The following is a 57,671-nucleotide window of genomic DNA, read 5'->3' as shown; positions in this document are numbered from 1 at the left end:
GCCCGCGCCCTCCGCGACCTGCCTAGTCTGACGTGAACATCGTGGGGATCCGAAACCCCACACCGGTTCGCTGAGTAGTTACTAAATTAGTTTTCCTTCAGAGGATTGACATCTTATATTGCTTCCTCCATAATGGAAGAACAATGGAGGAAAGGAGGAGATAATGGCTACACTGAATGTCAAGAATCTGCCGGACTCGCTTTATAAAAAGCTCCGGGCGTGCGCCAAGCGCGATCGGCGGTCATTGGCTCAAGAGGTCATCCAGATCCTGACTCAGGCCACTGAAGAACCTACCCCTCTCTCGATCCTCGACCTGAAGGGTCTTGGCAAGGAGCGCTGGCGTGGCCTAGAAGCGGTCGCCTTCGTGGAGCAGGAGCGCCGTTCTTGGGATTGATGAATGATATCGGGGATGGCCCTGTAGGACTCGACACTGTCATTTTCATTTACTTCATCGAAGAAGATCCACGGTTTCTCCCCTTGCTTGAGCCTGTCTTTGTCGCTATTGATACCGGAGCGCTCGAGGGTGTCACCTCTGATGTGACGTTGCTTGAGACACTGGTGAGTCCGTATCGTACCAGCGATATTCCGCTGGCTGAGCGCTACGAGGCGATCTTGACCCGGAGCCGGGGCATCCGCCTCGTTGAGCTTCGTCGCTCCGTCATCCGTACTGCCGCACAGATTCGAGCCGGTCTTCGGATGAAAACGCCGGATGCCCTCCAACTCGCAGCCGCATTGAGTGCGCATTGTACGGCCTTCCTAACGAACGACAGGGATCTTCCGCCAGTGCCTGGCCTCCGTATCCTGCAGCTACGCGACTATCTGCCGACGCCGTAATGCCCTTAGACCGCCATCGACCGGTTCGTTGAGCCTGTCCATCCCTGATCGGCCATCCTACTGATACGGGTCGTTTCGCTCTGCTCATCCCGCGTGAAGAGGGTCAGGTCTCGCCTTCAACCTCTATCCTATCCCGACCCCCTACATGCCCCGGAAGATCGTACAAACATGATGGCAGATGCCATGTGCAGGGGTGTCACAGGACCATGACTCTGCTGACTATTGGCGCTTGCATAAGTAATGGACAATGAATCGCACAGCTATCTGTTCAGCCTGAACTCTCGAAGATCTCCTGCTCCTGGGACTCACTTACCTTTCGCATCAATGGTTCGTAGGCTCACCACTTATCCCTTTATGGCCCGCTCCAGTAGGGAGGCAAGGACCAATTACAGCACACAGACACTTCACACGCAACCAACAGGAATGTAAAAATAGTTTGACATGGCCTTAGTCCGGGAGGAGCATGAGGACAGCAAAGTCGATAAACTATCGCTGATATATCCCGTATTATGCATAGTATCGTAAGGTGCAACAATGGACGTCATTGCTTCGAAAGTCCCCCCATCCTCACCTTCCCCCTCGTGGGGGGGAAGGCACGCCTCATGCGAACTCCTCCCCCCTTGAGGGGGAGGATACAGGTGGGGGGTGATGGGTCCGGGCTTTCATGCGTATGGGGTATTGCCCGGAAAGTCCCGTGCGCGGTCATTGCGAGGGAGCGTCGCGACTGAAGCAATCTCACAGTCGTTGGGGCGCGTAGTCACCGGGAAAAACGGTGAGATTGCCATGCTCCCGTTGGTCGCTCCCAATGCCAATATAATAGGGACAGACACTATTTATTGAGATCCTTTCTTGGTCTTCCCCTCTGCCCCACGTGTATGACTCGTCCAGTTTCCTGCGCACCTCCCAGATGAACCCGTCTCTTTGCAGTCGCCGCGCTGTCATCGTGTGCCTCCGATTCGCTGTCGTTCCGAAAGACCGCCTGGCTATCATTCCCTCGTTGCCTCACATGCTACGGATGGCCGGCTGCAACGGTTCGGGTAATCCATGGCATGCCGATCATGACCGCGAACACCACGAATCGTCACGATAATAGTGTCTGTCCCTATTTTCCCTATGACAGGTCCGGGGGGGGGCGTGGTAGAAACTCTCGATCAGGGCAGGAGCGCGATGTGCGAACGGAGCGGTGGAAGGGAGATACGGACACCTCGGAGAGGAGCGACACGATGAGCTACCACACACGGGGCGGCCACGGCCGTCTGTTCACGATAGTGATCCTGCTGGCGATGGTCCTGGGAGCGTGGCTGAGTCTGCCCGGCGCCGTTGAGGCGGATACCGTGGTGATCGACCCCAGTGCCGGCACCGTCAACCGCGGCGCTCTCTTCCGCGTTGATCCGACCACCGGCACTCGCACGCTGCTCTCCGACTTCGGCAATGCCGGCCAGGGTCCGCTGGGCGATGAACCAGTCGGCGTGGCCCTGGAGGCCGGCGGCGCCATCCTGGTGATCGACAGAGGTGCCGGCACCGGTACCCTCGGCGCTCTCTTCCGCGTTGATCCGACCACCGGTACTCGCACGCTGCTCTCCGACTTCGGCAATGCCGGCCAGGGTCCGCTGGGCAACGATCTATTCGGCGTGGCCCTGGAGGCCGGCGGCGCCATCCTGGTGATCGACCCCAGTGCCGGCACCGTCAACCGCGGCGCTCTCTTCCGCGTTGATCCGACCACCGGCACTCGCACGCTGCTCTCCGACTTCGGCAATGCCGGCCAGGGTCCGCTGGGCACGTCTCCATTCGGTGTGGCGGTCTCCAGCCCCGCCACCGGCATCCCCACCCTCTCCGAGTGGGCCCAGGTCGGCATGGCGGCCCTGCTGGTTGGAGGCGGTCTGCTCGCCCTGCGGAAGAGTCAGCGGCGTAGGTCGGGTTAGCGTCGCGTAACCCGACGATCTCAGATGGACTGGACGCCTGTTCTCCCTCCAACAGGCCAGCGGCGGGGTCCGCCCTGGGCGGGACAGGTGGAGGCTTGCGAACCCATACCCTGGATTCCGGTGTGCACCGGAATGACGAGATGCCTGACCTATGACCGCCATGCCACATGAGAAGGCCCTTCTCACCCAGCACCGTGACGGCCTATACTTCTGCCTGCGCTTCGGCCTCTACACCCTGTTTGCCTTCCTTTTCCTGTATGCCATGGAGAGTCGGCTCGTTGTGCCGTTTACCCGGCGCATCGCCTGGCTCAGCCATCAGGCGCTCAAGATCATGGGGGCTCAGTCTTGGGTTGCAGGCGCCTCCGTCGGCATCCCCGGTTTTGCGGTCGAGATCAAGAACAACTGTAACGCCATCTATGAGATCGGCCTGTACGCCTCAGCGGTCTTTGCCTACCCTGCGACCCTCACGCAGCGCACCCTCGGATTTGTCCTGGGTGCCGCCATCCTGTATTTGGTTAACCTCCTGCGCGTGCTCAGCCTGATCGGTATCGGCCGGTACTTTCCTGGAGGATTTCAGATTGCCCACCTCTACCTCTGGCAGGCCCTTTTCCTCGCCCTCGTTGCCGCCTGCTGGCTTATCTGGCTTAGCCGGATTCGCAGACTCGCTTAAGGCCTCCTGGCGGGGCTTTAGCCTCCGAGCAGGGGGTGCTTTCCTCATCCTGGCCCTGCTGTGGGTGGTCCTCGCACCCGCCTACGCCCACCTGCTCGCGGCGTTCGCCTCCCCTCTGATCCCCTCGATCGAATCCTCCCCCGGCACGCGCTACCGTGTGGAGGGGACCAGGATCGTCGCCGAGCGCCCCATCACGAGGCAGACCTCCGAGACGGTCACCGTCAGCCGCACCCTCCTGCGTGAGACCTCCGGCGACTACCCCCTGGCACTCCTTGCCGCGCTCGTGCTTGCGACACCAGCCTGGTCGCTCACGCGACGGGGCAGAGTCTTCGCCGTGACCGTGAGCCTGCTCATCCTCACGCAGTTCCTCTCGTTGCTGGTCAACATCGAGTACACCAAACTGTGGCCGCAGAAGACCGCAGTCGGCATCGTGGTCTCTCTCGACTACTCGAAGGCGAAGATGATCCTGTTCGACTGGCTCTATGCCTTCCTGGAGTTTATGGGGAGGGGCTTCTTCGCGCTGCTGCTGTACTTCGGGGCCATCGCCCGTATCTGGGGACGCCCGGAGCCTGGGTCGATGAAGGGCTCAGTGGGCAGGAACGAGCCCTGCCCATGCGGATCCGGCCTGAAGGCGAAGCGGTGCTGTGAGGGGGGGTGAGGGGGCACGGGGCCACTGGACATCTGACTGCTCCTTCCTTACGATATCCTTGTGCCTACAGAGCGATTCATGGATGCGCATATGATCGGGTTCGAAGGGTATATGAGCCTGTCCTGCAAACCCTCATTTACCCTTCGACAAGCTTAGGGTGAACGGTATGGGCATTGAAAGCATTGATGTTTTTCCGTTCGTGCTGAGCCTGTCGAAGCATGAGTAGGGGTTTGCAGGACAGGCTCAACGTGGATTTGTTTTAGCAAACCGCCGCCTTGACTTGTAAGAGGTGGGCTGCCATGCTAATGTTAATCAACATTAATCAGTGGCGAAAGGAGAAGCCAATGAGCCTCAAGGCCGTGGCAGCGAAATCATCGCCTAGGGTCCAACACCTCCCCATCACCCTGGCCCGCATCAACCTCGGCGCCCTGGTGAAACGCGTTCACCTCAACAAGGAGTATTTCATCCTCGAGAAGGACGGTATTCCGGTTGTCGGCATCATGGATATTGACGAGTTCGAGGATTACCTGGAACTGCAGGACCCGAAGGTCCGAGAGCATATCCAGAAGAGCAAGGAGGAGTACCTTGCCGGCAAGAGTCGCCCTGCCGAGGAGTTTCTTGAGGAGCTTCGCCAGGGGGCAGGAAAAAAGAGGAAGCGGCGCCTCACCGCATGATGTCCTCTTTTTCCATTCGTACGACTTCACGGTTCGAGTGACTGGCTCGGGGCCTCCTCCGAGGCCATCTGGAGTTCCAAGCTCTTCAGGGCCGAGCCTTCGACATTCTCAAGGCCGACCCGTACAACTGCAACCGAGCCTATCGTATCAAGAAGCTCGTGGATGTGCCGATTGGCGAAGGCCAGTGGCGACTCTCCCTCGGCCGCTTCCGGTTTCGCTATGATGTCTATGGGCGCGAGGTTGTGCTTCACTACTGCGGTCTCAGGAGGGAGGAGACCTATCGCTGAGGCCGATTTTGCCTTGATATTTCCGCTCAATCCTCGTATCGTACCGGAGAGAAGTAGGAGAGGGTTGGGAGGATGCTAAAATCGATCGAGGCGTACCTGCTATATCTTCAGGGAGAGCGAGCGGCTTCCCCTCATACGCTAAAGAACTATGCGATCGACTTACAGCAGTTCCGGACGTTTCTCAGAGCGAGCGGATTCCCGCAGTCAGAACCCGTCGTGAACGGCGTTGAGCGAAGCAATGCCCTGCGCTGGGCCATTGAGCCGGCTGAGATCGACTCGCTGGCGATCCGGGCCTTCGTGGCGGATCTGCACAGGAGGGGTATTGCCCGAAGTAGTGTTGCGCGGAAGCTTGCGACTCTGCGATCGTTCTTCCGGTACCTGTGCCGGGAGGGTGTGCTGCAGGCGAATCCGGCGAAGCTCGTTCCGACGCCAAAACTGCCAAAGCGGCTTCCGGCGTATCTTTCCGTAGACGAGGTTGATCGCCTCCTGGCGTCGCCCAGCGAGGAAGGTCCTGCGGGCGCCCGCGATCTGGCGATCCTTGAGCTCTTTTATGCCTCGGGCATCCGATTGAGCGAACTCACTGGGTTGGATGTGCGGGATATGGACATTCGGGAGAGTCTTGTTCGGGTAAAAGGCAAGGGGAATAAGGAGCGGATTGTCCCGGTGGGATCGAAGGCCATCACCGCCCTGGGGCGCTATCTTGGTCGGCGGAGTGATCTGATCCAGGGGGTGAAACGGGAAATCCCCGCGCCTGTGGCGTTGTTTCTCAACCGCCAGGGCGGCCGCTTGAGCCAACGGGGCGCCGCTCGAATCGTATTGAAATACCTGAATCGAAGCGGTTTGGGGCCGAAGATCACACCACACGGGCTGCGCCATAGCTATGCCACGCATCTGCTTCAAGCAGGGGCCGACCTCCGCGCGATTCAGGAGCTGCTGGGTCATTCACGCCTCTCGACCACCCAGCGGTATACCCACCTGAACCTGGATCACTTGATGGAGGTCTATGATAAAGCGCATCCGAGAGCCTGAAGAGAAAGGGTACCCTAGAGTGCGAAGCACGACGATCCTGGCGGTGCGGCACAAGGGGAGGGTGGTGGTAGCCGGGGACGGACAGGTCTCCTTCGGCCAAACGGTGATGAAACACAGCGCGCGGAAGGTCCGTCGGATGTGGAACGATCGGGTGGTCGCCGGTTTTGCTGGTAGCACCGCCGATGCGATTACTCTCTTTACTAAGTTCGAGGCGAAGCTGGAAGAGTTCAGCGGCAACCTGCCGCGCGCTGCGGTCGAGCTGGCGAAAGATTGGCGTACCGACCGAGCCCTCCGCCGCCTGGAGGCGCTGTTGGTGGTGGTCGACAGGGAGCATTCGTTTGTCATCTCTGGGACGGGGGATATCATCGAGCCCGACGACGGGGTGATCGGCATCGGCTCCGGCGGCCCATACGCGGTCGCCGCGGCGAAGGCCCTTGTAGGCTTCTCGGAGCTTGACGCGAGAAGGATCGCTGAGGAGGCGATGAAGATTGCCGCCTCAATCTGCGTCTATACCAACGACACGATCACGATTGAAGAGTTGTAGATGATTCCGTAAGCGTTATTGCGAGAGAACGGGCCCCCTCGCGCGCGTCATTGCGAGGAGCGACGCGACGAAGCAATCTCAGAGCTTGGGGCAAGCTTGGTAATCTCAACAAGAACGAGATTGCTTCGCTCCGCTCGCAATGACAGTGTAACTTTACGGGAAATGGGGGTCTTTCATGGAGCAGTTGACACCGCGACAGATCGTGGCCGAGCTTGATAAATACATCATCGGTCAAAAGGACGCAAAGCGGGCCGTGGCCATTGCGCTGCGCAATCGGTGGCGGCGACAGAGGCTACCGGATGATCTGCGTGATGAGGTTGCGCCGAAGAACATCATCATGATCGGCCCGACCGGCGTGGGCAAGACAGAAATCGCTCGCCGCCTTGCCAAGCTGGTGGACGCCCCATTTATCAAGGTGGAGGCCAGCAAGTACACGGAGGTGGGCTACGTAGGGCGCGATGTTGAATCGATGGTGCGCGACCTGACTGCGCTGGCGGTGGATATGGTGAAGGAGGAAAAGACCAAGTCAGTACAGGAGCGGGCACGGGAGTTAGCGGAGGAGCGGCTTCTGGATCTGCTCCTTCCCGTTGGGAGGGTAGCGACGATGCCGGGCGTCGAGCCAACATCTGACGCGAGCGTCATCACCTCTACTGCCGAGACTCGTGAGAAGCTTAGGACGCGGCTGCGCGAGGGGAAACTGGATGACCGTACCGTGGAGTTGGAGGTCAAGGATCGAGGCACACCGATGGTGGAGATCTTCAGCAACTCCGGCATCGAGGAGATGGATATCAACGTCAAGGAGATGCTGGGGAACCTCATGCCCCAGCGGGGCAAGCGACGCAAGGTCAAGGTCCGGGAAGCCCAACGAATCCTCGCCCAGGAAGAGGGCGATAAGCTTATCGACATCGACGAGGTGAGATCAGAGGCGGTCCGTAGGGTCGAGGATTCCGGGATCGTCTTCCTGGACGAGATCGACAAAATCGCCGGCCGCGAGTCGTCGCACGGGCCGGATGTCTCGCGCCAGGGGGTGCAACGCGACCTTCTGCCGATTGTCGAGGGGTGCACGGTTACCACCAAGTACGGCATGGTGCGGACCGATCACGTCCTGTTTATTGCGGCAGGGGCGTTTCATACCACCAAACCGTCTGACCTGATCCCAGAGTTGCAGGGACGTTTCCCCTTGCGCGTAGAGTTGGCGAGCCTGACGCAGGACGACTTCGTCCGGATCCTCACGGAGCCTCGGAATGCCTTGATCAGGCAGTATGTCGCCCTTCTGGAGACAGAGGAGGTGAAGCTGGACTTTTCGGAGGACGCCGTGCAGGAGATCGCCGCCATTGCCAGCACCGTCAATCAGGCGACCGAGAATATCGGCGCCCGCCGGCTCTACACCATCCTGGAACGGCTACTGGAGGAGATCTCGTTTGAGGCGCCCGCCATGAAGGGCGCGCGGGTCGATATCAACGCGGCCTATGTCCGGGAACGGCTTCAGGAGATCGTGAAGAACGAGGATCTGAGCCGCTATATCTTGTAAGGCAGCGATCAGCTATCAGGTGAAAGCGCAGCAAGCAGCGGGGTGGATGGTGGATCAGCGGAAGCGGTCGGAGGTCCAGCGCGGGATCGACAAGGCGAAAATCCTCATCGAGGCGCTCCCGTACATCAAAGCATTCGCCGGTAAGGCTGTCGTGATCAAATACGGCGGCGCGGCCATGACTGATGAAGAACTGAAGCAGTCAGTGGCGCTGGATATCATCCTGATGCGGTACGTCGGGATGCAGCCGGTTGTGGTGCACGGCGGCGGCCCGGAGATCACGAGGGCGATGGAGCGATCGGGTCTTACGCCGACCTTTGTCGGCGGATTCCGAGTCACCGATCAGGAGACGATGAAGATCGTCGAGATGGTGCTGGTTGGTCAGATCAACCAGGAACTGGTGGCGCTCATCAACAGCAGCGGCGGGTCAGCCGTTGGCCTCTCAGGTAAGGACGGCGGGTTGATCCGAGCGAAAAAGGCCGGCTCAGTGGCGGCCGCTGAGACTCCCGTGGGCCTCGTCGAACCAGGGGTCGATCTGGGGTTCGTGGGCGAGATTGTGGCCGTAGATGCACGGATCCTCCGCACCCTCGAACGTGATAGATTCACGCCGGTGGTGGCCCCGACCGGCGTGGATGAGGCTGGGGTGACGTACAACATCAATGCCGACCTGGCGGCCGGCGAGATCGCATCGGCCCTTCAAGCGGAAAAGCTTGTCCTCCTGACCGATACCGACGGCATCCTGGATAAGGATGGCGCCCTCATTCCCACATTGAGCAGGAAAGAGGTGGAACGGCTTATTGCTGATGGCGTTATCTCGGGAGGGATGCTGCCCAAGGTCCAGGCCTGCCTTACCGCCCTTGACAATGGGGTAAGGAAAACCCACATCGTGAACGGCACCATCCCGCATGCCCTCCTGTTGGAGATTTTCACGTCAGAGGGGGTAGGCACGGAGATCATTAGCTAGGGGTGCGAAGTCAAAATCCCCCCAACCCCCCTTTGGTAAAGGGGGGCGAGGGGGGTTTTGGTACAACGGAACGTAGGGGCGCTGCTTGCTGCGCCCGCACGGGATGCGTGGTAGCACGACATGACGCAAATCGGAACCTTAACCGACGAATTAATGTCGCAGGCGACTCGCTACCTGACTAACATCTATGCCCGCTTCCCGGTGGTGCTGGTGAAGGGCAGCGGTGTTCGGGTCTGGGACGCTGAGGGTAGGGCTTACCTTGACTTTGCTGCCGGGATCGCCGTAGATGTCCTGGGTCATTGTCACCCCAAAATGGTAGAAGCCATCAGGGCGCAGGCGGAGCTGCTGCTGCACGTCTCTAACCTCTACTTTATCGAGCCGCAGATTCGGTTGGCCCGCGCACTGTGCGAACACGCGTTTGGCGGCAAGGTCTTCTTCTGCAATAGCGGAGCAGAAGCGAATGAGGCGGCGATCAAGCTGGCTCGCCGCTATGCCAAGGCGCGGTGGAGCTCCGACCGGTATGAGATTGTCTGCATGCGGGACTCATTTCACGGCCGGACGATGGCGACGGTGACCGCCACGGGTCAGGCGAAGTACAGCCAGGGTTTCGAGCCGCTCTTGCCGGGCTTCAAGCACATCCCCTTCAATGACCTGCCGGCGGCGGAGCGGGCGATCGATCCCCGGACCTGTGCCGTGCTGGTGGAGCCGATCCAGGGCGAGAGCGGCGTGCGGGTGCCGGACGATGACTACCTGCCAGGACTCCGGCAGCTTTGTTCGGAACGTGACGTCCTTTTGATCCTGGATGAGGTCCAGACGGGGATGGGGCGGACTGGGCGGCTCTTTGCGTATGCGCACTCCCTGATTGAGCCCGACATCATGACGCTCGCCAAGGGGCTGGGCGGCGGACTCCCGATCGGCGCCATGCTGGCGAAGGATGCCGTGGCAGGCGCGTTCGTTCCGGGCAGCCACGCGTCGACCTTCGGCGGCAACCCGTTCGTCACGGCTGTCGCCCACGCGGTGCTGACCGAGATCCTCGACGCGCAGTTGCCTGAGCGGGCAGCCAGGATCGGCGCCTACTTCCTGGAACGTCTTCAGAAATTGGCCGATCGCTGCCCCATCGTGAAAGAGGCCAGAGGCAAGGGGCTGATGCTCGCCCTGGAACTCAGCGTGCCGGCCAAACCGATCGTCGATCGGTGCCTGGAACGCGGCCTGCTGATCCTGACCGCGGGCGACCAGGTCCTTCGCTTTGTTCCACCACTGATCATCGGTGAGGCCGAGGTGGATGAGGCGATGCACATTCTTGAACGAGTCCTGACTGAGGAATCTCGATGACGAAAGACCTCCTGTCGATCAGAGACCTGACGGTTTTAGAGATAGACGGCCTATTTGATCTTGCTGCCGACCTGAAGGCGCAGCAACGCAAGGGGATCGCCCACCCACTGCTCACCGGCAAGACATTGGGCATGATATTCGAGAAGCCGTCACTCAGGACCAGGGTCACCTTTGAGGTCGGCATGGCCCAGTTGGGCGGGCGCGCCATCTATCTGGCTCCGGCTGACATCCAGTTAGGGAAACGGGAAACCGTCAAGGATGTGGCGAAGAATCTCGAACGATGGGTGGATGGGATTATGGCCCGGACATTTACCCACCAGACCGTCGAGCAACTAGCCCGGCATGCTGCGGTTCCGGTTATCAATGGGCTGAGTGACCGGACTCACCCGTGCCAGATCCTTGCGGACCTCTTCACCCTTCGGGAAAAGCGCGGTCCGCTTCGCGGCGTGAAGGTCGCCTACATCGGTGACGGCAATAATGTCTGTCATTCATGGCTCTACGGCGCGGCGAAGACTGCCATTGATCTCACCGTGGCCTGTCCAAAGGGATATGAGCCGGATGCTGACGTTGTGGCGTTCGCCCACCAAGAGGCCGAAGCCTCCGGTGGGAGGATTACGCTACTGGACGATGCGAGGGCTGCGGCGGCGGGAGCCGATGTCCTGTATACCGATGTCTGGACCAGCATGGGTCAGGAGTCAGAGGCGGCAAAGCGGCGGCGGGACTTCCAAGGGTTTCAGGTCAACGCGACACTTATCGGATTAGCCACACCAGACGTGCTGGTCATGCACTGCCTGCCGGCCCATCGTGGCGAAGAGATTACCGATGAGGTCCTCGATGGCCCGCATTCGATTGTGTATGACGAGGCTGAAAATAGACTGCATGTGCAGAAGGCCATCCTGGCGAAGCTGTTGGGACATCGAGAACCGTAATGAGTATCGTAACAGTTCCTCAGAAAATTCCATTTGCCAAATCCCCCGCATCCCCCCTTTGCTAAAGGGGGGTTAGGGGGTTTTCGTGCGCTGTGACGCGGCCGTGCCTCATGGGGGTGTTCCTATGAAATCACAAATCCAGACGAAGCGAGTGAAGAAGATCGTACTGGCCTACTCCGGCGGGCTCGACACGTCGGTGATCCTGCGCTGGCTCATCGAGACCTACCAGGCAGAGGTCATTGCCTTCTGCGCCGATCTGGGGCAGGGGGAGGAGCTGGATGAGGTTCGCGAGAAAGCGCTGAAGACGGGTGCCAGCAAGGTCTACATCAAAGATCTGAGGGAGGAGTTTGTCCGGGACTTCGTCTTTCCCTGTGTGAAGGCGAATGCCGTCTATGAGGGGCGCTACCTGCTCGGCACCTCGATGGCGAGGCCGCTGATTTCGAAGCACCAGATGGCGGTGGCGAGAAAGGAGGGTGCGGACGCAGTGGCGCACGGCGCAACCGGAAAAGGGAACGATCAGGTCCGGTTTGAACTCGCCTACTATGCGATCGACCCGCACATCCGGGTTATTGCACCATGGCGCGAATGGCGCCTCAATTCGCGAACTGATCTTATTGCCTACGCAAAGAGGCACGACATCCCGGTGCCGACCACGAAGGCGCGGCCCTACAGCACCGACCGCAACCTGTTTCACATCAGCTTCGAGGGCGGGGTGCTGGAGGACCCTTGGCAGGAGCCGCCGGAAGAGATGTTCGTCTTGAGCGTATCACCGGAGAAAGCTCCGGATCGCGCGACCTATGTCGAGGTGGAGTTTCAGGACGGTCAGCCTGTCGCGCTGGACGACAAGCGCCTCTCGCCGGCCAGGCTGCTTCAGCGCCTGAACAAGCTCGGCGGTGAACATGGGATCGGTCGAGTCGATGTGGTCGAAAACCGCTACGTCGGGATGAAGTCGCGGGGGGTGTACGAGACGCCTGGCGGAACCATCCTGCATGCCGCCCACCGCGCCGTGGAATCGCTGACGATGGATCGCGAGGTCATGCACCTCCGCGACTCCCTCATCCCCCGCTTCTCAGAACTGGTCTACTATGGCTATTGGTTCTCCCCGGAGATGGAACTGCTGATGCGGACAATCGAGGCGTCGCAGCAGGGGGTGACCGGCACGGCGCGGGTCAAGCTTTACAAAGGCAACTGCGAGGTTGTGGGGCGTAAGTCGGCCGTCTCGCTGTATGATCCAGCCCTCGCGACATTTGAGGCGGACCAGGTGTACCGCCATTCAGACGCCGAGGGGTTCATCCGCCTGAACGCATTGCGGCTTAGGATTCGGGCGTCAAAAAAACAGTGCAAAAATCCCGCCACCCCCCCTTTACAAAAGGGGGGTACGGGGGGATTTAGGGCGCTGGGCACGAAAGGGAAGCGCTCAGGTCTATGACGGTGAAACGGAAAACCCTCAAGCCCTGGGGCGGGCGGTTCGCGCAGGCGACCGATCCGGGAGTGGAAGCGTATACCGCCTCTATCCAGTTTGACCGTCGCCTCTACAAGTACGACATTGCCGGCAGTGTCGCGCACGCGCGGATGCTGGCGAAGTGCGGCCTGCTGACCAAGGCCGAGGCGGACAAGATCGTGGCGGGGCTTGAAGAGATTGGGGGCGAGATCGAGCGCGGAGAGTTTCGTTTCGATCCCTCGTTGGAAGACATCCACATGGCGATCGAGGCCCGGCTGATTGAGAAGGTTGGAGAGGCCGGCGCAAAGCTCCACACCGGCCGGAGTCGGAATGACCAGGTTGCCCTCGATCTGCGGCTCTATCTGCGAGATGAGATCGGAGAGGTTCGCCGCCTGGCTGTAGGGCTTGAGCAGGCCCTGATCGCTCAGGCCGAAGCCCATCTTGACCTGATCATGCCAGGCTACACCCACATGCAGCGGGCTCAGCCGGTCCTCCTGGCGCACCACCTGATGGCGTACGTCGAGATGCTGGAGCGAGATCGCGCCAGGCTTCACGATGCGCTTCGCAGGGTAGATGTGCTCCCTCTCGGCTCAGGCGCCTTGGCTGGGGTCGGCCTGCCGATCGATCGCCGCTTTGTAGCCAAAGAGCTTCGGTTTCGGGCGCTGTCGGCCAACTCGCTGGATGCGGTCTCGGACCGCGACTTCGTCATCGAGCCGCTGTTTGCCTTTGCGCTCCTGATGACGCACCTGTCCCGCCTGGCAGAAGAGATTGTCCTGTGGGCATCAGCAGAGTTTGGTTTCATCGAGTTGCCCGATGCCTTCGCTACCGGCTCCAGTATGATGCCCCAGAAAAAGAACCCGGATGTGGCGGAGCTGGCACGAGGGAAGACCGGCCGCACCTTCGGGGCCCTGGTGGCGCTGCTTACCATCGTCAAGGGACTCCCGCTCAGCTATAACCGCGATCTGCAGGAGGACAAGGAACCCCTCTTCGACAGCGCGGATAGCGTTAAGGCTACCCTCCTCGTTATGGCGTCGCTGGTAAGTCGACTTACGTTTTGTGGGGATCGTATGCGACAGGCCGCCGAGGACGGATTCTTAAACGCTACCGATCTGGCCGACTACCTGGTGCGCAAGGGAATGCCGTTCCGGCAAACTCACGAGATGGTGGGCCTTCTCGTTCGACGCGCGCTGGCCAGGAGGTGTCGGCTCGAGGAACTTTCTCTAGACGAACTGCAGGCTGCTTCTCCACTTTTCGAACGGGATGTCTTTGCCTACATCACCCTGGAGGCGTGTATTAAGCGCCGTACGGCCATCGGCGGGACCGCGACGGGCGCGGTGAAGAAGGCGATCAAGGCCGCCAAGGTCAAACTTCGGAGTCGATAAGATGCGAATTAGGCAGGTCATCGTTGTAGCGTCTCTTGGCTTTCTTGTGCTTTCCGGGTGCGGCCGGAGTGGTCCGCCTGTGGTTCCGATCCTGGCGGAGCCATCGCCACCGACCGATCTGACGGCTCTTGTGCGGAGCCGTGCGGTGGTCCTCGCGTGGACCAGGCCGACGACCAATGTTGACGGCACTGTGCTGAAATACCTGGCCGCGTTCCGAATCTCCAGACAGCAAATGACCCCCCAGACCTCTGCCCACTCGGTCATTGCCACCGTGAAGGCTGAGAAGCCGGAGAACGCCATCGTTTCTGGCGCTCGGTTTGCCTTTACCGATAGCCATGTGGTCGTGGGAGGGAAGTATGCCTATTCAATCGAGGCGGTGAGCCGGCGAGGGATCGTCGGGCCACCGTCAGCGGAGGCGACCACCCTTGTCACCGTCGAGATGGAGGCCCCCTCTAGCTTACGAGCAGAGGCTGGCGAACGAGCGATCCGCCTCTCGTGGGTTGCGCCGACCCGACGAGCTGATGCAAGCCCGCTGGCCATAGTCCCAAGGTATAACATCTACCGGGGCGCCAGCCCAGGCCGATACGATCCATCCCCGATCAATCGGGAGCCAGTCCGGGGCACGCAGTTTCAGGATGCGAATCTGATTAACGATCAGACGTACTACTACAGCGTGATGGCGGTGGAGAGTCAGGAGCCGCCATGGCAGGAGGGGTTGTCGTCCAGCGAGGTGAGCGCTGCGCCGGTTGATCTGACGCCTCCGGCCCCTCCCCGAGGTGTACGGGCGGTTGCTGGGCCCGGCGCGGTAGTCTCACTGAGCTGGGAGCTAAACCGAGAATCGGACCTGCTCGGCTATCTGGTCTATCGAAGCGACGCCGCAGAGCGTCTTCCCAAGCGACTAACAGAAGCCCCGCTTAAGTCGCCAATCCTGACTGACCGAACGGTCCGACCAGGAGGTCGGTACACCTACACGGTCACGGCCGTTGACGCTTCTCTTAGACGCAACGAAAGTGTCGCCTCGGCAGCCGTTGAGGCCCGCGTCCCGTAAAGTATTTCCAATCGGCGATTCCTGATTCGGGAAGAGGGGTACCGACTTATCCCTCTCACTGAAATCGGGCCGTCGCGATCGCTTCCAGACTCTCTTCCTTGTGCATCCGCTCGTCATGCCCGATTTGACGGAATATGTCCGCCACGCTCGCGGAGGAGGCATAGTCCTCCTCAAAAAGGCTCCTGAAAGGTTCCGACTCGAACTGGGGGTTTTCCGCCACGAATTCCATATATTCGTGCTCGGCATGGTCCTCAAAGTGGGCGTTCAACAGATAGCTCCACGACGGCTTAAAGACGTAGATGAGCCAGCAGATCTGGTAGTAGGTGAAGGCGATCACCTGGGGCAGGATGCGATAGAGGAGAACATTTTCCTTAATGCCGCGGGCGTGGGTGAGTTCCTCCAGGATAAGCAAGTGCCACATCTCATTATCTTGAGCCTCGCGGGCCTCTTTGACTCGGTCGAAGACCCGGCGGGCAAAATCACGCTGTGCATACATGTGGGTAATGGCGACGTAGGCCACGTTCTCCCAAGACTGATACGGCACGCGGGCGATAAGCTCCAGTACCTTGAATTTGCTGAACGTCTTTTTGCGACCATACACGAGGTCCATCGTCATGAAGAGGAGGCGGGTCAAGATACCGTATCGCATCCTCGGAGAGGAGAGCGTGACTTGCTGCGCTTGGCGGCGTTGTTCAGCGGTTAATTTCTTTAGTTTCGAACCCATGATAAGACCTCCGCCAGTATTGTCAGCATCGATGATCTATGTCCACGGAACAAGGAAATAAGATGTCCCACGAACTGAGCCCTCAGGCTACCCTCTCGGGATCAGCCATAAACCCAGGAAGTGATTGGTGCTCAGGAAGGAGGACTGGATGATGATTCAAGCACAATTGGAGCGAGGCGTCATCGTCGTAGCTCAGCGGCGCGCCGCTTGCGGCGCGTTAGTCTGGAGCGCCTTGTTGGGTATAGATTCGATTGGTATCATTTCAGTAAGTAAGGTTTCAGGAGCGATGTCCTGAGCGTGGGGCCAGGTAACTGCGCCGAATAGGATACCCACCCGATTAAAATAATGTGTATCCCTGAGCTCGCGAAAAACACCATGATCCAGGTAAGGCTTTACGTCGAAAATCCCCCGCCGCCCGTCTTCGGTCTCAACGAAGATGCGGTAGTCGGACAATGGCTTGACGGTCTTGACATCCCAATGCATAGGTCACCTCACAGGGGAGCAATCTTGTAAGGAACTTCGCCATTGACGGCCAGATCCCAATCGGCCATCAGCTCGTCACGATGCAACTCAATCCAAGCCTACACCAGCCGCAGTTGCTTGCGAGACAAGTTGCCGGAGAGTATTTCGCCGTCCTCAATACGAATGGTCGCCTCGAATTCGGCGTACCCCTACGCCTGGCCGGCCACTTCTACTCTACTGATGAGTCTTACAGTTACGGTAAATCCTACAAGCGTTTTCCGTGCTTAGCAAGAAATTATCACCGATCCGGAACATGGCAAGCACTGTAGGAACGATCAGCCTATTCCCGCTGACCAGCAGGACTCTCCACCTTCAAGCAGGAATGTCACCCTTGACATGCGGTCAGTGCAGATTACAACCACTAATCTGCAACGTCTCGACGTAACGAATTGCTTACGGGACTTCAATCTTGCTGCCGTGAAGCCCCGTATGTTACGATGACGGTGTGACGATGAAGCATATCATCATCGGGACTGCTGGCCACATCGATCATGGCAAGACCGCGCTCGTCAAGGCCCTGACCGGCATCGACACCGACCGGTTGAAGGAGGAGAAGGAGCGGGGGATTTCCATCGAGCTGGGGTTCGCCAACCTGGCCCTATCCGATGACCTTCAGCTCGGGATCGTGGACGTCCCGGGGCATGAACGGTTCGTCAAGACGATGCTCGCGGGCATCGGCGGGATCGATCTGGTAGTGCTGGTCATCGGTGCCGACGAGGGGGTGATGCCGCAAACGCGGGAGCACCTGCATATCTGTGAGCTGCTTCAGGTGAAAAGGGGCGTGGTGGCACTGACGAAGGTCGATCTCGTCGAGCCCGATTGGCTGGAGATGGTACAGGCTGACCTGAAAGGATTCCTGGCCGGGACCTTTCTCGAGAACGCGCCGGTCGTTGCCGTGTCCGCTGTCACCGGGCAAGGGCTCCCGCAGTTGCGAGCGGTGCTGCGCGAGGCGGCCGAGACGATCGAGCCGAAGCGCCAGGACGGGATTTTCCGTCTTCCGATCGATCGGATCTTTAGCATCAAAGGGTTCGGCACTGTGGTAACCGGGACCCTGTGGTCCGGGACCGTGCGGGTCGGGGACGAGGTAGTCGTCCTGCCTTTAGAACTGCGTTCGCGGGTCCGCCGCCTGCAGGTCCATGGCCAGACGGTGGAACAGGCCTGGGCGGGGCAGCGGATCGCCATCAACCTGCCCGGTCTCGAGGTGGATCAACTCAATCGAGGCGATCTTCTGGCCTTTCCGGGCGCTTTGAAACCCACCAAGACCTTCGACGGGTCGTTATCCTTGCTGAAGGACGCTCCCCGGGCCTTGCGGAATCGGGCAAGGGTTCGATTCCACTTGGGGACGAGCGAGATTCTGGCCCGCGTCGTGCTACTCGATCGTGAGGAGTTGAAGCCTGGCGAGGAGACGTTCGCCCACTTGCGACTGGAGGGAATGGCCAGTGCTCTGGCCGGCGACCGGTACGTGATCCGAAGCTACTCGCCTGCCCAGACGGTTGGCGGTGGGAGCATCCTCGACCCAAACCCTCCCGTGCGGCGGCGCGCTAAGGCGCCATTACTCGAACACCTCAAGGTCCTGCAGACCGGCACATCGGGTCAGCAGGTCGAACGCCTGCTGCTGCAAGCCGGTCCAGCGCCGATCACGCTGGACGCGCTCAGGGTTTCGGCCAGCCTGGACGAGACCACGCTACGGCGAGAGATCACGCGCCTCGTAGAGGGCGGCGTGGCTATGACGTTGGGCGCGAAAGGCGATCTTGGGTACGTTCACCGGATGAGCTACGACCGCCTGGCAGCGGATATTCTTTCCCGTCTGGAGGATTTCCACAGGCAGGAACCACTCAAGGATGGACTGCCGAAGGAAGAGCTTCGGTCCAAGCTCCGTCAAGTTGGGCCGGCCCTGTTCACTCGCCTCTTGCAGGATCTTGCGAAGACACAGCGAATCGCCATCGACCGAGAGAAGGTGCGGCATTTCCTGCACCGCCCTACCCTCTCAGCTCCTGAACAGGCCGTCAAAGAACGATTAGTTGCGATCTACCAGAAGGCAGGCTTTCAGCCGCCAGACTTGGAGTCGGCGCTTGCCCAGGCCGGAGCAGACAGTAAGACCGGGATCACGATCTTTCATCGCCTTGCCGATGAGGGGATCGTGATCAAAATTAAAGATCACTTCTATCTTCACCGCGACCATTATAGCCGTGCGAAGGAGCTGCTCATCGGCCACTTCACGCTCCACGCTGCCATCTCGGTCCAGCAGTTTAAGGAGCTTCTGGGGGTGAGTCGGAAGTTCGCCATCCCTTTTCTGGAGCATTTCGACGATACCAAGCTGACCCGTCGGCACAATGATGAGCGGGTCCCTTACGCGTGAGGGATCTCGCAGGGAGGAAGGCGCATGTTTGGGTTGGGGATTCAAGAGTTGTTGATCATTCTGGTCATCGTGATGCTCCTCTTCGGCGCCACCCGGTTACCGGAACTCGGTAGTGGCCTGGGCAAGGCGATCCGAGGCTTCAAGGAGTCGTTGACGGGGAAGGATGTCATCGACGTGACGCCAAAGAAGGAGAAGGATGAGGAAAAGCGATCCGGAGAAGGGAAGGCTTAACGCGTTTTACGACGAACCGTTACGGCGAGCCGATTGGGCACCCTGCCTCAGCTCTCGGCAGGCTCACTCCAGCGCCTGCACGGCTCGTTGAGAGGTCATGGCCGCGACCTTTTTTTTCTTCCCGGCCGTTCCAGTGTTTCGATCGCCTCCTGACGCACTCCTACCGGCGATCCTACTCTCTTGAGCCCGTATTGGCCAACCCGCTCCGCCCTCCGTTGTCGCTCTTTTCGTTCGACCGAATACTGGATGGCCCCTTTGGCTTGTCTCCTATCATCCTGCGATGGACGTTGAGGACGCGGATGATCTCCAAGAGCAGATCGATTCGACGAGGAAAGGAGTAATTCTATGAATATCGCTATTATTGGAACAGGTTATGTGGGTCTCGTCACCGGGGTCTGCTTCGCGGAGTTTGGTCTGCATGTGACCGCTGTGGACAAGGATGAGGAGCGCATCGATCGGCTCGCAAAAGGAGAGGTCCTTATTTACGAGCCGCAGTTGGGCGAGATGCTGCACAGAAATCTCGAGCAAGGCCGCATCCAGTTTACAACTGACACGGCGCGTGCGATTCGAGAGTCCCTGGTAGTCTTTATCGCCGTGGGAACGCCTTCGAGAGAGGATGGTTCTGCAGATCTCTGCTATGTCGAGGAAGTCGCCCGAACCGTGGCAAGGAACCTGAACGGATATAAAGTAATCGTGACCAAGAGCACCGTCCCCGTCGGGACCGGGCGGATAATCCAGAAAATTATCAGCGAAGAGAATGAAGGCGGACCACGGGGAGTGTTTGATATCGCTTCCAACCCGGAATTCCTACGCGAGGGATCGGCGATTGAGGACTTCTTGCGACCCAACCGAGTCGTCATTGGGGCAGATAATCCGCAGGCCGTTGCCATCCTCCAGGATCTGTATCGCCCCCTGTATCTCATCGATGTCCCCTTTGTGATTACGACGATCGAGACGGCCGAATTGATCAAGTATGCCTCAAACAGTTTCCTTGCAACAAAAATTACCTTCATGAACGAGATGGCGAACCTTTGCGATGTCCTGGGGGTGGATATTCACGCCGTAGCCAAGGCGATGGGGCTTGATCAGCGGATTGGTTCAAAGTTCTTACATCCAGGCCCGGGTTTTGGTGGTTCCTGTTTCCCCAAAGACACGTGGGCGCTTGTCAATATTGCGAGGGAACATGGATGCCGGGCCCGTGTGGTTGAGACCGTCATTGAGGTGAACGAGCAGCAGAGACTTCGGATGGTGCAAAAGATTATCGGAGCCCTGGGGGCCTCTTCGGATCCCGGATCTCTGGAGGGGATTACTATAGGCATGCTCGGATTGGCCTTCAAACCGAATACGGATGACGTCAGGCAGTCGCCCTCCCTTGCTATTATAAGCGAACTGCAGCGCCTGGGCGCCCGGGTGCAGGCCTACGATCCCGCAGCAATGGAGCAGGCGCGGCGTGTCCTGCCAGAGGTGGATTACCGAACAGACGCGTACAGCACAGCAGAAGGGTCGGACGTGTTGGTCCTGGCCACAGAATGGAATCAGTTTCGTAACCTCAATCTGGAGAAGGTGAAGGGGCTGATGCGCCGCCCGATCCTGGTAGACCTGCGGAATGCCTATGAACCCGAGCGCGTGCGCACGTTGGGGTTTACGTATTGCGGGGTCGGACGATAGCCCGAGAAGCTCCAGAATGCCCCTATGGATTTGCCGGCTTCCATCAGCCCCCGCTTGCGTTGGGTGCGGTCATGGGGGCAGTTCTGGCTCTTCACTAATGTGGTGGCTGAGACTATGAGCCTGGACGATTATCAGCGCAGGGTCACTACACTTCCATGGTAACTACGCAGGTAGATAGACTGAAGGCTGAAGGTTTTTAGGGGTAACCACAGGGTTTCCGAAAGAAGAGTTACCGAGAAGGTCTTGAATGGCTTGATTCGTGCCTTGCGAGATAATGCAGAGCCTTCAGTCTTCAGCCTAAACATCTGAGTAGTTACATTTGTGATTGACGTTAGATGGCGCGTTTTAGTACACTCCGCGTCCATAGGTGATGCGAAAGCGCGTCGGGCCCGGGCAGCTTGCGTAACAGTCGCCTCCAGCCCGGAATGGGGAGCAGGTCGGCACCACAACAGGGTCTTCAACGGAAGCGCTACTTGCCGCCACAGACGTGATCATCAATATTCAGCGCCCTACCCCGGCGGAATTACTGAAGATTCGGGAAGGCACGACGGTCATCAGCCTTCTGTATCCGCTTACCAACCTTGACCTCGTTGCAAGCGTGCCCCTTCCTGGATGAGGCAGTACCCATACTCCGTATAGTCTGCTGTCGTTTGCTCCCACATCAGCAGAAAGAGGAATCGGTGGATATCCTGATTGCGGGAGTCAGCGCGCGTGGCCTGGTGGAGTCGGCGGTTAGGAGCGGACTACATCATCGAATCGTTGCGGTTGACTACTTCGGGGATTTCGATCTGGGGTTGCTATGTACGCATCGCTCGGTTAAGCGGGACCTCAACATTCCGTACGATCCCCGGCACCTGATCCAGGTATCTGCGGGCCTGACCTTCGATGCCCTGGTCTACGTCGCCAACCTGGAAAACCATCCATCAGTGGTTGAGGTAATGGCCGGCGGGAAGCCGATTCTTGGTAACAGCCCCGCCGTTCTGGTATCGGTGAGAGACCCTGCCAGATTTTTTGAGTGTCTTGCGCGAGCCGGTATCCCTGCGCCAAAGATCGCCTTTGGTTCCAAGCCCCTCAACCGCGATTCTGATATCCGGTGGCTACGCAAACCGCTGCGAAGCGGGGGTGGCCATGGGATCGCCGTTCACCTGCCTGGAGATCGCCTTGAGGCTGATTATTTTCTTCAGGAGTACTTGGACGGCCTGCCATGTGGCGCAGTGTTCGCTGCGGATGGTCGGGATGCGTGTCTGCTGGGTATCTCCGAGCAGCTTGTTGGCAGGACAGAGTTCGGGGCGGACGGTTTTCGTTACTGCGGGAGCATCCTCGGGTCCATGGGGGCGGGGCAGGCCGAATGGGGCGATCTCGTGGGTAGCATAAGCCAGGTCGTTGCTGCCATTACCCGAGAGTTTCATCTTGTGGGCGTCAATGGAATCGATTTCATCCTGAAGGGTAAGACCGTCTATCCACTTGAGATTAATCCACGCTATACCGCCTCGATGGAGTTGGTCGAACGGGCCTATGGCCTGAATATCTTCAAGATACATCTCGACGCCTGCCAGGGGAGGCTTCCTGACTTTCACCTCCTCGCTCATCCTGACGCGGGCTGCTTCGGTAAGGCCATCTTCTTCGCTTCCCAGACTCTGATCTTCCATGATCCCCAGCGGTGGTTCGATCGGGGTACTCGAGATCTGCCGCTCGCAGAGGAACGGATTGCACAGGGGAAGCCGGTCTGTACGGTCTTCTCGCGCGGGCAAAGCCGGTCGGAGTGCTTCGATCGACTCACGCGCGCCGCCGCCGAGATTGAGTCGACATGCTTACACGCGACAACGCCCGCATAAGAACAAGCATGACCCGCGACAAACAGTTTTCCGCATTATCAGCTACGCGCCGCGTTCTCAGTCAGGGCGGCCCGTTTCATGTGAAGGGCGGGGAGGTGTGGGTCGAAGGCCTTTCCTGCCGGGAGATTGTAAAGCCGCTCGGCACGCCGCTCCTGGTCTATTCAACAGCGCGCCTGCTCGACAACATCGCAGAGGTTACAGCCGCCGCGGATGCGTCCTCCTGCCCGATCCGTATCCACTTTGCTCTGAAGGCATGCTATCTGGGTGGTGTGGTGTCGCTCCTGAGAGATGCGGGGTTGAGTGTCGAGGTGATATCTGAATATGAGTACCTGCTGGCCAGGCGGATCGGCTTTTCCCCAGCTCAGGTTGTCGTGAACGGCCCGGCGAAGCGACCGGAATTCCTGGAGCACGCTGTCATCGATGGGGTATCACTCATCAATGTCGAGTCGTTGCCAGAGATCGCGTTTCTCCAGAGCTTGGGTCAACGGCTTGGGAGGACGATTGAGGTGGGCATCAGGATCAACCCACTCCTGTCGCGGCGCCTCCGGGGCCAGTTCGCCCCCCCTGGATCGAAGTTCGGCTTTGACGTGCCCAGCGGCGAGGCGGCTGGCGCGGTGAGAAGGATCGTCGCGTCGAGCTCTCTCTCGCTTCGTGCGGTACATTGCCACAGCTATACCAGGCAATACAGACCTGATGCGCATCGGGCCCACGTTGCCGCAGTGGTGAAGTTTCTCCGACGGGTGGAAGCCGATCTTGGGATCCGGATCCCCGTCCTCGACTTCGGTGGCGGATTCGGCAGTCGCTATCCCATGGAGGCGCAGGGTCAGACGTTCCGACACTTCATTCGCGAGATGTTGGAGCCGCTTGTCGGACTGCCGGGCGATCGGCAGGTGATCGTTGAGCCCGGACGGTATCTGGTGAACGACGCCGCCGCGTGCCTGACGAGTATTCTGACATGCAAGCGAACGGTCCATAGACGCTGGGCTCTGGTCGATGCGGGCCGGAATATCTTGCCGCCCCGCGAAAACGCCGAATATGTCGTCATGCCTTGTCATGTTTCGCCTGGGCGAACCATGTATCACGTCGGTGATTTCCTGTGTGTGCCGTCAGAGCCTGTTCCGCTCTCACTCGTCAGCGGGGCAATCACTCCAGGCGATCTGCTCGCCGTGTTCAATGCCGGGGCCTACACCTTTTCTATGGCCCAGAACTTCGGGGAGCCGATCCCGAATGCGATCCTGGTCGACAAGGGTGAGTGGACATGGCTGTATAAGAAACTGTCCGTTGAAGAGCAGTTCAATGAGATGATATGGTAAGGTAACTACTCAGGTAGATAGACTGTAGGTTTTTAGACTGTAGGATCGCGTACAGATGAGCCAGGCGTTTTCCGAATGCGACGCGAAGAATGATGGAGACCGAAAAGGTTCTGGGTGCCTTGATTCGGTCCGTGCGCAATGGCTAACAGCCTTCAGCCTACAGCCTAAGCACCTGAGCTGTTACTGATATGGTAAGTTCATCTCGCGCGTAGAGCGGCACGCTACACAATGGGAACGGGGGGGGGAATGACGCTGACACGAAGAGTAAAATTCGGAACGCATTCGGTCATCATCGTTGTTGCAGGGCTTATCGCCCTCGGCGGCCTCATGCGACCATCTCCGGTTGCGTGGGGCGCCGATACCGACTCGCCGGTGCCAAGTGGAGCTGGGGAGGCGGTTCGTCTGGAGCCGGTTGTGGTATCCGCCAGTCGAGTCGAGCAGCGGTTACGGGACGTCCCGGCCAATGTCACGGTCATCACGCGGGAAGATATCGAGCAATCGCCGGCCAGGACTGTGGACGATCTGCTGCGGCAGATCCCGGGGTTCAGTCTGTTCAGGCGGAGCAGCAGCCTGGTCACCCATCCGACGACTCAGGGGGTCTCCCTTCGCGGGATCGGGCCCAGCGGGGTAAGTCGGACGCTGGTGCTCTTGGATGGGGTCCCGCTTAACGATCCGTTCGGCGGCTGGATTTACTGGAACAAGGTGCCAATGGAGAGCATTGAGCGCATCGAGGTCGCTCGCGGAGGCGGCTCAGGCGTCTGGGGCAACTACGCGCTTGGAGGTGTCATTAATATCATCACCAGGCGGCCGGAGGCGCGGGTCGCTCAAGCCAAGCTCGATCTCGGGACCCGGGACACGGTCGATGCCGACCTGCTGGTGAGCCACGTTACAGGCCCATGGGGTATCTCTCTTGAAGGCAGCTTCTTTGATACTGACGGCTATAAGATCGTTCGAAAGGATCAGCGGGGGAAGATAGATGTCAATGCTAACTCCAGCCATAAGACCTTTAACGGCCGGATGGAATACACCCCTTCCCTGAACTCTTCGCTCTTTCTCGCCGGCAGTTTCTTTCGGGAGGATCGCGGCAACGGGACCCCGTTTCAGAATAATGAGACCGAGACCGGCTATATTGCCACGGGAGGCCGGCTGAAAACCGCCGACGGAAGCGACTGGCAGCTCACAATGTTCTCGCACCTGCAGACGTTTAGCAGCACCTTTACCTCTGCGGCTCCCAATCGGAACTCGGAAACCCCGGCGCTCAATCAGTTCGACGTCCCCTCAACGGATGTAGGGTTAAACTTGCAGTGGTCGAAGCGGGTCTTTCAGTCCCATCTGCTCACGGCTGGAACGGATCTGCGATGGATCGACGGAGAAACTAATGAAGACGCCACATTCAGTCAGGCTCTAGGAGAGTTCACTCGGCGACGGAAGGCCGGTGGGGAGCAGGTCTTGACGGGCGCCTACATTCAGGACATTTTCACTCCCGCACCTGGATGGCAGGTGACGATCGCTGGTCGGCTCGACACCTGGCAGAGCTTCAATGCCTCTCGCGTTGAGAAAAATAAACAAACTGGGGCGATTACTCCGACTTCTCCTGGTTCGTTCCCCGATCGGGACGAATTTGCCTTCAGTCCCAAGGTGGCTCTCCTTTACCATGCCACCGATCAACTCTCGCTGAGAAGCTCTTTTTACAAGGGGTTTCGGGCGCCGACTATCAATGAGCAATTTCGGCCATTCAGGGTCCGAAACGATATTACCGAAGCCAATCCAGATCTGGATCCGGAACGGCTAATCGGGGGAGAGGTCGGGGCCGACTATGCCATTATGAGCAACCTTCTCGGTCGGCTGACTGCTTTTTGGAACGAGGTGAAGGATCCTGTTGTCAACGTCACCAAGGGGATCGGTGCGGGGGCCCCCGTTGCTCCTTGCGGCTTCGTTCCGGCCGGAGGCGTCTGCCGACAGCGGGACAACCTGGACCGGACACGGATCAGGGGGATCGAGGCCGAACTGGAATATCGTCCGCTTCCGCGCTGGACCGCCTCAGGCAGTTATCTTTATAACCATACTGAGGTCTTGAGCGCCCCGAACCAGCCGGATCTGGAGGGAAAAAGAATCGCCCAGGTTCCGAGGCATCAGTTTGCCTTGAAGCTGAATTACACCAACCCTGCCCTCATCAACGTCTCCGTCCAGGGGCGGTTTGTCGGGGATCAATTTGAGGACGACCTCAACTCACTGAAGCTCGGCGACTTCTTTGTGGTGGACCTCATGCTCTCGCGACCGATCCCCGTTCCAGGGGCGACCGCAGGAGAACTCTTCCTGGCGGCAGAGAACCTCTTCGATAGGACGTACGAGGTCAGCAGGACGGCCGATGGCATCGTCACCACCGGTACTCCGCTGCTCGTACATGGCGGCGTCAGAGTACGGTTCTGAAGAAAGCCCTCAGCAGCAACTGATGTAGGGGCGCTGCTTGCTGCGCCGTCTGTGGGCAGGGCAAGCCCTGCCCCTACAGTCATTGCTGATGGCTTAGAACTTATGGGGCGATCAGTCGCATGCTGATCCGCACAAAGCTCCGCATCGGGTATCTGGTCATCTTTACCCTGGTGGTCTGCATCGGGCTCGTCATGGTCTGGGCTCTGCGAGGATGGGAGGCGGGAGTAAGGGATCTCACCTACTCCCACGCGCAGAGTCTGAGGGCCGAGCGGCTGCGGGGGGATTTGTATCGGCAGATCAAGGAGATCCTCGACCGGTTTGTGAGTGGGGATCGGTCCGCACGGGGGGAGTTCGAGAACCTGGGGGTGACGGTGGAGGGGGAGTTGGCTGACCTCCGGAAGCATTCCCAGTCGAGGGCGGAGGAGGAGCGGATTCACGCGCTCGAGACGGCGCATCGACAGGTTACACAGCTTGTGAGGGAGATTTTTGAACTTCTCGAGAAAGGCGTTCGGGAGCGGGCCATACAGCGGGTCGAGCGGGAACTGGAGCAAGTGGCGTTCCTGCGGCAAGACGAACAGATTGACCGGCTGCGGGCCTATTATGACGCAGCCGCACAGCAGTCGATGCAACGGACCCGCGCCGTCGCGACTCAGGGAGAACTGCTGGCCGGAGTCGTCGTGCTACTCGCCCTCGCGTGGGGCAGCGGGCTGCTGTTCGGAATTCACCGGTGGCTGGTAAAGCCTCTTCGGGCGATCGGTCGCTCGACCGCGATCATCAGTACCGGAGAGTTGGATCATCGTGTCCAGGTCACGTTCCAAGATGAATTAGGCGATCTGGCGGCCTCGATCAATCGCATGGCCCAGTCGCTTAAGGGGATTCAGGAACGCTTGCTTCAAGCCGAACGATTGGCGGCGGCCGGCGAGCTCTCTTCCTGTATTGCCCACAATATCCGTAACCCATTGGCGAGCATCCGGTCTGCCGCTCAGGCAGCCCTCAAGGGATCGGAGCAGTCCGCAGAGGTTCGGCTTACGCTTCAGAGCATTGTGGAAAGCGTTGATCGCTTGAACCAATGGGCGTACAACTTTCTCTTTGCCTTGAAACCGATTACGCCAACCTTGATCCCTTTCGATCTGAACCGAGTGGTCATGCAGGCGGTTGATGTGGTTCGCCCGATGATCGAGGGGAAGCAGATCACGCTTGACTTGATCCCATCCCCAACATTGCCGCTTGTCCCCCTTGATGAGGGCTATCTGGAACAGGCCCTCGTTGCCCTACTCGCTAACGCGTGCGAAGCGACCCCCCGAAAGGGGAACATTGTGATTACCTCCCGGCTGATCCACGAAGGTGAGGGGCCAGGCGGCATCGCTATTGAGTTCGCTGACAATGGCGAGGGAATCCCCCCCGACATACTCCAGAAGGTGTTCACCCCGTACTTTACCACGAAGAGCGACGGCGTGGGCCTTGGCCTGACAATGGCCCGGAAGTTTATCAGCGCTCACGGGGGAAGCCTTACCGTGTCGAACCGCACAGAGGGTGGGACTGCAGTACAGGTTCTGCTTCCGATTACCTATCCTACAGGAGCCGGTCGCAATGGCTAAGATACTGGTCATTGATGACGAGGTCGTGTTTGCTCGCTCCGTGGCGCACACCCTCAGCAGAAATGGCCATGAGTGCAGAAGTCTGTCGAGCGCAGAGGAGGGGATGATATCGATCGAGACGGATCGGCCCGATCTGATCCTGCTGGATATCAAGCTGGCCGGTATGAGTGGGCTCGACGCGCTAAGGAAGATCTTGAGCCTCGACGGGAGCATCATCGTCATCATCATGACTGCGTACAGCAGCGTCGAGAGCGCTGTGGCCGCGATGAAGGATGGGGCATACGACTACATCCAGAAGCCGATCGATCACGATGAGTTGACATTTATCATCGAGAAAGCATTGGAGACGCATCGCCTGAGAGAACGCCTCTCTTACTTCCAACGCAAGGAGGTCCAGCAGGCCGCTCATGGCGAGATCATTGGCGTCTCTGCCGGGATGACGCAGGTCATAGAGATGATCGGACGGATCGCTCACCTCGAACCCAGGCCTGCGGGCGAGCTGCCGACGGTGTTGCTGCTGGGCGAGACCGGGACGGGGAAGGACCTCGTGGCACGGGCAATCCATCGCCGAGGAAGCCTTGCCGGGCAGCCGTTTGTCGAGATTGAATGTACGTCGATCCCAAAGGATCTCGCAGAAGCGGAGCTGTTTGGGTACGAGAAGGGCGCGTTCACAGGCGCCACTGCTGCGAAGCCTGGCCTGATCGAGGCGGCCGACGGCGGGACGCTCTTTCTGGACGAGGTCGGCGAGCTGAGTCCAGAGCTTCAGGCGAAGCTGTTGAAGGCGATCGAGCGAAGGCAGATTCGCCGGTTGGGCAGCCTTCGGGAGCGAAAAATCAATGTTCGTATTATTGCGGCCACCAACCGCGACCTCGAGGCGGCTGTGAAGGTCGGCGCCTTCCGACCAGATCTCTACTATCGCCTGAAGGTCCTCACCGTGGAACTGCCGCCGTTGCGGGAGCGCGGCGAAGATGTGGTCTTGCTGGCGAACCACTTTCTCAAGCAACTGACCCATAAGTATTCGCTTCCTGTAAGACGGTTCACAGAGGCCGCCCTCCAAGCCCTCAGAGCGTACCGCTGGCCTGGCAATGTTCGAGAACTCGTCCACTTGGTAGAGCGGGCGCTTTTGGTCTGCGATGAGCAAGAGATCGGTCCCTCGGCTCTTAGCATGGACGCCACGTCCCCTGTCGTTGCAAGCCAAAGGCGAAATCACCCACCCGGCGCCGATGAGACGTTTCAGATACAGTTTCCAGAACAGGGTATCGATTTGGATGAGGTTGAGCGACAATTGATCAAGCAGGCGTTGGACCTGACGGACGGCAATGTCGCGGAAGCTGCCAGAAAATTGAGCATCGGTAGAGAAGCGCTCCGTTATCGCATCCAGAAACATGGGATTACCCGCCCGGCCATTTTGTAGAACCGATACAGGTGTTCCGGAGTATTGGGGTTGATGAATGGATAGCTATATGCTATACTACTACTAGCAATTTAATACCTAGTGTCGTGAATCATAAATAGCGGAACAGAATAAAACGAATGGATTTTTTCGCATGGCAAGGCACGAGGAGGCGCCATAGCCCGGACTATGGCAACGACGAGCAACACCGCCATGCGAAAAAAGACGCCGTTTTATGTTTCGATATTTCTGATTCACGACACTAGCTGGAGGGATTGTCCATGAGCACGCTGGTGATCAAGAACTTCCCCGAAAAACTGCACGTGCGCTTGAAGGCGCAGGCACAGCGCCACCATCGCTCCGTCACCAAAGAGGTGGTGAGCCTCATCGAGTCCGTACTCGCGGCGCCCCGCCAGCCACCAAAGCTGTCACCGCCGCTGAAGCTGGCGAGTGGAGACCGTCCGACCATTGAAGACATCGAAGCCGCCATCGCCGAAGGGCGTGACTGAGCGTTATTGACGATGGTGTTGATCGATACCAACATCGCGATCTCATTGTGGGTCGAGAATGCCTGGACGCATGCGGCGCGCCGGCTGCTGGAAAAAGATTGGGATTGGCGCACGGAGTCCTTCGCGCTGATAGAGTTCGCGAACGTTATGGCGACCTACGCGCGTATGGGGCTAACCAGCGAGGGTGAGGCGCTTGCGCGGCTCAATGAGGCCGAGGTATTCCTGAGCCCAGGGTTGACCGTTGTCAGCCACCATCAAGCCTTGGTTGTCGCGATGACCTACAAGGTGTCAGTCTACGACGCTCGTTTCCTCGTGGCGGCTCGGGAACTGGGGGTAAAGCTCGTCACGGAAGATGCGACGCTCCGGCGCGCCGCGCCCGAATTGACGCAGTCGCTCGAAGTAGCTCTCGCCGCCTGACCATGACCCGCCAGCCGAAAGAAGCCTACGACCTCACCGACACCGAGAAGCGCGACCGGTTGAAATCAACCAGTGGTTGAAATCAACCAGATCTTCCCGCGTACGGTTTGGATATGCTCCCGAATCCCTCTCGATAATTCAATGAGTTAGCTGCCCCTCATCTCGGCTTCCATTCGGCATACGCGTTGCATCATGGGGATGCTTCTCAGGGGAGATGTCTACTTGAACTCGCTCCTCTATCCCTAGGCATCCTTAAGGAGGTGACACTATGCAGGGAGCTCGGACTCAGGCGATCGGAGCGCTGGCGGGATTGATGATCAGTTGGTGGGCCAATGGCGTGCATGCCCAGGAATCTGGAGTGCCTCTGGAGATCACCCCGCTTCCAGAGATCCTCGTGACTGCGCCGGCCCGCCTTCCAGAGGTCCCGCTCTCGCTCGCCGAAGTTCCGGCTAGCGTTCAGGTTATTACGGCCGAGGAGATCAAACGCTCGGGTGCGCTGAACCTCCAGGACGTCATGCAGCAGCTTCCGGGGGTCCATCTGAACGATCAACAGGGCAACGCCTATCAGTTCGATCTCTCCTTTAGAGGCTTTTCGGGTACCTCGGTCACTGGCGTCCCTCAGGGAATCAGCGTGTTCGTGGATGGGGTCAGGGTCAACGAGCCGACCGTCGAAGAGATCAATTTCGACCTCATCCCGCTCGATGATGTCGAACGGATCGAGTTGATTCGTGGACCAACGGCTATCTTCGGCCGGAACACCCTGGCCGGTTCCCTGAATATCATTACGAAGCGGGGTACAGCCGAGCGAGAGATGGTCGTTGAAGGTTCAGGTGGCAGCTTCGGGCGCCGGAAGGGGCGGGGGTACATGAGTGGAACTGCCGGACCATTCGACTACTACGTCGCCGGAAGTCAGTTCGATGAGGACGGTTGGAGAGTTCAGTCCGACAGCCGCCTTTCGCAAGCCTTTGGGAAGCTCGGTTTCCGTCAAGGCGGCACTGACATCACCCTTTCGTACCAGTTTCAGAATAATAGGATTCTGCAACCAGGCACGTTGCCCGAGAGCGTCCTGAAGGTCGATCGGACGCAGAACTTCACCGGGGGCGATTTCTTCAACCCGAATCTCCATATGGGGACTCTGAATGCCAGTCAACGCCTCGGCGGGGGCTTTACCTTTGCCCTCAACGGATTCGTCAGGAAGCTGGACACCGAGCAGTTCAACGCGAGCCTGATCAGCGAGAACTCACGCCTCTTTAATGATACCTTCTCCGGCGGTGGCACGCTCCAGCTCACGCACGAAGGCCGATTCTGGGGGCGCAAGAATCTGCTGACCATCGGGACCGAATACACCCGTCACGATGTAGACATCCGGGTTTCCGAGGAGCAGAATGATCGGTCTCGTCAGCAATGCCGAGAGGAGGCGCTCGCCGCGGGGAAGAATCCGGATGAGGAATGCCCGGAGAAGCAGCTTACCTCCGTTCTCTCCGACAAGCAGGATACCGTCGGGGCGTACATCCAGGACACCGCCGAGCTTGGGCGTGGCCTGCTACTGTCCAGTGACAATCTGTTCTTGACGGGGGCGCTCCGGGTTGATTACGTCAGGCACGATATTACCGACTCGAGCCCAGAAGAGCCGGGCAAGGCGACGGGGAGGGCCTCCTATAGCCGCGTGAACCCCAGGGCCGGCATCAACTACAATCTCTCCGACAGCTACGGGTTCTATTTTTCATACTCCCAGGGGTGGCGAGTCCCGGCTTTCCTGGAGCTGACCTGTGGCAAGCCCGATTCGCCATGCGTCGGCCTGCAGGCAGGTGTGGCGCCCGACACCGGCTTCTTGAAGCTTAGTCCCGTCAGGGCCCACAACTACGAGGTGGGTTTCCGGGCGCGCCCCTTGCCCTGGCTGGAGGGGAGCCTGGCGCTCTACCGGACCGATGTGCGCGATGACATCTTCTCTGTCTCCGATCCGGCCGAGCTGACCGTCTTCTTCCAGAACATCGGTAACACCAGGCGCCAGGGGTTGGAGGCCGGCCTGCGCGGGATCTACAGAAACCTTCTGGAGCCCTACGTGAATTACACATTCACCCGCGGAACCTTCCAGGATAACATCGAGCTGGGCTCGCCTCGAACGCCAGGCGTCCCTCAGCAAGTGGCCAAGGGGGATCAACTCCCCTTAATACCGAACCATCGTGTAAATGCCGGTCTCCGCTACCATCTCTATAGATGGCTGAGCCTCTCTCTGGACCTGACCTATGTGAGCTCGCAGTTCTTGCGTGGCGACGAGGCGAACACCCAGTCGAAGCTCGACGACTATATTATCTTGAGTACCGGCCTCGATCTCCACTGGAAGCGGTTAAACGGGTTCGTAAAGATCAACAATCTGACAAACAACCGCTATGAGACCTTTGGGACCTTCGCCCCAAATGCTAAGGTCCCCGGGGAGCCTATCGAGCGGTTTTTGAATCCTGCGCCGCCGATCAACGTCTTGGTCGGCGCCAGTTACCGATTCTAAGATTACAGGTAACAACTCAGGTAGATAGACTGTAGGTTTTTAGACTGTAGGAACGCGCACAGATGAGCCAGGCGTTTTCTGAATGCGACGCGAAAACGATGGAGACCGAAAAGGTTCTGGGCACCTTGATTCGGTCCATGCGCAACGACTAACAGCCTTCAGTCTACAGCCTAAACACCTGAGGAGTTACGATCACAGGACCGTATGTAAGAAAAAACTCTTCGCTCGCTTCGTAATGATCCGCTATAATTGTTTTATGTCTCCAAAGGATAGTTTCGCGCTTGGACGTCAAGGAGGCCGTACTGAGGTTGACCGGGCCCCCGATGCGATCCATCCTGTCATGACGTTTCTGGTTGGATCGCAGGCCAGACCGCTTTCGTTGGGCCGATTTCTCCTGAGTTCCACCGGTTTCCACCTGATTCTGGCTTGGGTTATCATCAGTTTTGGGCTTCTCACGGCTCCATCAGCTCCGCGGCCCCTTGTCGTAACCCTCATTGGAAGTGAGAATTCCGAGCCATCCGCTCCATCGGGACACCCTGACCGCACTCGCACGAGGCAAGCAGCCGCCCCAGGGAAGGCGGTTCCTCCTGTCAACTCGAAAGCGATGGCTCAACCTCGCGTTTCGCCTCCGTCTCCTGTTCTTGCGGCGTCTTCACCTGCTCGGGCGGCTGAGGTGGTGGAGCCTACGACGTTGGATGAGCGGATCGGCGGGCCAAAGGCCGTTGGTATGTCGGGGAGTGGGTCACGCGCAGTGGACGTTGGCACACCGGGATCCTCTACAGCAGTTAGCTTGTCGCCGGGGCCGGTTCTGCTCGGTCCTGACGGGGATGGCGTAGGCGGCTCCGGCTCAGCAAGCCGGGGTGGAGCGGGCCGGCTCGACGCAGCGTTGACCGCGCCACTGACACCGACAGTGACTGTTGGTTCTCCCCAGGGCGGCGGTACAGGCGGAGGATCTGGCCGGACAGGTAGTGGAGCTGCTGGAGGTGGATACGCGGCCCCGAACTACGGGATCAATCCGCTTCCCAGGTACCCTCCTTTGGCACGGGAAAAAGGTTACGAAGGAACGGTCTACCTGCGTGTCTTGGTTCGGGCGGATGGTCGCGTGGGGCAACTTACTATTGATCGATCCTCGGGCTATGAGATCCTTGATCGGGAGGCGGTAGATTCGGTTAAGGGGTGGGCGTTTCTTCCTGCCAAAAAGGGTGGGAAGCCGGTGGAAAGCTGGGTGCTGCTTCCGGTAAAGTTCGCGCTTAACTGATATGGGATAGGGCGTGACGACTATCTTACACATTGCGAGATTGTTCTCCATATCCTTGTCCTTTCCCCTCGCCCTTTCCCTTCTCGTCTTTTTCGCTCCTCCTGCAGGAGGAGCCGAGCCGAAGAGTAAGTATTTCTATGACGAGAATGGGGAGGTCATCCGGGAGGAGGTTGATAGCGCCGGCTCCGGGCGTATCGATGCCTGGATCACCTACCGGGATGGACACCCGATCCTCCAGGCAGTAGACACGAATAAAGACGGTAAACCCGACACATGGCACCACCTGTCTACAGATCGTCAGGTGGAGAGGACGGAAAAAGATAACAACGGCGATGGGAAGTTCGATATCCGGATTAGTTATCACCAGGGAATCCCGATGAAGGCAGAACAGGACCTGGATGCCGATGGGCGAGTCGATCGATTCATCTTCTACGAAAAGGGGAAGGCGGTTCGGGCCGAGGAATCGGTGAAACGCGATGGAAAGATCACCCTCTGGTCGTATTATGATGCTGCCGGCGTGCTCATCAGGGATGAGGAGGATAAGAAGGGAGTCGCTCGCCCAACGTTCTTTTCTTATTACCAGGAAGGAAAACTCGTGCGGCGCGAGGAGGATACGAAAGGATCGGGGCGGATCGACCGCTGGTCGTATTACGACAAGGACGAGCGCCTGATCCGGCGCGAGGCCGACCGAAAGGGTTCCGGGCGACCTGACGTCTGGGCCTACTATGAGAACGGACAGATCGTCAAGCAAGAGGAGGATACTCTTGGTCAAGGCCGGCCGAACGTCGCCTACTTTTTCCAGGTAGGCATCCTTTTCCGACGAGAAGAGGACACGCAGGGAGCCGGCCGGCTCGATCTGATCGACTGGTACGAGAGCGGTAAGCCGGTCAAGCGACAGCAGGATACCAGGCGGCAGGGGAAGATGGATGTCGTCACCTTCTTTCGCGAGGAAGAGATTCAACGGCAGGAGGTTGATACCAAATACGAGGGGCGGTATGACCTAGTTCGCTTCTTTGGGAGTGGTCGCCTTGCCAAAGAAGAGTATGACACCAACGGGGACGGCCGACCGGACGTCTGGGTCTCCTATAATGAGACGGGTGAAAAGGTGCTTCAGGAAGAGGACACCGATTACAATGGCAAGGTTCATGTCCGGTATCGCTTTGCAGGAGGGAAGGTCGTGGGTAAGGAACTGGTCGGCGAAAAGCGAGCGGACAGCCCGCCGCGCCTGCTGATGCCTAAGATCCCGTAACGCTCAACCTCTCAAGACGGCATATATTCGAGAGAAAAATTACTTGACAGATTGGCGCGAATGAGGTGTAAAATGCCGTTGCATCAAAGTAACTACTCAGGTAGATAGACTATAGGCTTTTAGACTGTAGGAACGCGCACGGATGAGCCAGGCGTTTTCAGAATGCGACGCGAACATGATGGAGACCGAAAAGGTTCTGGGCGCCTTGATTCGGTCCATGCGCAATGGCTAACAGCCTTCAGCCTTCAGCCTAAACACCTAAGTAGTTACGCATCAAACAGCGTTTCTGAATGGGTTGGCTCTCCTGGGCGTGAGAGGCGTGCATGGTTTCTCATCGATACAATCGAGCCGGTGCTGATCGCGTTCAATGGCATGAAGGTTTTCACTCACCTTGTGAAGAATACGAAAACGGTCAGAGTTGCTCCTCCATGTGTCTGGCGCGGGCTGGTTTGCCTTTGTCTCGTCGTTACCCTTTTTATCCCGATCATTGCCTCTCAAGCTCGCGCTCTGGAGCCGGCCTTTGGTCAAGCTGCTGAGGAGGCTGCCGCTAAACTCGCTGAAGCCTTTCCAGTCGTCCAAGGGTCAGTGACAGGAGTCGAGAGGGACCGGGTCCTGATCGACCTGGGGGCCAATAAGGTGTACCAGGGGATGGAACTGCAGGTCTATCGGGCAGGAGATGAAGTCAAACACCCCGTGACTGGCGAGATCTTGGGAAGGCGGGACAAAAGGCTGGGCCTCCTCAGAGTCGTTGATGTGAAAGAGAAATTCTCGGAGGCGGCCATTGTCTCCAGAGAGGAGGGGTCTACCATCAGGGCCAGTGATTTGGTCCGGGTAGGTTCAGACCGTCTATTGGTTGGCCTTCCACTCATCAATACCGGCGGGATCAAGGAAGCGAATGCCCATTCGGTCACGAAAGATCTGGCCATTGCGCTAGCCAAGACCGGCCGCTTTATCGTAATCGAGGATCCGCTCCTCAGGGCCGCGCTGGCGGGGGAGCATTCCTCGCGGGTGGAATCATTAGGCGATCCCTCCACCCTGAAACTGTTGGCGGAGAAGGCGCACGTTCAGCTCCTCGTTTTGGGCAAACTCAGTCCTGGTCATCAGGGCCTGTTCTTGAATCTGCAGGTCATGTCAGTCGTTACCGGAGCGCCGTTGACTGTTGCGAGCGTCGAGATCGCGGAACGTGGACCGATGGTTGTGGCCGCCCCCTCGCCACCGTCTGGTCCGGCCCTCCGACCTGGCTCAGGGCATGCCCCCTCAGCAGCGTCACGACCCTCTTTCGTCCACGCGGAGCGTCAAAGTTCTGAGCCTTCGAGAACTGCCGAGCAGATGAAAGGTCCCTCTTCAGAGATAGCCTCTTCCCGTAAGGGTGTGGTTGCCGAAGAGGCGTTGCGAAAGCCCGGGGCCCCTTCATTCCTGACTGTGGCTGAGGCCGAACCGGCGCGTTCCGATAATAATAAGGGTTTGCAAGAGTCTGTCGTATTCGAGTTGCCCGATCCGCTTCTTGCACTGGCAGCGGGAGATCTGGATGGGGATCAACGGCCAGAGATCGTTGGGATAACCTCCTCTGAGGTGATTGTCTATCGGTGGCAGAATCAACGACTGGCGCCGATTGCCAGGATTGGCAGTCCCCGGTCTATTCGCCACTTGCATGTTGATGTCGGCAATATTAATGGCCGCAGTCATGCCCAGGTCGTTATCACGGCCCTGTCCGGTGCTCGGAACGAGCTTCACTCGTTTGTCCTGGAACTTCAAGGTAGTAAGCTCGTCCGAATTGCCGATAAGCTGGGCTACTTCCTTCGCGTGGTCATGGGGCCTGGTATTGAGACGCCTATCCTGGTCGGTCAGCGGATGGGGGAACTGACTGCTTTTGAAGGGCCGATCATCCGACTGTCCTGGAATGGCGAGCGGTATGTCGAAGGGCAGCCACTCATCCTTCCGGTCCAGGTGAAGAATCTCTACGAATTTGCGCCGATCAATGCCACCGGCGATCAGATATCAGAGGTTGCTGTTATTAGCGAGCAACGGGTCAAGGCCTACGGGAGCGAGGGCAAGCCGTCATGGGAAGGCAAAGATGACCTGGGCGAGGTCGATCACCTTGCCTTTTCCCACATCCCCACGCACCGGGCTCTCCTGGCTAGAGACGGGCTCAAGTCGGGCCTGATTACTCCTGAAGAGCACGCAATTCGGGAGATCCTGCCGCGGCGAATCCTTGTCGAGACCTCGCCCCTGTGGGGTAACGCCAAGACAGAGCTTCTGACCTTTACCAATCCGAAAAAGATTGGGCTTTTTCGTGTCGAGTCGTCCCTGCCTAGCCGGGTTGTGGCGTTTGACCGTCAAGAAGGAACCTTTGCGCGGGGGTGGGAGACGATCCCTCTTGAGGGGAAGGTGCGTGACGTTGCCTTGGCCGATCTGAACGGTACCGGCAGGAAGAACCTGATTGTGCTATCGGCTGTTAAAGAAAAGGGTGTCGTCGCATATCTGCAGGACGGGTCACGTGGTATTATTAGCGTGTTTTCTTTCACCCGGTAAGATGTCCGCATTACGGAGCGTTGAGTGATTGTAACTACTTAGGTAGATAGGCTGTAGGCTTTTAGCCTGCAGGAACGCGCACGGATGAACCAGGCGTTTTCTGAATGCGACGCGAACATGATGGAGACCGAAAAGGTTCTGGGCGCCTTGATTCGGTCCATGCGCAACGACTAACAGCCTTCAGCCTACAGCCTAAACACCTGAGTAGTTACGAGTGATTTACCCAATCGTGAAGAGGCTAGGCAAAAGAAAGGAGGAGAGCGGCCGCTCTGCATCTTTGCTTGGATGAACGCGTGGATCGCAATTCCTGAAAAGGCGGCGTAAGTGAAGTAGGGGCAATCGGGGCATTAGAGAGAAGTGAGATATGATTTCCTGGGAAGCAACAGGATCGCATAAAGAGGGAGGTATTCAATGAGCGTGAAACGATGTACGTCACTGATCGGGGGTCTACTGATCCTGGCTGGGGGTCTCGTAGTGGCGGCGCCTATGGTCTACGCCAACGACGAGGTGTTGAAGCTGCAGAAAGACGATGGCCAATGGGCGCAGCAGAGCAAGGACTACGCAGGGACCCGCTACAGCACCCTGAACCAGATTACGCCCGAGAACGCGAAAAATCTTAAAGTCGCGTGGTCGTTCTCGCTGGGGACACTCAACGGCCAACAGGGAGGCCCGCTGGTTGTCGGCGACACGATGTATGCCCATAGCTCCTATTCTACGGGCAACTCGCATAATATTTTTGCCCTCGATCTGACCAAGGAAGGGGCGCCGATCAAGTGGAAGTACGTGGCCAAGCACGATCCAAAGGCGGTTCCGGTCGCCTGCTGCGACTTAGTGCATAAGGGCCTCCAATATGGGAACGGCAAGATCCTGTACCAAACGCTCGATGGAATGGTTATTGCCCTCGATGCCAAGACCGGTAAGGAGCTCTGGAAGACTCGGAATGCCGACCCTTCCAAGGGTGAGACGAATACCGCCGCCGGCCTGGTGATTAAGGATAAATACATTGCCGGCGTCGCCGGTGGTGAGTTTGGAGTCCGAGGCTGGGTGGCGGCCTACGACATCAACACCGGCAAGCAGGTCTGGAAGGCCCGCAGCGTGGGGCCCGATGAGGATCTCAAGCTTGCCTCCGACTTCAACGCCGCCAACCCGCATTACGGACGATTTGGCGAGGGGACCAAGAGCTGGCCTGGCGAGGAGTGGAAAACGGGCGGTGGCACCACTTGGGGCTACTATGCATACGATCCTGATCTGAACCTGTTCTACTACGGCAGCGGTAACCCCGGGACCTGGAACCCCGCCCCTCGGAAAGGCGGCGATAACAAGTGGTCGATGACCATATGGGCCCGCAATCCTGACACTGGGGTGGCCAAGTGGGCATACCAGATGACTCCGTGGGACAACTGGGACTACGATGGGATCGACGAATCCGTCCTGACCGAGCAGACGATCGATGGCAAAAAGCGCAAGGTTCTGACTCATTTCGACAGAAACGGCTTTGTATACACCCTTGACCGCGCTGACGGGACACTTCTCCGGGCCGATGCGTTCGTCTATGTCAACTGGGCGAAGGGGATCGACCTGAAGACGGGGCGGCCGATCGTAAACCCTGACAAGTTAACTAAGCAGGGTGAAGACACCAAGAACATCTGCCCTTGCGCGATGGGTGGTAAGAACTACCTGCCTGCTGCCTACTCCCCGGTGACGAACCTCTTCTACGCGTCCGTCAACAACATGTGTATGAGCTATGAAGGCGTTAAGGTTCAGTACACGGCGGGGGCTCCGTACGTGGGCGCCACCGTTCTGATGTACGAAGGCCACGAAGGTAAAGACAAGGGCTGGTGGGGAGATCTCATTGCCTGGGATGTCGTCAAAGGGAAAAGGGCGTGGGCCATTAAAGAGAGTCAGCCCCCATGGAGTGGGCCCGTGGTGACCTCTACCAATGTGGTCTTCTATGGTACGATGGACGGCTGGTTCAAAGCGGTCGATGCCCGAGATGGGAAGCTTTTGTGGAAGCACAAGGTGGGGTCCGGGATCATCGGTAATCCGATCACCTACAAGGGGCCTGACGGCAAGCAGTATGTCGCCGTATACTCCGGCGTTGGCGGGTGGTTTGGCGCCACCGTGTCGCTCGACCTTCCGTCGGACGATCCAACCGCCGCATTGGGCGGGGTGAATGCCGCCTACTTGTCAGGTCTGCCCATGGCCACAACCAAGGGCGGGACGCTCTACGTCTTCGGCCTCTAAGCGAGCATGCCTGATGCCGGCGCCGAAGGGTTATGCCCTCGGCGCCGGTTTTTTTCCCGTGCAAGGTAGCGGCTTGGCTAAGCTAAAGGGAGTATAATGAGCCGAAGATCAGCCATTCTCAGCGGATTCGTTGTAGTGATGATTCTGTTTCCCTTTGCCTGGCAAGCCTGGGGGGGGCATGTCAACCCACTCCGTGTCTGCGGCGATCCAAATAACCTGCCATTCTCCAACAAGCAATCAGAAGGTTTTGAAAACAAGATCGCCGAAGTCATCGCCAAGGAAATGAAGATAGAACTCACCTATTTCTGGTGGCCGCATCAGCAGGGGTTAGTTCGGAGAGCGTTGAAACCGGGACTCTGTGATGTCATGATCTCGATCCCTCAGGGTTGGGATCGGGTTCTCTGGACCAAGCCCTATTACCGTTCGGCGTATGCCTTTGTCTATCGCAAGGATCGGGGGTTTCATATCAGCTCGCTAGATGACCCGATCCTGAAGCGTCTCAAGATCGGAGTCTATATTAATTCCCCCCCCATGGAGGCATTGGCCAATAGGGATATCAGGACAAATCTCGTCGGCTACAGTCTCGTCAATTATGGCGACCAGAATGAGCGTTCGGACAAGATCATCCGGGACCTTGTTGCCGGCGAGATCGATGTCGTATTGGATTGGGGGCCGATGGCTGGCTATTTTGCAAAACGGTTGAATGGATCGACACCTCTTGAGGTAGTCCTCCTTCAGGGTGGGGAGCCGAGGATCCCTTTCACCTTCGAGTTTTCTATGGGGGTGAAAGAAGGCAATACGGCACTCAAGGCTGAGCTTGAGCAGGCGATTAGTAAACGGCATGCCGAAATCAGAAAGATTCTGGAGGAGTATGGTGTGCCCCTTCTACCACTCCTGGCGCACGAGCAATTTCCAAAGGTGGAAGAGAAACCGGGAGAGATCTTTTACCGTAGCTTCGATCGGGACGATCCCCTCCCCTCTTATTAAAACCGGGTGAAAGGGGCAAACCTTACCTAAACACGAACGAGGAACAGTGACCATGAGACAGAAGAAGTCGCTTCTTGCTATGTTAATCCTGACCTTTGTGATGTTGGGATGTGTTCAGAGTCTCACGGCTCAGACCCAGAAAGAGCCGGCGAAGATAGAAGAATCCGGCCAACAACCGAAAGGATCAGAGGCCCCCGCACCTGCTGATCCGCAGAAGCCAAAAAAGCTCAACCCGTTCACCGGGAACGCAGACGCGATCAAAGAGGGGCGTCAATTGTATCTGCAGTCCGGCTGTCCAGGCTGCCATGGCTCAGGCGGTGGTGGCGCGATGGCTGGGGCTACGGCATTCATACGTGATACTTGGAAGTTTGGTGGTGACGACGAGACCTACTTCAAGGTTACCAAGGGGACCTATCCAGGACAGACCATGCCGGCGGTCTTCGGGGCCATCCTCAGCGATGAGCAGGTATGGAAGATCATTGCATGGATTCGGTCTATCTATAAAGGAGATCCGGAGAGGATCTCCTGGTAGAACAGAGGACGGGTCCGCTGATGCTGGAGCGAGTGGCTGGACGGATGGGTGTACTATTGGCGCTTGCGTTCTTGGTAGCGCCCCTTCTCGTCTCACAGGTCTTTGCTCAGGACGATGTTGGCCTTCCGATTCATCCAAAGGCGATCCCTTCCACCATCGTTCATCGGTCTGGAGAAGGGGAAGGGACGCGATGGGTTCAGATCAGTTTCACAGTCAACGCACCGTATAAGCAAGTTGTCAAATTCTATCAGGAGAAGGTGGACAGGAATGCGCAAATCTCTGAGATCGACTCTGGAAAGCTCCTGAATACCCTTATCCTGTTCAGTAGAGACCTCACGGATCAGTTCAACGTCAATATCAGTAGTAAGATTAGAGGAAAAGTCACTGAGGTTGAACTATCCCGGAATTTTGTCCATCCGTAGATGCTATCTACGGTAGCGATCAGCTTTACTTGGAAAATCGCCTACGACTGAAATCCCCCTCGGGTTCCCCCCTTTGATAAAGGGGGGTGGGGGGGGATTTCATGTGAGCGCTGATTGCTGGATTCGATGTTGTAAGGAAGTAAAAAAGTTCTTGACATCGCGATGCATTGTCTTTATGATACGGCCGTTGGTGTAGCACGCTTTTGTTGTGGAAGGGAGAGAACCGCGCAAAGCTGCTGGATGGGGCTTTCGCGGTTTTTGTTTATCGGGGCATGGCCTCGAGATTTTAGATAGAGGGGGGGTGAGGTTTTGGAACGAGTTACTGGTACTGTAAAGTGGTTCAACGATGCGAAGGGCTACGGCTTTATTGCACGGGAAGACGGCGACGACGTATTCGTGCACTATTCTGCGATTACTGGAGCCGGCTTCCGGTCGCTCAATGAAGGGCAGGCTGTGGAGTTCGAGGTAGTGGATGGGCCAAAGGGTAAGCAGGCCGCCAACGTCTCTAGAGCAGCCTAGTTAGCTTACGTTCCCTCTGAACCGTTACGACCTCCCGGAGATCTCTCCGGGAGGTCGTTTTCTTTCCGAGCGCTGTTTTTCTCCCGCCTTAGCCTGGAAGCTCCCGTTACGCTGATGAAGAAAACGGCCCATTTATCTGGCCTATCGTCAACCATCCTCGGCTCAGCGCTTCATGGGGGCCAGACTCGCCTGGCGAGCGGAGCGAATCAGTAGCCAGATGCAGAGAGTCAGTTTGAGCAGATCGAGAGCGGTATAAATCAGGTGCAGTTTCCGGAAGCGTGCCAAGTCGATGGACACCAGGGTCCGGGGGACAAAGTCCAGACTTCGGCCGAGCGACAGGAGGGATTGGCTGAGCAGTAGCGACACGACGACGATGACGGAGACCGTTGCGGCGATAGTGATCACTGTGCGGTCCAGGGGTCTCAGTCCGATGGCGGCAGCGACGACGGCCGCGCCGAGCGCAAGCTGGGTGAGCCCCCAGGCGCTAAAGAAAAGCCGATTCAATTCTGAAACGAGATAGCGCAGGACGCCGCGAGCCTCATCGTGTGCGAGGGGGGCGATGGCGCGCGAGAACTCAACGGTTGGCGCAGACAGCAGCCGATCGACTGTACGAAAATTCTGCGTTGCCACGAACGACATCAGTAAGGTGCCGACGATCCACCCACCCAGTAGCATAATGAGCAGCGCTCTCATCGTCCTCCCATCGTAAATCGCAATCCTTTCGTTTCGACGTTCATCCTGAGTAACTACTCAGGTAGATAGGCTGAAGGCTGAAGGCTTTTAGGGGTAATCAGAGGTAACTGCGCTATCAACTAAATCTGTCAAAGCATTTGGGCTTCTTGCCCAACGAGGATTAAGCTCTGCTTGAACCAAAGGTCGTAGAAACCGAGAAGGTCTTGAATAGCTTGATTCGTGCCTTGCGAGATAATATTTTATAGCCTTCAGCCTAAACACCTGAGCAGTTACCATCCTGATGCCCTACGCTTGAGCAAGTTCAGGGGTAAGAACCCACAGTAGCCGAAAGCCTCTTTCGGTCTTGGCGAGGCAGACCATCGTTCCTGTATCCGGCCAGATGATCTCCTCCTCGTTATCGCCCAGCACCAGAGCCGAGACGAGGCGGCTCAGGTGCGGCAGGTGGCCCACGAGCATCAGCGGTTCCCCGGCAGCCTCCAGCTCGGCTCGGGCCCTGTCCGGCGCGTCACCGGGCGCGAGGCCCTCGATCTGTCGAATACCGAGCCGCGGCGCGAGGTGTTCGGCCAGGATTTCAGCGGTCTGCCGCGCGCGCACCTTACCGGAGTGGCGTATCTGTGCCACCTCAAGTCCCAGGATCGCGGCATGCCTGGCCACTCGCTGAATCTCATCGCGCCCACGATCGCTTAGCGGCCTGGCGGAATCCTCCATGTCGGCCTTTGCCTCTCCATGGCGTACCAGATAGTGCCGCAACGCCTTTTCGACAGCCATCCTCACCTCCGGCGGTATGTTCCCATCAACTCCGTTTGGCCGAGGATATGACCCTGCATCGCCTTCTCCAGATCCTTCTTGGTCGTGCTTGCGGGGAGATTCATCGCCGTATCGAGCGCGTACAGCTTGAAGAAATACCGATGAGTCCCAGAAGGGGGACATGGGCCGCCATAGCCGATCCGGTGGAAATCGGTGGTTCCCTGTTTGGTACCGTTTAGCAGCGATGCGGTCTTGGGTAGATCCTCGTCGAGTGCGCCGGCGCCGGCGGGGATGTTCCACATGACCCAGTGGACCCACGTGCCGACCGGCGCATCAGGATCGTCCGAGATGAGGGCAAACTCTATTGTCCCGGCCGGAGGGTCTGACCAGCTTAGTGGTGGGGAGATGTCTTGCCCATCACACGTGTACTTGGCTGGAATCATTTCACCAGCGGCAAAAGCCTGACTCTTCAGTTCCATCGTCACCCCTCCTGCGCCGATCAGCAGCGCGGCAAGCCCAACAGCGATAACCAGCTTGGTCCCCACTCCAAACGGAGTCATTGTCTCTTCCAGCGCCTCGCGACAGCGCATTCAGCATTTCTCAATTGTAACTAACTCAGGTAGATAGGCTGAAGGCTGAAGGCTGAAGGCTTTTAGGGGTAAGTCATGCGTGATCATACAAAACTCCGAAAAGGTCTTGAATGGCTAGATTCGTGCCTTGCGAGATAATTTAGAACCTTCAGCCTTCAGCCTAAACACCTGAGTAGTTACTCTCAAGCGACTGCTGGTACCAGGATTGGTCGTACCCCTTCAATTCCACATTCTCCGCATCCTTCAGGACAACGAACGGCGACCTGGATTCCACCATCACGGCGATCTCTTCCAGGAAATGCAGGTCCTTTGGGCTGGGTATCTCTTTCCGGGCGATGTTGGCCAGGAGTTTCAAATCTGGGCCATGGGCCAGACCGACCGGATGTAAGGTCATGAAGCCGTCGGTGATCTCGGGCCGCGCGCTGTACCCCTTGTGGTTGAAGAGAACCTCATCCACCCAGTTGAGATGGTGATACGGCAGGCTGTGGATCCACCGGGGCAGGAAAACCTGCAATGCCATTCCTTCATCCTCGCTTACGAAGACGGTGAGCTTCTTCGGATCGAGATGAACGTGTGGTGAGGACAGCGCAACTATATCGTTGAGGCGCAAGATGAATGGCCACACCTCTCCCTCCCACGCCACGACATCGAAGACCGACGCTGCATATTTGAGCAACGTGAAACCGCCCAGCCGTCTTTTGACGACAACCTGTGTGGCCTCGTCGCCGCTGAGCGGCGGATGGAGCCCAGCAAGAGGCTTCGGTTCTGGCGGAATCGGAGCAGCCGGCGAAAAGGGCCAGGGCTGCTGATCCCCCATCCAGTAGTCGTAGGGGCGAAACAGCCGTTTCGGGATTTCGTAGAGGAGGATAGAAACCCTTCCGGTAAAGAGAAACGAATAGGTGGTACCTCGGGGCAGAAAAACGAAATCGCCCTCCCGAACTTCCTTGAGCAGTCCGAAATCGGTAATGAGGCTCAGGGGATGGTGGGCTCGATGGACAAAATAGAGTTCATCGCAGTCCGCATGACGAGAGGGCGGTTGCCACTTCCCGGCTTCCCCGAAATCACCATTGCAGACCCAAATGGTGACATCGTTACTTGAGAGGATGGGGACGAAGGAGCCGGACGTGGCCATCTCTGCTACGTGAAAGGCTTGCCTCTGGAGAGGGCGACTTTCCCCTATTGGCCGTTCGACGTGTGCTTTGAACAAGGGGTGGTCGGCGGGAATCGTCGCGCTTTCGACGATGGCGGTTGGAGGGTGCTCCATCAGGAGTTCCGTGCCGAACTCGAGCTTGTAGCTCGAAAGGCCCCTCGGAGGACGGCCAGTAGAGTGCCAGTCCGTAAGAGCTGTCTGGTAATCAGACCGGACCCGTCGCTCGGTCCGTGTCAGATTCACCATCTTTGGCACATTCTCAGCCATGTTTTCGCCCCATCCTGAGTTTACTCACTTCCATTTATATGTTGCGGTAAAGTGTCTGAGGCCTGGCGGTTCAGGTTCGACAAACATCATTCCATGGATGTCGCGCCGTCGTTTCCACAATCGCTCTGCGCCCTTGATGACGCGGTCAAGGTCGTCTCGTGTATAGCGCAGGCGTGGAAGCGCAAGCCGCACAAACTCAAACCTGGGATGGCGGTTCTTTCCCGTCTTGGGATCGCGACCGGCCATCGCGGTGCCCAGCTCGCAGGCCCGGACGCCACACTCGATGTAGAGTTCAACCGCGCAAGCCTGACCAGGTAAGTCGTCCGGTGCGAGGTGGTCCAACGCAGCTCCTGCATCGAGGTATACCGCATGTCCCCCGAAAGGCTCATACATCGGCCAGCCGGCAGATTTCAAGCCCTCACCGAGATAGGCAACTTGCCCGGTGTACTCTTCCAGAAACGATTCGTTGAGGCCTTCCTTCAGCCCTACGCCAAACGCTTCCATGGTCTCGGTGGTCATGCCCCCGTAATCCTTTCCCCCTTCAGAAAGTATCGCGTAGGGTAGGAGGGCCTCGTAGAGCGCGCGATCCTTCATAAGGATGCACCCACCGCCTGGACTCAGCGCGTCTTTCTTGGCGGACATGAGACAGAGGTCGACAGGCGTCAACGATTGCTTTACGATTCCTTGTATGGTGATACCGACATCGTAAGGGAGGTTCTTCTTATTGAGAAAAGCGTTCAGGAAGATCCTGGCGATGTCGGCCACGAGAAGCGTTCCAGCCGAAGAGGTCCGCAACCCCACCTCGCCGAAATTGCTCGTACTTACTGGCTGCCCGGCCGCCGTATTGCACGTTGCGGTGATCAACGTGCACGCCATGCGATCGCCATCACGAATCAACGAGCGATCGAGTAGCTCAACATCGACATTGCCCTTGAAAGGCAAGGGTGTATTGGGATCATGCCAGAGGCGGGTCGTTGCGTCAATGATCTCCGCCTCTGCCGCCTCGATGTTGCCCCGAGTCGTATCAAAGGGAGCGTTGCCGATAACTATGGGCCTTCGTCGCTTCTGATGCGGTGTCTCTTGCCTCCAAAGATCTTGGGGTAACGTCCAGAGACCTGATCGAATAAATCCATCGCAGAACACCCGCTCGGCTCCTCGCCCCTGATGGACGAGAATCACATACGGAAAATCGGGGAAGACCTCTCGAAGTGCCGCTCGCAGTCGCTCAGCGCTCTCGTTGCCGGCATACGCCCGTTCATTCGTTCTGCGCTTCCTGAGCACTCGTGAGACGGCTTTCCGCTGCGCTTCAGAGAGCGGCGTAGTTCCAGAATCGGTCAAGAGATCCACGCAAATTTCCGACGGCTTGAGTTCAAAAAGATTGTAGCCGCATCGGGCGATTAACTCTCGACGAAGCTCACGATGCGTCATGGCGTGTCGGTCCTCGCCTGTCTCTCTTTCCGACGTAGAACGAACTGGCGTCGGTCTCGTCTCATTCTGCGAACGGGTCCCAGTCCGGCGGGATGGCGTCGAAGTCGAGGATCCAGATCGGTGCGCCGGCCTCCTGGAGCTCCTCCATGTACCGATACAGCGCCTGGACCGTGGCATGGTGGAAATGAGTGGGATCGTGATCAAACAGGTCGAGGCGTTGGTTGAGCTCGATGAAGGGGCCTGCCGCTGGATTCGGCGAGCGGAAGAGCGAACCGGTGAACATCTGCAAGAGCCGGCTGCGATCGTCATACAGGATGGGGGTGATGTAGCGGACCCCCAGCCGCTCCGTGATCCGACGGTACGTTTCGATCGATCCTCCTTCGATGCGGAGCGCGACGTGCTGGATCCCTTCCCCGCAGCACTTGATAATGTGTGAGACCTGCGACTCTCCCTTCCGGTCGATTCCCTCCACCGGCGCGATATAGCCGGCCCCCGGCATCCTGCCGAGCTGGATTCCGACGGTCTTCATGCTGGAAGGGGCCTCTGGATCATTGACATCGTGACTCTTGTAGGTCACCCGACCCCCCTGGAGTGCGCGCATGAACAGATAGGCGGTTTCCCGGAGGCTCTGGGTCGCGAGTGCCGCATGATCGAGCTTCAACGTAAATGTGCCCCACAGTTCTGCCAGGAGCAGATCCCGTTCCGCCTCGCTCAAGCCGCCTGGTCCCACCTGCGTCCTATCCATCCTCTTCGCTCTTTCTCGTGAAGCGGTTTTTCAGGACCCCAATCCCCTCGACCTCCATCTCCACGACGTCTACCGTATTTCCATCTGCAAGCCAGGGATACTTCCCGGACGTTTCGGCGATCGAGCCGCCGCCAAAGGTCCCGGACCCGATGAGCGTTCCGGCTTCGAGAATCAAGGGCTGTTGAGAGAGGTAGGAGCTGATTTTTGGAAAGGTCCATAATGTCGAGTCGGTGCATGCCTGGGCTTCCAGACGAACCTCGCCATTCACCCGCAGGACAATGTGAGAGTTTCGCTTCGCGAACTCCGCATACGGCAGAAAACGCGGCCCGAGCACCTTCCCAAGGATGGACTTGCTCCGCGCAGGGCCAAGCCCAAGTAGATTGTCCTCTGCCTGAAGACACCGGCAGGAGAGATCGTTGAGGATGGTCACGCGACCATACTCCTGCAGAAAATCCTCTGCCTCTTCTTCAGTCCACCCTGCCTTCGTCGCCCGGTCGAGAAGGAGAGCGATTTCGAACTCGTAGTCCGGTCTTTGGACCGTTCGCGGGATGAACAGCGTCTCGCCAGAGTCATGGATCTCGTGCCGGCCAAGGGCGAGCGCATAGTACGCCCACCTGACCTTGCGAAGTTCGAGACCTTTGTGAATCTCCTCGTCGCTCCTCCCTAGACTCCTTCCCATGCCGATGATGTGTCTGGCATCGGAGACGCCGTCCAGGAATCTGACCGGATAGGTGAGTTGGTCTTTGATCGAGGCAGTGGTCATGGCGCTTCACTTTCTGAGGCGAGCAATGATTTCCGCATTCGCCTCTTGCCAGGGACGCAGTCTGGGCGCATTCGCGGGGCAGGCATCCGGGTTATGATTCGTGACCGCGACGTGGAACGCGATGTAGAGGTTGTCAGAAAATCTGCTTCGAAGCTCCTCGTTAATCGGTGAGGTCCCGAGGGCAATCGCGGCCGTGCCGATGACGTTACCGCCGGCATGGGTGGCCGCTTCAGGCAATCGAAACCCGATGCACCGGCCACCGGTCAAACTGGTCAGATTAAACGTCAACACCGAGGCATCGGTGGGAACACTCCCCTCGATAGTGTTACCGAATCGCCCGCTGGGCTTGGTCTCGAGATAGACCGGCTTGGCACCGACGGCTTTTGAAAGTCTCTCGACGAAGACCCGGACGGCGTCAGTGCCAGGAGCAAATATGAGTTGAGGCCGGAGGTCCTTCGCCGTCATCCATAACACAACGTCTTCGACGAGCCATGAAGCGAATTCCGGGATTTGAACAAGCGCTTCGGTGGAGAAGTAGGCGTCGAGATGCACCTGTGCCCCATCGTGATCCGATGGGTACGCCAGATGCTGTCGGGTCGAGAATGGATCCGTCTCCTCAATGATCCTGCGCGCTAGCCCTGCATCGAGGGTCGGCGATACGAGCGTCACGCCGGGAGCGAACCTCATCGAACCCCTCGCGCCCGTCACGCAAGAGCCTTTCTGGCTGAGTTAAGGCCCTCCCAGAAAATATAAAGGGCATCAAGCGCTCTTCGCCCGCCCTCTATAAACTTATCTTCATCGAACCTTGGGCGAGAAAAGCTTTTCAGGAGCTCGCCATACACATTCTCCCCATGCCCTGTTTCAAGCTCGAAGTGATGCTCGAAAAAGCCGAGAGGGATCGGCTCCAGGCCATGGAGCAGACGCTGTGTTTCATTATAGCCCTTCAGTCCAATGATGAGCTGCTTCCAGAAATTCTTGGATTCCGCCTCCTCACCTTTCCCGATTCCCCACGCCGCCCACGTCTCGATTCCGTAACTGGCGCCGCCGGCGACCAGCCAATCGAGGCTTCCATACGCCTTCTCAAGCTCAATCAGAAAGCGCCGTGTCGGTGGGGTAGCGGTTCTCCAGTTGCCTAACCGTTCCGGATCCAGTGGGAGTGGCGCGCACGTCTGGCGCAACCACTCGATATGGGCCCACTCCGTTCTGAACGTCTGATTCTCCGGGGTCTTATCCGGGCCGAGTCTCACACCGCTTTCGTTGACCAGGATATGGCGTGCCAGCCTTTCGCTTTCAATGTTTGTCGCGCGGGCGACTCGCTTGGCTTGTATCGGGACAAAATGCTTGGAAAAGACCCCGAACTGTTCAAGGAAATGGATGACTTGAGCGGTGTTGGCTTCCCCACGATTGAACCAGGCGCAGAACCTGTTGTTCCTGATCGCTTGATGCCGATGAACCTTCCGTTCGACCTTCTTCCAAAAGGCGTCAAATCGCTTTTGTCTGGCATTGCTCTGCATGGCGCCCTCTCCGACATGAGAAGATCAACGACGGTATCGAGAAGCCTACCAAGGATCAGGAAAGGTATTATAAACCGTTATGTTGCAGCTAGTTGTAATCTAATCTGCCCCTTCCAATATGTCAAGGAACTATCGGGCTGACTTTTAGCGAAACAGCTTGCCCTCGCTTGTCGTTCGCGCTAGATTATCAGTGCCCATCGGATCTTGACTGTGACGGGGGCGGGATCGGGTGGTGGGCGGCGTAAAGGCTTAGTCAGTAGTTGCGGGGGTGAGAAACCTAATACAATACCAAGAGCAGGAAGCCGAGAGGTGACCTGCTCTTATCGTTTTCAGGAGGGAGATCGATGGAGGGTAAGAATTATATTGGTGGGAGATGGGTGGAGGCGGTCGGGGGAGCCAGGTTTGAAAGTCGTAATCCCGCCAAATTCGATCAGGTGCTTGGCGTTGCAGCCTTGTCGAATCGGGAGGATGCTGAGCAGGCGGTCGCGGCCGCGAAGGCGGCTTTTCATGGCTGGCGCGCGCTGTCACGGGTGAGAAGGGGGGAGTATCTCGATCGATTCGTTGAAGCGATTAAGGCCCAGACTGAAGAGATCACCCGCCTCGTGGCAACCGAGGCCGGCAAGGCGTACAACGAGGCCAAGGCCGATGTCGTCGAGGGGATCCACATGGCGCAGTATATGTTCGGCCACGCGCGGCTTCCTTCCGGTCAGGCCCTCCCCTCGGAGCTCGCCGAGAAGGATGCGTACATGTTCCGCAAGCCGAAAGGGGTGGTCACGGTTATCAGCCCCTGGAATTTCCCCTTTGCGATTCCCATCTGGCTGATCACCCCGGCCCTGCTCGAAGGGAACACGGTGGTCTTCAAGCCGTCCGGGAACACCCCGTTGGTGGGGGAGAAGATCGTTGAGTGCTTTGAGCAGGCCGAGCTTCCTCCAGGCGTTCTGAATCTCGTCCAGGGCATGGGAGGGGATGCAGGGTGGCCATTGGTGACCCACCCTGACGTCGAGGTAGTACTCTTCACCGGCTCGTATGAGGTGGGATCACGGATCAAGGAGGCGTGCGCCAAGGACTATCGCAAGATGTACGCCTGTGAGATGGGCGGGAAGAATGCGATGATCGTCTGCCAGGATGCCGATCTTGATCTGGCCGTCCGGGCCGCGATACTCAGCGCCTTCAAGACGACAGGGCAGCGCTGCACCTCGGCTTCTCGCCTCATTATCCATGAGAGCCGGATGGAGGAGTTCGCGAAGGCCTTTGTCGCCATGGCGCGGCGGATCGTCATCGGCGATCCGCTCGATCCTCAGGTCTTTATGGGCCCGCTCATCAACGAGGCGGCGATGAAGAAGGTCAGTTTCTATAACCTGCTGGCGAAGCAGGAGGGGGCCGAGGTACTCTTGGATGGCGGACGCCTGGAGGAAGGGGCCTATCGGCACGGCTACTTCTTCAGCCCCTTCATCTATCGCATGGCTCATCGGAGAGATGCCAGGGTGCTCCACGAAGAGGTCTTTGGGCCGCATGTTGCTCTGATCCCCTTCCGAACGCTGGAAGAGGCCGTGGCCATCCACAACGATGTGGAGTATGGCCTGGCCTGTTCCGTAATCACCGAAGATTACCGGATCGCCCGTCGTCTTCGGGAGGAGTGTGAGTTTGGCGTCGGGTACTGGAATCTGCCTACCATCGGCGCCGAGGTACATCTGCCATTCGGCGGGATAAAGAAGAGCGGGACGGGTGTTCCGGCTTCCTGGCCTTTGTTGGATCTCCTGACGCACAAAGTGGCGTGGACCGTCAATCACGGTCGCGAGATCAGAATGGCTCAAGGCCTTAGTACCGACGTGTAGCCATGACCCGGCTACTGATGTGTCGTCCCGACCATTACGGGATCTACTACGAGATCAATCCCTGGATGGATCGAGGGCACCAGGCGGACCGGGGAGTCGCCGTGAGGCAGTGGGAGGCGCTCTATCGACTCCTCACCGAAGGGCTACAGGTTCAGGTGGAGCTCCTGCCACCGGTTCCGGGGTTGCCTGACCTCTGTTTTACCGCCAACGCCGGGCTCCTGGTGAATGGCCTCTTTGTGAGTAGCCGGTTCCGGTACCGTGAGCGCGAGGCGGAAGTTCCTCATTGCACACAGTGGTTTGCAGAGCGGAACTATCGGGTGGCCTGTCTTCCCGAACCCGCCTTCTTTGAAGGGGAGGGGGATGCGCTCTTCTGCGGGAATGACCTGTTTGCCGGGCACCGCTTTCGTTCGGAGCTGCATGCCCATCAGCTTCTGGCGGAGCTCCTGGGGCTACGCGTCCATTCCCTGGAGCTCGCCGATCCATGGTTCTATCACCTGGACACCTGCTTGTGTCCGCTCCAACCGGGCCGGGCAGCGTACTATCCGGAGGCGTTCAGTCCCGCCTCGCAGCGGCTCCTGAAAGAGGCTATTCCTGAGCTTCTCCCGGTGACGGAGGCGGAGGCTAAACGGTTGGCCTGCAATGCACTGGTCATCGGGCGGTCAGTGGTCGTCAACGCCGGCTGTCCCCACCTGTCTCGGACGCTCACCGAGGCCGGGTATCACGTTCACGAGGTCGAGACCACGGAGTTTCTCAAGGCCGGAGGCGGGCCCAAGTGCCTGGCCCTGAGCCTGGATCGGGACGGATCATGAACCATTGGGTAGAGTTGGATAAACGGTATTTCATGGACACGGGCCACCGGCGTCTTGGGGTGACGCTCGTCCGTGGCGAAGGGGCGAGGGTGTGGGATGAGGTCGGGAAGGAGTATCTCGACTTCATTGCCGGATGGGCCGCCTGCAGCCTGGGCCACTGCCATCCTGTGATCGTAGAGGCTCTTCGAGAGCAGTCGGAGCGCCTAATCCTGGCGAGCCTGGATGTCTATACAACCCCACAGATTGAGTTGGCAGAGCTACTGACCTCGGCGAGCGGTCTGGCAAAAGTCTTCTTTTGCAACAGTGGAGCTGAGGCCAACGAGGGAGCGGTCAAGCTAGCCCGGAAGTATGGCAAGCTGCACCTGAATGGAGCCTACGAGGTCATTTCGGCGCTGAAGAGCTTCCATGGCCGAACGTTGGCGATGGTGGCCGCGACGGGCAAGCCGGAGTACCAGGCGCCCTTTACCCCGCTCCCTGAAGGGTTCAGCCATGTCCCGTTCAACGATGTCGCGGCCCTGCGAGCGGCTGTAGGAGAGCGAACCTGCGCCATCTTACTGGAGCCGATCCAGGGTGAGGGTGGGGTCAACGTTCCGACTGAGAACTATCTGAAGGAGGTCCGAGATCTCTGCGACGAACGGGGCCTCCTGCTGATTTTGGACGAGGTCCAGACGGGCTGCGGCCGAACAGGGACCCTGTGGGCTCACGAGGTCTCCGGCATCAAGCCGGACATTATGACGGTGGGCAAGGGGCTGGGTGGCGGGATTCCCATTGCCGCGCTCCTGGCGAACGATCGGGCCGCCTGTTTTGGCCCGGGAGATCACGGCTCTACCTTCGGGGGGAATCCACTCTGTTGTGCGGTGGCCACAGCCGTCTTTCGATTTATTGTGAAGGAAGATCTTTCAGGGAGCGCGGTGCGGGTGGGAAGCTACTTCCGGGAGCGACTCCTGGGTTTGCAAGAGGAGTGGGATATTGTGAAGGAAGTCCGGGGCCGGGGCCTTCTTCTGGCGATAGAGTTTACCAAGCCGGTAGCCCTGGCGATGGCCAAGGCCTGCTGCGAACGGGGCCTGCTGCTGAGCCCAATCCCACCTCAGACAATCCGGTTCATGCCCCCTCTGATTATCAGCCCGCAGGATGTGGATCAGGCCATTGTGATCCTGGATGCCGCCATCGCGCAGATCAAATAGGCGGCGACCTCTTCCAGATGCCGCTCACTGACCCAACAGGGCGGGCCCTACCATTCTCGAATGATCGCCTAATACAAACGCATGAAATGAGATATCATTGCCCCGAAAGTCCCCCCCCACTGGTCCCCTCCCCCTCCGAGGGGGGAGGGTGAGGGAGGGGGTGACGGAGATACGGGATGACTGGCGCAGAGACGATAGCCGAATGCCTCAAAGCTCAAGGTGTTGAGTTCGTATTCGGCATACGTGGCCTACATATCACCGCTGTCGCAGATGCCGCCAAGCGACGTGGCGTTCGATTTATTGAGGTGCGTCATGAGCAATCTGCGGCGTTCATGGCGGATGCCTATGCGCGGGTCACCGGCAAGGTTGGAGTTGTGATAGCAGGCACAGGAGCCGGCACTGCCGCCACCATGGTCGGGTTGCAGGAAGCCTATTGCAGTTCCTCACCGGTGTTGCTTATCGCCAGTCAGATCGAGCAAGCGCATCTGCATAAAGGCTGGGGCGACCTTCATGAGGTCAAAAACCAGCATGGTCTGATTTCGAATGTGACAGAGGCGTGCTACGACGTGGCGACACCCTCAGACATTCCTCACAGCCTCCAGGCGATATTCTCCAGGATGGCACATGGGCGGCCGCGACCCTATGGCCTTGAGGTTCCGGTGGATGTCCTGAATGCGGAGCTTGCCGCCCCCTTCTCGTATCAGCCGGTCACGCACACGCCAACCCTTCCCGACGCGCAGAGGCTGGCAGAGGCGGTCGAGCGGATTGCCAGGGCGGTGCGGCCTGTCATCTATGCCGGGGGTGGCGCGATCGCCTCAGGGGCGGGCCAGGCGATTAAACGACTGACCGAGTTGCTCAACGCCCCGGTGCTCACCAGCATCAAAGGGAAAGGGGTGCTCTCTGAGGCTCATGATCTCTCCCTTGGAAATCTGGGGACGGAGGGACCCGTTCGGGCGCTCATCGAGAAGGCCGATCTCGCCATCGTGGTCGGCACGCGGTTCAGCAACCGATCGACCGGCAAATGGTCATTGAGGCTTCCGCCGCACTGGGTCAGGGTTGATATAGACGAGCTGCAGTTTGCCAAAACCCATCCAGGCATTCAAGGCAGCCATATCGTTGAGCTGGTGGGAGACGCTCGTATAACCTTAGAGTACATTCTCGGAAGGCTTGAAAAGCAGTCGTCACGCCCGCAGGGCTTTGAAGGGCTAGAGGTCATCAGGGCAAAAAAGCAGACCATGGAAAGCGTGAGAGCGACATACCCTGCCGAAGTGAAGCTGCTCGAAGATATCAGGCACGTGATAAAACGCGACGCCATCGTAACCAACGATTCGACCATGGCGACGTACTGGGCGCGTAGATACTTCGAGGTCTACGAACCCGGAACATTTCTCTGGGCGATGGGGAGCGGGACGATCGGGTTCGGGCTGCCGGCAGCCATCGGTGCCAAGCTCGCCAAGCCTGACCGTCAGGTCCTGGCGCTGTGTGGTGACGGCGGATTTCTCTTCTCCTGTCAGGAGCTGGCGACCGCAGTCAAACACCGAGCCGCCATTGTCGTCTTACTCTTTAACGACAATGCCTTTGGTATGGTGGACTATGGTCAACGGAAGGACGGACACCTGTTTGGCGACGAAGCGCTCGCGAACCCGGACTTCATCGCCTTGGCAAGGTCGTTTGGAGCCGAAGCAGAGCGGGTCGATTCGCTCGATCAGATCAGTGAGGTCGTTGAGAAGGCATTAGCGCGAAACCGGCTGACAGTCATCGAGGTCCCGGTCGCCTTACGCCCCGCACCTGACCTGTCCTGAGGGAAAAGTTACAGGGGCGGGAACTGCTTAGGTGTTTAGGCTGTAGGCTGTTAGCCGTTGCGCACAGACCGAATCAAGGCGCACTTCGCCGGGCAGTTCAAACACTCTGAGCTTGGTATGGTCTCGCATGGCGTGTTCCTACAGTCTAAAAGCCTACAGTCTATCTGCCTGAGTAGTTACCATTACTTTTTCAAGACGTTCTGCCACCCAAACTTTGATAATGGATTGCCTGGGCACACCTAACCGTTTTGATTCTTTATCCAACAGGTTGATCATCCATAAAGGGAAATCTACATTTACCCTTTTCTGCTCCCGCTCAGGCCTTCTGGCCTTGGACCGATCGAGGTGTTTGGAGATATCCTCACCTTCGTCGAATCTCTTGTCTAATTCACTCGCCTTCATATATATCAACCTCCTCTTTCCTGGCACGTCGCACTGAAATCATTCTTATCCTATCGCCCCTATATGTAATAATCCCTGACCAATGCCTCCCCAACCACTTGCCAATCACGAGGAGTCTTGGCTCATCGCTTGTTATTAAGGGAATTTCAATCAAATCAGGGTCATCCCATAGCGCCTGGGCTTCGTAAAAATCGATTCCATGTTTTATCTTATTGCCTTCGCTCTTCTTGATGTCGAAAATGAACTACCCTGCAGCAATCTGCGGGGTATCGTCTTCTGTTCTGGCCCGTCATTCCGTGCTTGACACGGAATCCAGTCTGGCCCTCTGGATACCGGCTTCCGCCGGTATGACGAACTCGCGGCAAGCCGCAGGGAATGAACCCCCAGTAGATTCAAATTCCATGTATAAAAACTATACCTTTTCTATACCTTTTGTCAATCAATATCATGGTCCCAAGGTAACCATTCAGTGAAAGGGGGGAAATCATTAAATAAAATGTGTTATTTTTTACAAAAATCCCCCTTAATCCCAATACTGTTCGGCACATAATTTGCCGCTACTGAGCATGGAGTAATAAAACAGGTGTGATTTCTTCCTGACGGAATACCCCTTAAAAAAGTTTCATGAACCCCTTCATTTTTGCTGGACTCACGCGTTTTTTTATGTGATATTCCACGGCATGGAACAATCCATGACCGTAAATGTCCAGCAAATCCGACAGCTGCTTACTGCCACCCCCGACTGGCACCGCACCCGCCTCTCTTTGGAGATTTGCAGGTTGTGGAACTGGCAAAGTCCCACAGGGCAATACAAAGACATGGCCTGCCGCAGCCTCCTGCTGAAACTGGAGCGAGCTGGCTCTATTGTGTTGCCTCCCCGCCAGGGGAAACTTACTTTTACGTCCCGTCCTTCTTATCCATCTGTTCCATATCGAAAGGAAGGGATCAGCGACAGTCTCAAGGCATTGATTCCCCTTCGGATCACGGTTGTAAGCCTCAAATCGGAGGATTATGCGCTGTTCAACTGCCTCTTGTCACAATATCATTACCTGGGTTACCGTGGCGCTGTAGGGGAAAACATCAAATACCTGATTCGCGATGCTTCGCACCGCCCCCTGTCCTGTCTCCTGTTTGGCCATCCTACAGAAAGGCAATCTCACTGCCGCAACCTGCACCGATTGCCATGGCGCTCACGAGATCCGACGAGCTGCCGATCCCGCCTCTGGCGTCTTCAAGCAGAACGTCGCCGTCACCTGCAAGC

The 57,671-nt window shown here is 58.1% G+C and carries 54 protein-coding genes and 1 pseudogene (1 of these 55 running past the window's edge); 40 read left to right on the top strand and 15 right to left on the bottom strand.

The features are described from left to right. From trmFO to CLG94_RS05540, 7 genes are all read left to right on the top strand, one after another. Positions 1 to 36: the end of a methylenetetrahydrofolate--tRNA-(uracil(54)-C(5))-methyltransferase (FADH(2)-oxidizing) TrmFO gene (trmFO, locus tag CLG94_RS05570; RefSeq protein WP_107561874.1), read on the top strand. It extends 1,296 nt beyond the left edge of the window; the window shows 36 of its 1,332 coding nt (coding positions 1,297–1,332); its start codon lies off the left edge, out of view; the stop codon is at positions 34 to 36. Between the two features lie 127 nt (positions 37 to 163). After that, positions 164 to 394: a FitA-like ribbon-helix-helix domain-containing protein gene (locus CLG94_RS05565; RefSeq protein WP_107561873.1), complete on the top strand. Its 231-nt coding sequence runs from the start codon at positions 164 to 166 to the stop codon at positions 392 to 394. Next, positions 394 to 834, top strand: coding sequence for a type II toxin-antitoxin system VapC family toxin (locus tag CLG94_RS05560; protein ID WP_107561872.1), 441 nt, complete (start codon positions 394 to 396; stop codon positions 832 to 834). The genes CLG94_RS05565 and CLG94_RS05560 overlap by 1 nt, the downstream gene beginning before the upstream one ends. 1,049 nt (positions 835 to 1,883) lie before the next feature. Beyond that, positions 1,884 to 2,756: an IPTL-CTERM sorting domain-containing protein gene (locus CLG94_RS05555; RefSeq protein WP_107561871.1), complete on the top strand. Its 873-nt coding sequence runs from the start codon at positions 1,884 to 1,886 to the stop codon at positions 2,754 to 2,756. Positions 2,757 to 2,907: 151 nt separating this feature from the next. Further along, entirely contained in the window at positions 2,908 to 3,426 is a 519-nt protein-coding gene (locus CLG94_RS05550) for an archaeosortase/exosortase family protein (protein WP_107561870.1), read from the top strand. A gap of 64 nt (positions 3,427 to 3,490) precedes the next feature. Then, positions 3,491 to 4,084, top strand: coding sequence for a YecA family protein (locus CLG94_RS13580; RefSeq protein WP_239993132.1), 594 nt, complete (start codon positions 3,491 to 3,493; stop codon positions 4,082 to 4,084). A gap of 335 nt (positions 4,085 to 4,419) precedes the next feature. Further along, a complete protein-coding gene (locus tag CLG94_RS05540) occupies positions 4,420 to 4,749 on the top strand; it encodes a type II toxin-antitoxin system Phd/YefM family antitoxin (RefSeq protein ID WP_161954043.1) in 330 nt (109 codons plus the stop codon). 26 nt (positions 4,750 to 4,775) lie between these two features. On the opposite strand, the gene CLG94_RS05535 is transcribed toward CLG94_RS05540, so the two are convergent. Beyond that, positions 4,776 to 5,066 (bottom strand): hypothetical protein, encoded by a 291-nt coding sequence (locus tag CLG94_RS05535; RefSeq protein WP_133174649.1) that lies wholly within the window; start codon positions 5,064 to 5,066, stop codon positions 4,776 to 4,778. Between the two features lie 42 nt (positions 5,067 to 5,108). Here CLG94_RS05535 and xerC point away from each other — a divergent pair, with 42 nt between their 5' ends. The 9 genes from xerC (at position 5,109) to CLG94_RS05490 (ending at position 15,233) form a co-directional block, all read left to right on the top strand. Beyond that, complete coding sequence (xerC, locus tag CLG94_RS05530; RefSeq protein WP_107561867.1) at positions 5,109 to 6,065, top strand: tyrosine recombinase XerC; 957 nt, start codon at positions 5,109 to 5,111, stop codon at positions 6,063 to 6,065. Further along, positions 6,040 to 6,609: an ATP-dependent protease subunit HslV gene (gene hslV, locus CLG94_RS05525; protein WP_193450635.1), complete on the top strand. Its 570-nt coding sequence runs from the start codon at positions 6,040 to 6,042 to the stop codon at positions 6,607 to 6,609. The genes xerC and hslV overlap by 26 nt, the downstream gene beginning before the upstream one ends. A gap of 175 nt (positions 6,610 to 6,784) precedes the next feature. Next, positions 6,785 to 8,140 (top strand): ATP-dependent protease ATPase subunit HslU, encoded by a 1,356-nt coding sequence (gene hslU, locus CLG94_RS05520; protein ID WP_107561866.1) that lies wholly within the window; start codon positions 6,785 to 6,787, stop codon positions 8,138 to 8,140. 46 nt (positions 8,141 to 8,186) lie between these two features. Continuing rightward, positions 8,187 to 9,101: an acetylglutamate kinase gene (gene argB / locus CLG94_RS05515; RefSeq protein ID WP_107561865.1), complete on the top strand. Its 915-nt coding sequence runs from the start codon at positions 8,187 to 8,189 to the stop codon at positions 9,099 to 9,101. 120 nt (positions 9,102 to 9,221) lie between these two features. Further along, the gene (locus CLG94_RS05510; protein WP_107561864.1) at positions 9,222 to 10,433 is read left to right on the top strand and encodes an aspartate aminotransferase family protein; all 1,212 of its coding nucleotides are present in this window, start codon (positions 9,222 to 9,224) and stop codon (positions 10,431 to 10,433) included. Beyond that, complete coding sequence (argF, locus tag CLG94_RS05505; RefSeq protein ID WP_107561863.1) at positions 10,430 to 11,362, top strand: ornithine carbamoyltransferase; 933 nt, start codon at positions 10,430 to 10,432, stop codon at positions 11,360 to 11,362. Before CLG94_RS05510 ends, argF begins: the two co-directional genes overlap by 4 nt. 136 nt (positions 11,363 to 11,498) lie before the next feature. After that, positions 11,499 to 12,791 carry an argininosuccinate synthase gene (locus CLG94_RS05500; protein WP_239993148.1) on the top strand — a complete coding sequence of 431 codons (1,293 nt, stop codon included), beginning with the start codon at positions 11,499 to 11,501 and terminating at the stop codon, positions 12,789 to 12,791. Beyond that, the gene (argH, locus tag CLG94_RS05495) at positions 12,788 to 14,185 is read left to right on the top strand and encodes an argininosuccinate lyase (protein WP_107561862.1); all 1,398 of its coding nucleotides are present in this window, start codon (positions 12,788 to 12,790) and stop codon (positions 14,183 to 14,185) included. Before CLG94_RS05500 ends, argH begins: the two co-directional genes overlap by 4 nt. A 1-nt stretch (position 14,186) precedes the next feature. Further along, the gene (locus tag CLG94_RS05490; RefSeq protein WP_107561861.1) at positions 14,187 to 15,233 is read left to right on the top strand and encodes a fibronectin type III domain-containing protein; all 1,047 of its coding nucleotides are present in this window, start codon (positions 14,187 to 14,189) and stop codon (positions 15,231 to 15,233) included. Between the two features lie 55 nt (positions 15,234 to 15,288). On the opposite strand, the gene CLG94_RS05485 is transcribed toward CLG94_RS05490, so the two are convergent. The 3 genes and pseudogenes from CLG94_RS05485 to CLG94_RS13870 form a co-directional block, all read right to left on the bottom strand. Further along, on the bottom strand, positions 15,289 to 15,957 hold the full coding sequence (locus CLG94_RS05485) for an alternative oxidase (RefSeq protein WP_107561860.1): 669 nt from the start codon (positions 15,955 to 15,957) through the stop codon (positions 15,289 to 15,291). Between the two features lie 192 nt (positions 15,958 to 16,149). Then, entirely contained in the window at positions 16,150 to 16,440 is a 291-nt protein-coding gene (locus CLG94_RS05480) for a DUF2442 domain-containing protein (RefSeq protein WP_107561859.1), read from the bottom strand. A 98-nt stretch (positions 16,441 to 16,538) separates the two neighbouring features. Continuing rightward, a pseudogene (locus CLG94_RS13870) lies at positions 16,539 to 16,613 on the bottom strand (DUF4160 domain-containing protein); the annotation flags it as partial. Between the two features lie 317 nt (positions 16,614 to 16,930). Between CLG94_RS13870 and selB the strand changes: the two are divergent. From selB to CLG94_RS05380, 19 genes are all read left to right on the top strand, one after another. Next, the gene (gene selB, locus CLG94_RS05475) at positions 16,931 to 18,838 is read left to right on the top strand and encodes a selenocysteine-specific translation elongation factor (RefSeq protein WP_107561858.1); all 1,908 of its coding nucleotides are present in this window, start codon (positions 16,931 to 16,933) and stop codon (positions 18,836 to 18,838) included. Positions 18,839 to 18,862: 24 nt separating this feature from the next. Beyond that, positions 18,863 to 19,069, top strand: coding sequence for a twin-arginine translocase TatA/TatE family subunit (locus tag CLG94_RS05470; RefSeq protein WP_107561857.1), 207 nt, complete (start codon positions 18,863 to 18,865; stop codon positions 19,067 to 19,069). A gap of 345 nt (positions 19,070 to 19,414) precedes the next feature. Continuing rightward, on the top strand, positions 19,415 to 20,737 hold the full coding sequence (locus tag CLG94_RS05465) for a UDP-glucose dehydrogenase family protein (RefSeq protein WP_107561856.1): 1,323 nt from the start codon (positions 19,415 to 19,417) through the stop codon (positions 20,735 to 20,737). 680 nt (positions 20,738 to 21,417) lie between these two features. Further along, positions 21,418 to 22,572 carry an ATP-grasp domain-containing protein gene (locus CLG94_RS05455; protein ID WP_133174648.1) on the top strand — a complete coding sequence of 385 codons (1,155 nt, stop codon included), beginning with the start codon at positions 21,418 to 21,420 and terminating at the stop codon, positions 22,570 to 22,572. Further along, on the top strand, positions 22,545 to 23,885 hold the full coding sequence (locus CLG94_RS05450; protein WP_107561854.1) for a diaminopimelate decarboxylase family protein: 1,341 nt from the start codon (positions 22,545 to 22,547) through the stop codon (positions 23,883 to 23,885). The genes CLG94_RS05455 and CLG94_RS05450 overlap by 28 nt, the downstream gene beginning before the upstream one ends. 246 nt (positions 23,886 to 24,131) lie before the next feature. Continuing rightward, positions 24,132 to 26,315: a TonB-dependent receptor plug domain-containing protein gene (locus CLG94_RS05445; protein ID WP_161954042.1), complete on the top strand. Its 2,184-nt coding sequence runs from the start codon at positions 24,132 to 24,134 to the stop codon at positions 26,313 to 26,315. 119 nt (positions 26,316 to 26,434) lie between these two features. Next, positions 26,435 to 27,913 (top strand): sensor histidine kinase, encoded by a 1,479-nt coding sequence (locus CLG94_RS05440; protein ID WP_107561852.1) that lies wholly within the window; start codon positions 26,435 to 26,437, stop codon positions 27,911 to 27,913. Further along, complete coding sequence (locus tag CLG94_RS05435) at positions 27,906 to 29,327, top strand: sigma-54-dependent transcriptional regulator (RefSeq protein WP_107561851.1); 1,422 nt, start codon at positions 27,906 to 27,908, stop codon at positions 29,325 to 29,327. Before CLG94_RS05440 ends, CLG94_RS05435 begins: the two co-directional genes overlap by 8 nt. A 260-nt stretch (positions 29,328 to 29,587) precedes the next feature. Beyond that, positions 29,588 to 29,815, top strand: coding sequence for a FitA-like ribbon-helix-helix domain-containing protein (locus tag CLG94_RS05430; RefSeq protein ID WP_107561850.1), 228 nt, complete (start codon positions 29,588 to 29,590; stop codon positions 29,813 to 29,815). Between the two features lie 12 nt (positions 29,816 to 29,827). After that, the gene (locus CLG94_RS05425; protein WP_107561849.1) at positions 29,828 to 30,232 is read left to right on the top strand and encodes a type II toxin-antitoxin system VapC family toxin; all 405 of its coding nucleotides are present in this window, start codon (positions 29,828 to 29,830) and stop codon (positions 30,230 to 30,232) included. A gap of 268 nt (positions 30,233 to 30,500) precedes the next feature. Then, positions 30,501 to 32,738 carry a TonB-dependent receptor gene (locus tag CLG94_RS05420; protein ID WP_107561848.1) on the top strand — a complete coding sequence of 746 codons (2,238 nt, stop codon included), beginning with the start codon at positions 30,501 to 30,503 and terminating at the stop codon, positions 32,736 to 32,738. Between the two features lie 673 nt (positions 32,739 to 33,411). Next, positions 33,412 to 33,996, top strand: coding sequence for an energy transducer TonB (locus CLG94_RS13270; RefSeq protein WP_161954041.1), 585 nt, complete (start codon positions 33,412 to 33,414; stop codon positions 33,994 to 33,996). Between the two features lie 13 nt (positions 33,997 to 34,009). After that, complete coding sequence (locus CLG94_RS05410; RefSeq protein ID WP_107561846.1) at positions 34,010 to 35,245, top strand: toxin-antitoxin system YwqK family antitoxin; 1,236 nt, start codon at positions 34,010 to 34,012, stop codon at positions 35,243 to 35,245. Positions 35,246 to 35,638: 393 nt separating this feature from the next. Continuing rightward, positions 35,639 to 37,777 (top strand): hypothetical protein, encoded by a 2,139-nt coding sequence (locus CLG94_RS05405; RefSeq protein WP_161954040.1) that lies wholly within the window; start codon positions 35,639 to 35,641, stop codon positions 37,775 to 37,777. 411 nt (positions 37,778 to 38,188) lie between these two features. Then, complete coding sequence (locus CLG94_RS05400; protein WP_107561844.1) at positions 38,189 to 40,021, top strand: PQQ-dependent dehydrogenase, methanol/ethanol family; 1,833 nt, start codon at positions 38,189 to 38,191, stop codon at positions 40,019 to 40,021. A 96-nt stretch (positions 40,022 to 40,117) separates the two neighbouring features. Next, positions 40,118 to 41,008 carry a substrate-binding domain-containing protein gene (locus CLG94_RS05395; protein WP_107561843.1) on the top strand — a complete coding sequence of 297 codons (891 nt, stop codon included), beginning with the start codon at positions 40,118 to 40,120 and terminating at the stop codon, positions 41,006 to 41,008. 52 nt (positions 41,009 to 41,060) lie between these two features. Then, positions 41,061 to 41,540: a c-type cytochrome gene (locus CLG94_RS05390; RefSeq protein WP_107561842.1), complete on the top strand. Its 480-nt coding sequence runs from the start codon at positions 41,061 to 41,063 to the stop codon at positions 41,538 to 41,540. Between the two features lie 20 nt (positions 41,541 to 41,560). Then, complete coding sequence (locus tag CLG94_RS05385) at positions 41,561 to 41,962, top strand: hypothetical protein (RefSeq protein ID WP_107561841.1); 402 nt, start codon at positions 41,561 to 41,563, stop codon at positions 41,960 to 41,962. A 309-nt stretch (positions 41,963 to 42,271) separates the two neighbouring features. Continuing rightward, complete coding sequence (locus CLG94_RS05380; protein ID WP_107561840.1) at positions 42,272 to 42,481, top strand: cold-shock protein; 210 nt, start codon at positions 42,272 to 42,274, stop codon at positions 42,479 to 42,481. A gap of 162 nt (positions 42,482 to 42,643) precedes the next feature. On the opposite strand, the gene CLG94_RS05375 is transcribed toward CLG94_RS05380, so the two are convergent. From CLG94_RS05375 to CLG94_RS05340, 9 genes are all read right to left on the bottom strand, one after another. Further along, positions 42,644 to 43,174, bottom strand: a complete 531-nt coding sequence (locus CLG94_RS05375) for a hypothetical protein (RefSeq protein WP_107561839.1) — start codon at positions 43,172 to 43,174, stop codon at positions 42,644 to 42,646. A 285-nt stretch (positions 43,175 to 43,459) separates the two neighbouring features. Then, positions 43,460 to 43,942 carry a phosphohistidine phosphatase SixA gene (gene sixA / locus CLG94_RS05370; RefSeq protein WP_107561838.1) on the bottom strand — a complete coding sequence of 161 codons (483 nt, stop codon included), beginning with the start codon at positions 43,940 to 43,942 and terminating at the stop codon, positions 43,460 to 43,462. A gap of 2 nt (positions 43,943 to 43,944) precedes the next feature. Beyond that, on the bottom strand, positions 43,945 to 44,511 hold the full coding sequence (locus CLG94_RS05365) for a YbhB/YbcL family Raf kinase inhibitor-like protein (RefSeq protein ID WP_107561837.1): 567 nt from the start codon (positions 44,509 to 44,511) through the stop codon (positions 43,945 to 43,947). Positions 44,512 to 44,671: 160 nt separating this feature from the next. Continuing rightward, a complete protein-coding gene (locus tag CLG94_RS05360) occupies positions 44,672 to 45,928 on the bottom strand; it encodes a homogentisate 1,2-dioxygenase domain-containing protein (RefSeq protein WP_107561836.1) in 1,257 nt (418 codons plus the stop codon). A 24-nt stretch (positions 45,929 to 45,952) separates the two neighbouring features. Next, on the bottom strand, positions 45,953 to 47,356 hold the full coding sequence (locus tag CLG94_RS05355) for a tryptophanase (RefSeq protein ID WP_161954039.1): 1,404 nt from the start codon (positions 47,354 to 47,356) through the stop codon (positions 45,953 to 45,955). Between the two features lie 61 nt (positions 47,357 to 47,417). Continuing rightward, positions 47,418 to 48,101 (bottom strand): hypothetical protein, encoded by a 684-nt coding sequence (locus CLG94_RS13265; protein WP_161954038.1) that lies wholly within the window; start codon positions 48,099 to 48,101, stop codon positions 47,418 to 47,420. After that, on the bottom strand, positions 48,094 to 48,864 hold the full coding sequence (locus CLG94_RS05350) for a fumarylacetoacetate hydrolase family protein (RefSeq protein WP_107561834.1): 771 nt from the start codon (positions 48,862 to 48,864) through the stop codon (positions 48,094 to 48,096). Before CLG94_RS05350 ends, CLG94_RS13265 begins: the two co-directional genes overlap by 8 nt. Positions 48,865 to 48,870: 6 nt before the next feature. Next, a complete protein-coding gene (locus tag CLG94_RS05345; RefSeq protein ID WP_107561833.1) occupies positions 48,871 to 49,551 on the bottom strand; it encodes a hypothetical protein in 681 nt (226 codons plus the stop codon). A 17-nt stretch (positions 49,552 to 49,568) separates the two neighbouring features. Then, positions 49,569 to 50,378 (bottom strand): hypothetical protein, encoded by an 810-nt coding sequence (locus tag CLG94_RS05340; protein WP_107561832.1) that lies wholly within the window; start codon positions 50,376 to 50,378, stop codon positions 49,569 to 49,571. Positions 50,379 to 50,722: 344 nt separating this feature from the next. On the opposite strand from CLG94_RS05340, the gene CLG94_RS05335 reads away from it, so the two are divergent. From CLG94_RS05335 to CLG94_RS05320, 4 genes are all read left to right on the top strand, one after another. After that, positions 50,723 to 52,213, top strand: coding sequence for an aldehyde dehydrogenase family protein (locus CLG94_RS05335; RefSeq protein WP_107561831.1), 1,491 nt, complete (start codon positions 50,723 to 50,725; stop codon positions 52,211 to 52,213). Positions 52,214 to 52,215: 2 nt separating this feature from the next. Continuing rightward, complete coding sequence (locus CLG94_RS05330; protein WP_107561830.1) at positions 52,216 to 53,022, top strand: dimethylarginine dimethylaminohydrolase family protein; 807 nt, start codon at positions 52,216 to 52,218, stop codon at positions 53,020 to 53,022. Then, positions 53,019 to 54,206 (top strand): aspartate aminotransferase family protein, encoded by a 1,188-nt coding sequence (locus tag CLG94_RS05325; RefSeq protein ID WP_107561829.1) that lies wholly within the window; start codon positions 53,019 to 53,021, stop codon positions 54,204 to 54,206. Before CLG94_RS05330 ends, CLG94_RS05325 begins: the two co-directional genes overlap by 4 nt. 176 nt (positions 54,207 to 54,382) lie before the next feature. Further along, positions 54,383 to 56,008 carry a thiamine pyrophosphate-binding protein gene (locus tag CLG94_RS05320; RefSeq protein ID WP_107561828.1) on the top strand — a complete coding sequence of 542 codons (1,626 nt, stop codon included), beginning with the start codon at positions 54,383 to 54,385 and terminating at the stop codon, positions 56,006 to 56,008. A 153-nt stretch (positions 56,009 to 56,161) separates the two neighbouring features. On the opposite strand, the gene brnA is transcribed toward CLG94_RS05320, so the two are convergent. Beyond that, the gene (brnA, locus tag CLG94_RS05315) at positions 56,162 to 56,410 is read right to left on the bottom strand and encodes a type II toxin-antitoxin system BrnA family antitoxin (protein ID WP_107561827.1); all 249 of its coding nucleotides are present in this window, start codon (positions 56,408 to 56,410) and stop codon (positions 56,162 to 56,164) included. Further along, positions 56,397 to 56,651 (bottom strand): BrnT family toxin, encoded by a 255-nt coding sequence (locus CLG94_RS05310; RefSeq protein ID WP_107561826.1) that lies wholly within the window; start codon positions 56,649 to 56,651, stop codon positions 56,397 to 56,399. The genes brnA and CLG94_RS05310 overlap by 14 nt, the downstream gene beginning before the upstream one ends. Positions 56,652 to 57,090: 439 nt before the next feature. On the opposite strand from CLG94_RS05310, the gene CLG94_RS13980 reads away from it, so the two are divergent. Next, positions 57,091 to 57,671, top strand: a 581-nt coding sequence (locus CLG94_RS13980; protein ID WP_121592138.1) for a Druantia anti-phage system protein DruA, incomplete at its 3' end; no start/stop codon positions are given.

It is taken from the genome of Candidatus Methylomirabilis limnetica, assembly GCF_003044035.1.
Taxonomy (GTDB): Bacteria; Methylomirabilota; Methylomirabilia; order Methylomirabilales; family Methylomirabilaceae; genus Methylomirabilis; species Methylomirabilis limnetica.
This window is presented reverse-complemented; position numbering and strand designations above follow the sequence as displayed.

Bases quoted from the DNA above. Each gene is read 5' to 3' on its own strand.
- CLG94_RS05355 (WP_161954039.1), bottom strand. From the start codon at position 47,356: ATGACGCATCGTGAGCTTCGTCGAGAGTTAATCGCCCGATGCGGCTAC.
- CLG94_RS05480 (WP_107561859.1), bottom strand. From the start codon at position 16,440: ATGCATTGGGATGTCAAGACCGTCAAGCCATTGTCCGACTACCGCATC.
- CLG94_RS05375 (WP_107561839.1), bottom strand. From the start codon at position 43,174: ATGAGAGCGCTGCTCATTATGCTACTGGGTGGGTGGATCGTCGGCACC.
- CLG94_RS05330 (WP_107561830.1), top strand. From the start codon at position 52,216: ATGACCCGGCTACTGATGTGTCGTCCCGACCATTACGGGATCTACTAC.
- argF (WP_107561863.1), top strand. From the start codon at position 10,430: ATGACGAAAGACCTCCTGTCGATCAGAGACCTGACGGTTTTAGAGATA.
- CLG94_RS05490 (WP_107561861.1), top strand. From the start codon at position 14,187: ATGCGAATTAGGCAGGTCATCGTTGTAGCGTCTCTTGGCTTTCTTGTG.
- CLG94_RS05510 (WP_107561864.1), top strand. From the start codon at position 9,222: ATGACGCAAATCGGAACCTTAACCGACGAATTAATGTCGCAGGCGACT.
- argH (WP_107561862.1), top strand. From the start codon at position 12,788: ATGACGGTGAAACGGAAAACCCTCAAGCCCTGGGGCGGGCGGTTCGCG.
- CLG94_RS05340 (WP_107561832.1), bottom strand. From the start codon at position 50,378: ATGCAGAGCAATGCCAGACAAAAGCGATTTGACGCCTTTTGGAAGAAG.
- CLG94_RS05435 (WP_107561851.1), top strand. From the start codon at position 27,906: ATGGCTAAGATACTGGTCATTGATGACGAGGTCGTGTTTGCTCGCTCC.
- CLG94_RS05365 (WP_107561837.1), bottom strand. From the start codon at position 44,511: ATGCGCTGTCGCGAGGCGCTGGAAGAGACAATGACTCCGTTTGGAGTG.
- CLG94_RS05565 (WP_107561873.1), top strand. From the start codon at position 164: ATGGCTACACTGAATGTCAAGAATCTGCCGGACTCGCTTTATAAAAAG.
- CLG94_RS05470 (WP_107561857.1), top strand. From the start codon at position 18,863: ATGTTTGGGTTGGGGATTCAAGAGTTGTTGATCATTCTGGTCATCGTG.
- CLG94_RS05320 (WP_107561828.1), top strand. From the start codon at position 54,383: ATGACTGGCGCAGAGACGATAGCCGAATGCCTCAAAGCTCAAGGTGTT.
- CLG94_RS05430 (WP_107561850.1), top strand. From the start codon at position 29,588: ATGAGCACGCTGGTGATCAAGAACTTCCCCGAAAAACTGCACGTGCGC.
- argB (WP_107561865.1), top strand. From the start codon at position 8,187: ATGGTGGATCAGCGGAAGCGGTCGGAGGTCCAGCGCGGGATCGACAAG.
- CLG94_RS05420 (WP_107561848.1), top strand. From the start codon at position 30,501: ATGCAGGGAGCTCGGACTCAGGCGATCGGAGCGCTGGCGGGATTGATG.
- CLG94_RS05390 (WP_107561842.1), top strand. From the start codon at position 41,061: ATGAGACAGAAGAAGTCGCTTCTTGCTATGTTAATCCTGACCTTTGTG.
- CLG94_RS05425 (WP_107561849.1), top strand. From the start codon at position 29,828: ATGGTGTTGATCGATACCAACATCGCGATCTCATTGTGGGTCGAGAAT.
- hslU (WP_107561866.1), top strand. From the start codon at position 6,785: ATGGAGCAGTTGACACCGCGACAGATCGTGGCCGAGCTTGATAAATAC.
- CLG94_RS05325 (WP_107561829.1), top strand. From the start codon at position 53,019: ATGAACCATTGGGTAGAGTTGGATAAACGGTATTTCATGGACACGGGC.
- CLG94_RS05360 (WP_107561836.1), bottom strand. From the start codon at position 45,928: ATGGCTGAGAATGTGCCAAAGATGGTGAATCTGACACGGACCGAGCGA.
- sixA (WP_107561838.1), bottom strand. From the start codon at position 43,942: ATGGCTGTCGAAAAGGCGTTGCGGCACTATCTGGTACGCCATGGAGAG.
- CLG94_RS05335 (WP_107561831.1), top strand. From the start codon at position 50,723: ATGGAGGGTAAGAATTATATTGGTGGGAGATGGGTGGAGGCGGTCGGG.
- CLG94_RS05385 (WP_107561841.1), top strand. From the start codon at position 41,561: ATGCTGGAGCGAGTGGCTGGACGGATGGGTGTACTATTGGCGCTTGCG.
- CLG94_RS05485 (WP_107561860.1), bottom strand. From the start codon at position 15,957: ATGGGTTCGAAACTAAAGAAATTAACCGCTGAACAACGCCGCCAAGCG.
- hslV (WP_193450635.1), top strand. From the start codon at position 6,040: ATGATAAAGCGCATCCGAGAGCCTGAAGAGAAAGGGTACCCTAGAGTG.
- selB (WP_107561858.1), top strand. From the start codon at position 16,931: ATGAAGCATATCATCATCGGGACTGCTGGCCACATCGATCATGGCAAG.
- CLG94_RS05345 (WP_107561833.1), bottom strand. From the start codon at position 49,551: ATGAGGTTCGCTCCCGGCGTGACGCTCGTATCGCCGACCCTCGATGCA.
- CLG94_RS05555 (WP_107561871.1), top strand. From the start codon at position 1,884: ATGCCGATCATGACCGCGAACACCACGAATCGTCACGATAATAGTGTC.
- CLG94_RS05395 (WP_107561843.1), top strand. From the start codon at position 40,118: ATGAGCCGAAGATCAGCCATTCTCAGCGGATTCGTTGTAGTGATGATT.
- CLG94_RS05550 (WP_107561870.1), top strand. From the start codon at position 2,908: ATGACCGCCATGCCACATGAGAAGGCCCTTCTCACCCAGCACCGTGAC.
- xerC (WP_107561867.1), top strand. From the start codon at position 5,109: ATGCTAAAATCGATCGAGGCGTACCTGCTATATCTTCAGGGAGAGCGA.
- CLG94_RS05560 (WP_107561872.1), top strand. From the start codon at position 394: ATGAATGATATCGGGGATGGCCCTGTAGGACTCGACACTGTCATTTTC.
- CLG94_RS05440 (WP_107561852.1), top strand. From the start codon at position 26,435: ATGCTGATCCGCACAAAGCTCCGCATCGGGTATCTGGTCATCTTTACC.
- CLG94_RS05350 (WP_107561834.1), bottom strand. From the start codon at position 48,864: ATGACCACTGCCTCGATCAAAGACCAACTCACCTATCCGGTCAGATTC.
- CLG94_RS05465 (WP_107561856.1), top strand. From the start codon at position 19,415: ATGAATATCGCTATTATTGGAACAGGTTATGTGGGTCTCGTCACCGGG.
- CLG94_RS13265 (WP_161954038.1), bottom strand. From the start codon at position 48,101: ATGGATAGGACGCAGGTGGGACCAGGCGGCTTGAGCGAGGCGGAACGG.
- CLG94_RS05400 (WP_107561844.1), top strand. From the start codon at position 38,189: ATGAGCGTGAAACGATGTACGTCACTGATCGGGGGTCTACTGATCCTG.
- CLG94_RS05540 (WP_161954043.1), top strand. From the start codon at position 4,420: ATGAGCCTCAAGGCCGTGGCAGCGAAATCATCGCCTAGGGTCCAACAC.
- brnA (WP_107561827.1), bottom strand. From the start codon at position 56,410: ATGAAGGCGAGTGAATTAGACAAGAGATTCGACGAAGGTGAGGATATC.
- CLG94_RS05445 (WP_161954042.1), top strand. From the start codon at position 24,132: ATGACGCTGACACGAAGAGTAAAATTCGGAACGCATTCGGTCATCATC.
- CLG94_RS05450 (WP_107561854.1), top strand. From the start codon at position 22,545: ATGCTTACACGCGACAACGCCCGCATAAGAACAAGCATGACCCGCGAC.